Origin of the sequence: Rhodococcus sp. NJ-530, from assembly GCF_003860625.1 — a bacterium.
Taxonomy (GTDB): Bacteria; Actinomycetota; Actinomycetes; order Mycobacteriales; family Mycobacteriaceae; genus Rhodococcus_F; species Rhodococcus_F qingshengii.
In genome coordinates, this window is the sequence record NZ_CP034156.1 from 395,167 (window position 1) to 451,839 (window position 56,673).

General features: G+C 61.5%; 57 protein-coding genes and 7 pseudogenes (1 of these 64 only partly in view). 34 read left to right on the top strand and 30 right to left on the bottom strand.

The annotated features are described in order from the left end of the window. Positions 1-783, bottom strand: the 5' portion of a protein-coding gene (locus EHW12_RS33655; protein ID WP_064444782.1) for an IS110 family transposase. The gene continues 279 nt to the left of window position 1, outside the view; only the first 783 of its 1,062 coding nucleotides appear in the window; the start codon lies at positions 781-783; its stop codon lies off the left edge, out of view. A gap of 256 nt (positions 784-1,039) precedes the next feature. On the opposite strand from EHW12_RS33655, the pseudogene EHW12_RS35710 reads away from it, so the two are divergent. The 5 genes and pseudogenes from EHW12_RS35710 to EHW12_RS33675 all read left to right on the top strand — a co-directional run. After that, a pseudogene (locus EHW12_RS35710) lies at positions 1,040-1,144 on the top strand (IS481 family transposase); the annotation flags it as partial. A gap of 727 nt (positions 1,145-1,871) precedes the next feature. Further along, positions 1,872-2,312, top strand: a complete 441-nt coding sequence (locus tag EHW12_RS33660) for a hypothetical protein (RefSeq protein ID WP_024488231.1) — start codon at positions 1,872-1,874, stop codon at positions 2,310-2,312. Positions 2,313-2,910: 598 nt separating this feature from the next. Then, positions 2,911-3,115, top strand: a pseudogene (locus EHW12_RS35715) (IS110 family transposase); the annotation flags it as partial. Between the two features lie 276 nt (positions 3,116-3,391). After that, complete coding sequence (locus EHW12_RS33670) at positions 3,392-3,904, top strand: hypothetical protein (protein WP_064442835.1); 513 nt, start codon at positions 3,392-3,394, stop codon at positions 3,902-3,904. A gap of 1,022 nt (positions 3,905-4,926) precedes the next feature. Further along, positions 4,927-5,316 carry a helix-turn-helix transcriptional regulator gene (locus EHW12_RS33675; RefSeq protein ID WP_007728194.1) on the top strand — a complete coding sequence of 130 codons (390 nt, stop codon included), beginning with the start codon at positions 4,927-4,929 and terminating at the stop codon, positions 5,314-5,316. 197 nt (positions 5,317-5,513) lie between these two features. Here EHW12_RS33675 and EHW12_RS33680 read toward each other — a convergent pair whose 3' ends face one another. After that, positions 5,514-5,870: a type II toxin-antitoxin system PemK/MazF family toxin gene (locus tag EHW12_RS33680; protein WP_003943396.1), complete on the bottom strand. Its 357-nt coding sequence runs from the start codon at positions 5,868-5,870 to the stop codon at positions 5,514-5,516. Further along, positions 5,867-6,079 carry a ribbon-helix-helix domain-containing protein gene (locus tag EHW12_RS33685; RefSeq protein WP_003943374.1) on the bottom strand — a complete coding sequence of 71 codons (213 nt, stop codon included), beginning with the start codon at positions 6,077-6,079 and terminating at the stop codon, positions 5,867-5,869. Before EHW12_RS33685 ends, EHW12_RS33680 begins: the two co-directional genes overlap by 4 nt. Positions 6,080-7,612: 1,533 nt before the next feature. Here EHW12_RS33685 and EHW12_RS33695 point away from each other — a divergent pair. Then, entirely contained in the window at positions 7,613-8,416 is an 804-nt protein-coding gene (locus EHW12_RS33695; RefSeq protein ID WP_346774242.1) for a diiron oxygenase, read from the top strand. A gap of 210 nt (positions 8,417-8,626) precedes the next feature. Here the strand turns inward: EHW12_RS33695 and EHW12_RS33700 are convergent, their stop codons facing one another. Then, a complete protein-coding gene (locus EHW12_RS33700; RefSeq protein ID WP_125053503.1) occupies positions 8,627-9,325 on the bottom strand; it encodes an IS6 family transposase in 699 nt (232 codons plus the stop codon). A gap of 317 nt (positions 9,326-9,642) precedes the next feature. Between EHW12_RS33700 and EHW12_RS36105 the strand changes: the two are divergent. Continuing rightward, positions 9,643-10,733, top strand: a pseudogene (locus tag EHW12_RS36105) (hypothetical protein). A gap of 76 nt (positions 10,734-10,809) precedes the next feature. Continuing rightward, entirely contained in the window at positions 10,810-11,487 is a 678-nt protein-coding gene (locus tag EHW12_RS33710; RefSeq protein ID WP_238054044.1) for a transposase, read from the top strand. A 356-nt stretch (positions 11,488-11,843) separates the two neighbouring features. On the opposite strand, the gene EHW12_RS33715 is transcribed toward EHW12_RS33710, so the two are convergent. From EHW12_RS33715 to EHW12_RS33725, 3 genes are all read right to left on the bottom strand, one after another. Beyond that, on the bottom strand, positions 11,844-12,443 hold the full coding sequence (locus EHW12_RS33715) for a hypothetical protein (RefSeq protein WP_073513841.1): 600 nt from the start codon (positions 12,441-12,443) through the stop codon (positions 11,844-11,846). 58 nt (positions 12,444-12,501) lie between these two features. Further along, the gene (locus tag EHW12_RS33720; RefSeq protein WP_125053507.1) at positions 12,502-12,798 is read right to left on the bottom strand and encodes a DUF4357 domain-containing protein; all 297 of its coding nucleotides are present in this window, start codon (positions 12,796-12,798) and stop codon (positions 12,502-12,504) included. A 466-nt stretch (positions 12,799-13,264) separates the two neighbouring features. Further along, positions 13,265-14,281: a trypsin-like peptidase domain-containing protein gene (locus EHW12_RS33725; protein ID WP_019288211.1), complete on the bottom strand. Its 1,017-nt coding sequence runs from the start codon at positions 14,279-14,281 to the stop codon at positions 13,265-13,267. 858 nt (positions 14,282-15,139) lie between these two features. Between EHW12_RS33725 and EHW12_RS33730 the strand changes: the two genes are divergently transcribed. From EHW12_RS33730 to EHW12_RS33770, 9 genes and pseudogenes are all read left to right on the top strand, one after another. Continuing rightward, on the top strand, positions 15,140-15,643 hold the full coding sequence (locus EHW12_RS33730; protein ID WP_005203454.1) for a general stress protein: 504 nt from the start codon (positions 15,140-15,142) through the stop codon (positions 15,641-15,643). A gap of 3 nt (positions 15,644-15,646) precedes the next feature. Further along, the gene (gene dnaK / locus EHW12_RS33735; RefSeq protein ID WP_125053509.1) at positions 15,647-17,527 is read left to right on the top strand and encodes a molecular chaperone DnaK; all 1,881 of its coding nucleotides are present in this window, start codon (positions 15,647-15,649) and stop codon (positions 17,525-17,527) included. A gap of 8 nt (positions 17,528-17,535) precedes the next feature. Then, entirely contained in the window at positions 17,536-18,060 is a 525-nt protein-coding gene (locus tag EHW12_RS33740; RefSeq protein WP_125053511.1) for a nucleotide exchange factor GrpE, read from the top strand. Between the two features lie 6 nt (positions 18,061-18,066). Further along, positions 18,067-19,002: a J domain-containing protein gene (locus EHW12_RS33745; RefSeq protein ID WP_125053513.1), complete on the top strand. Its 936-nt coding sequence runs from the start codon at positions 18,067-18,069 to the stop codon at positions 19,000-19,002. Then, positions 18,999-19,328: a chaperone modulator CbpM gene (locus tag EHW12_RS33750; protein ID WP_116057643.1), complete on the top strand. Its 330-nt coding sequence runs from the start codon at positions 18,999-19,001 to the stop codon at positions 19,326-19,328. The genes EHW12_RS33745 and EHW12_RS33750 overlap by 4 nt, the downstream gene beginning before the upstream one ends. Next, the gene (gene clpB, locus EHW12_RS33755; protein WP_116058255.1) at positions 19,310-21,943 is read left to right on the top strand and encodes an ATP-dependent chaperone ClpB; all 2,634 of its coding nucleotides are present in this window, start codon (positions 19,310-19,312) and stop codon (positions 21,941-21,943) included. The genes EHW12_RS33750 and clpB overlap by 19 nt, the downstream gene beginning before the upstream one ends. A 14-nt stretch (positions 21,944-21,957) precedes the next feature. Then, positions 21,958-22,185 (top strand): annotated as a pseudogene (locus EHW12_RS33760) (thioredoxin domain-containing protein); the annotation flags it as partial. Next, positions 22,185-22,913: pseudogene (locus EHW12_RS33765) on the top strand (NAD(P)/FAD-dependent oxidoreductase); the annotation flags it as partial. The pseudogenes EHW12_RS33760 and EHW12_RS33765, both read left to right, overlap by 1 nt. A gap of 13 nt (positions 22,914-22,926) precedes the next feature. Further along, entirely contained in the window at positions 22,927-23,367 is a 441-nt protein-coding gene (locus EHW12_RS33770) for a DUF1931 family protein (protein WP_024487875.1), read from the top strand. A 502-nt stretch (positions 23,368-23,869) separates the two neighbouring features. On the opposite strand, the gene EHW12_RS35730 is transcribed toward EHW12_RS33770, so the two are convergent. The 7 genes from EHW12_RS35730 to EHW12_RS33800 form a co-directional block, all read right to left on the bottom strand. Next, complete coding sequence (locus EHW12_RS35730) at positions 23,870-24,277, bottom strand: IS30 family transposase (protein WP_050794007.1); 408 nt, start codon at positions 24,275-24,277, stop codon at positions 23,870-23,872. A 189-nt stretch (positions 24,278-24,466) separates the two neighbouring features. Further along, the gene (locus EHW12_RS35735) at positions 24,467-24,703 is read right to left on the bottom strand and encodes a hypothetical protein (protein ID WP_241199244.1); all 237 of its coding nucleotides are present in this window, start codon (positions 24,701-24,703) and stop codon (positions 24,467-24,469) included. A 353-nt stretch (positions 24,704-25,056) separates the two neighbouring features. Further along, on the bottom strand, positions 25,057-25,431 hold the full coding sequence (locus EHW12_RS33780) for a hypothetical protein (RefSeq protein WP_125053516.1): 375 nt from the start codon (positions 25,429-25,431) through the stop codon (positions 25,057-25,059). Positions 25,432-25,699: 268 nt separating this feature from the next. Beyond that, on the bottom strand, positions 25,700-26,605 hold the full coding sequence (locus EHW12_RS33785; protein ID WP_164490682.1) for an aminopeptidase P family N-terminal domain-containing protein: 906 nt from the start codon (positions 26,603-26,605) through the stop codon (positions 25,700-25,702). 412 nt (positions 26,606-27,017) lie between these two features. Further along, positions 27,018-27,500 (bottom strand): hypothetical protein, encoded by a 483-nt coding sequence (locus EHW12_RS33790; RefSeq protein WP_064445157.1) that lies wholly within the window; start codon positions 27,498-27,500, stop codon positions 27,018-27,020. Between the two features lie 239 nt (positions 27,501-27,739). Beyond that, a complete protein-coding gene (locus EHW12_RS33795; RefSeq protein ID WP_003941273.1) occupies positions 27,740-28,153 on the bottom strand; it encodes a hypothetical protein in 414 nt (137 codons plus the stop codon). 58 nt (positions 28,154-28,211) lie between these two features. Further along, complete coding sequence (locus tag EHW12_RS33800) at positions 28,212-28,547, bottom strand: hypothetical protein (RefSeq protein WP_241199245.1); 336 nt, start codon at positions 28,545-28,547, stop codon at positions 28,212-28,214. Between the two features lie 298 nt (positions 28,548-28,845). Between EHW12_RS33800 and EHW12_RS33805 the strand changes: the two genes are divergently transcribed. Then, positions 28,846-29,916 (top strand): PDDEXK nuclease domain-containing protein, encoded by a 1,071-nt coding sequence (locus EHW12_RS33805; RefSeq protein ID WP_125053520.1) that lies wholly within the window; start codon positions 28,846-28,848, stop codon positions 29,914-29,916. Positions 29,917-30,045: 129 nt separating this feature from the next. Here the strand turns inward: EHW12_RS33805 and EHW12_RS33810 are convergent, their stop codons facing one another. The 11 genes from EHW12_RS33810 to EHW12_RS33860 all read right to left on the bottom strand — a co-directional run bounded on the left by EHW12_RS33810 (position 30,046) and on the right by EHW12_RS33860 (position 43,898). Beyond that, positions 30,046-30,843: a hypothetical protein gene (locus EHW12_RS33810; protein WP_125053522.1), complete on the bottom strand. Its 798-nt coding sequence runs from the start codon at positions 30,841-30,843 to the stop codon at positions 30,046-30,048. Then, positions 30,843-32,693 (bottom strand): hypothetical protein, encoded by a 1,851-nt coding sequence (locus EHW12_RS33815; RefSeq protein ID WP_125053524.1) that lies wholly within the window; start codon positions 32,691-32,693, stop codon positions 30,843-30,845. Before EHW12_RS33815 ends, EHW12_RS33810 begins: the two co-directional genes overlap by 1 nt. 28 nt (positions 32,694-32,721) lie before the next feature. Further along, complete coding sequence (locus EHW12_RS33820) at positions 32,722-33,021, bottom strand: type II toxin-antitoxin system PemK/MazF family toxin (RefSeq protein WP_064444974.1); 300 nt, start codon at positions 33,019-33,021, stop codon at positions 32,722-32,724. Further along, positions 33,021-33,257, bottom strand: a complete 237-nt coding sequence (locus EHW12_RS33825; protein ID WP_042445813.1) for a YlcI/YnfO family protein — start codon at positions 33,255-33,257, stop codon at positions 33,021-33,023. The genes EHW12_RS33820 and EHW12_RS33825 overlap by 1 nt, the downstream gene beginning before the upstream one ends. 372 nt (positions 33,258-33,629) lie before the next feature. Further along, positions 33,630-34,370 carry a TetR/AcrR family transcriptional regulator gene (locus tag EHW12_RS36010; RefSeq protein ID WP_082920770.1) on the bottom strand — a complete coding sequence of 247 codons (741 nt, stop codon included), beginning with the start codon at positions 34,368-34,370 and terminating at the stop codon, positions 33,630-33,632. Further along, on the bottom strand, positions 34,367-35,335 hold the full coding sequence (locus tag EHW12_RS33835) for a DUF2637 domain-containing protein (protein WP_064444976.1): 969 nt from the start codon (positions 35,333-35,335) through the stop codon (positions 34,367-34,369). Before EHW12_RS33835 ends, EHW12_RS36010 begins: the two co-directional genes overlap by 4 nt. Before the next feature lie 630 nt (positions 35,336-35,965). Then, positions 35,966-36,160, bottom strand: a complete 195-nt coding sequence (locus EHW12_RS35745; protein WP_232354273.1) for a hypothetical protein — start codon at positions 36,158-36,160, stop codon at positions 35,966-35,968. A 116-nt stretch (positions 36,161-36,276) separates the two neighbouring features. Then, positions 36,277-37,059, bottom strand: coding sequence for a ParA family protein (locus EHW12_RS33845; RefSeq protein ID WP_029256883.1), 783 nt, complete (start codon positions 37,057-37,059; stop codon positions 36,277-36,279). 4,208 nt (positions 37,060-41,267) lie between these two features. Further along, on the bottom strand, positions 41,268-41,525 hold the full coding sequence (locus EHW12_RS33850; RefSeq protein ID WP_029256882.1) for a hypothetical protein: 258 nt from the start codon (positions 41,523-41,525) through the stop codon (positions 41,268-41,270). Positions 41,526-42,256: 731 nt separating this feature from the next. Further along, entirely contained in the window at positions 42,257-43,195 is a 939-nt protein-coding gene (locus tag EHW12_RS33855) for a phospholipase D family protein (RefSeq protein ID WP_064444978.1), read from the bottom strand. 475 nt (positions 43,196-43,670) lie between these two features. Further along, positions 43,671-43,898, bottom strand: a complete 228-nt coding sequence (locus EHW12_RS33860) for a hypothetical protein (protein WP_190287610.1) — start codon at positions 43,896-43,898, stop codon at positions 43,671-43,673. A gap of 78 nt (positions 43,899-43,976) precedes the next feature. Between EHW12_RS33860 and EHW12_RS35750 the strand changes: the two are divergent. The 6 genes and pseudogenes from EHW12_RS35750 to EHW12_RS33885 form a co-directional block, all read left to right on the top strand. Further along, positions 43,977-44,225 (top strand): annotated as a pseudogene (locus tag EHW12_RS35750) (NAD(P)-dependent oxidoreductase); the annotation flags it as partial. Then, complete coding sequence (locus tag EHW12_RS35755; RefSeq protein WP_232330094.1) at positions 44,226-44,693, top strand: hypothetical protein; 468 nt, start codon at positions 44,226-44,228, stop codon at positions 44,691-44,693. A 10-nt stretch (positions 44,694-44,703) separates the two neighbouring features. Then, positions 44,704-45,387: a phytanoyl-CoA dioxygenase family protein gene (locus EHW12_RS33870; RefSeq protein ID WP_241199246.1), complete on the top strand. Its 684-nt coding sequence runs from the start codon at positions 44,704-44,706 to the stop codon at positions 45,385-45,387. Between the two features lie 22 nt (positions 45,388-45,409). Beyond that, the gene (locus EHW12_RS33875; RefSeq protein ID WP_075832375.1) at positions 45,410-46,693 is read left to right on the top strand and encodes an IS256 family transposase; all 1,284 of its coding nucleotides are present in this window, start codon (positions 45,410-45,412) and stop codon (positions 46,691-46,693) included. A gap of 41 nt (positions 46,694-46,734) precedes the next feature. After that, positions 46,735-46,971, top strand: a pseudogene (locus EHW12_RS33880) (phytanoyl-CoA dioxygenase family protein); the annotation flags it as partial. Between the two features lie 461 nt (positions 46,972-47,432). Beyond that, positions 47,433-48,182 carry a GAF and ANTAR domain-containing protein gene (locus EHW12_RS33885; protein ID WP_064444980.1) on the top strand — a complete coding sequence of 250 codons (750 nt, stop codon included), beginning with the start codon at positions 47,433-47,435 and terminating at the stop codon, positions 48,180-48,182. Positions 48,183-48,290: 108 nt separating this feature from the next. Here EHW12_RS33885 and EHW12_RS33890 read toward each other — a convergent pair whose 3' ends face one another. Further along, the gene (locus tag EHW12_RS33890) at positions 48,291-49,058 is read right to left on the bottom strand and encodes a GAF and ANTAR domain-containing protein (RefSeq protein WP_164490683.1); all 768 of its coding nucleotides are present in this window, start codon (positions 49,056-49,058) and stop codon (positions 48,291-48,293) included. Positions 49,059-49,327: 269 nt separating this feature from the next. Between EHW12_RS33890 and EHW12_RS33895 the strand changes: the two genes are divergently transcribed. Next, positions 49,328-49,975 carry a GAF and ANTAR domain-containing protein gene (locus EHW12_RS33895; RefSeq protein ID WP_075835087.1) on the top strand — a complete coding sequence of 216 codons (648 nt, stop codon included), beginning with the start codon at positions 49,328-49,330 and terminating at the stop codon, positions 49,973-49,975. 58 nt (positions 49,976-50,033) lie between these two features. Continuing rightward, complete coding sequence (locus EHW12_RS33900) at positions 50,034-50,732, top strand: GAF domain-containing protein (RefSeq protein ID WP_042445280.1); 699 nt, start codon at positions 50,034-50,036, stop codon at positions 50,730-50,732. Positions 50,733-50,926: 194 nt separating this feature from the next. Here the strand turns inward: EHW12_RS33900 and EHW12_RS33905 are convergent, their stop codons facing one another. After that, the gene (locus EHW12_RS33905) at positions 50,927-51,127 is read right to left on the bottom strand and encodes a hypothetical protein (RefSeq protein ID WP_042445278.1); all 201 of its coding nucleotides are present in this window, start codon (positions 51,125-51,127) and stop codon (positions 50,927-50,929) included. Between the two features lie 27 nt (positions 51,128-51,154). After that, positions 51,155-51,499 (bottom strand): MerR family transcriptional regulator, encoded by a 345-nt coding sequence (locus EHW12_RS33910; RefSeq protein WP_054781737.1) that lies wholly within the window; start codon positions 51,497-51,499, stop codon positions 51,155-51,157. Positions 51,500-51,663: 164 nt separating this feature from the next. On the opposite strand from EHW12_RS33910, the gene EHW12_RS33915 reads away from it, so the two are divergent. The 5 genes from EHW12_RS33915 (at position 51,664) to EHW12_RS34925 (ending at position 53,718) form a co-directional block, all read left to right on the top strand. Then, positions 51,664-52,122 (top strand): Hsp20 family protein, encoded by a 459-nt coding sequence (locus EHW12_RS33915; protein ID WP_058036959.1) that lies wholly within the window; start codon positions 51,664-51,666, stop codon positions 52,120-52,122. Continuing rightward, positions 52,119-52,505 carry a hypothetical protein gene (locus tag EHW12_RS33920; RefSeq protein ID WP_125053528.1) on the top strand — a complete coding sequence of 129 codons (387 nt, stop codon included), beginning with the start codon at positions 52,119-52,121 and terminating at the stop codon, positions 52,503-52,505. Before EHW12_RS33915 ends, EHW12_RS33920 begins: the two co-directional genes overlap by 4 nt. A gap of 320 nt (positions 52,506-52,825) precedes the next feature. Then, the gene (locus EHW12_RS33925) at positions 52,826-53,089 is read left to right on the top strand and encodes a hypothetical protein (protein WP_054781739.1); all 264 of its coding nucleotides are present in this window, start codon (positions 52,826-52,828) and stop codon (positions 53,087-53,089) included. Between the two features lie 60 nt (positions 53,090-53,149). Continuing rightward, complete coding sequence (locus tag EHW12_RS34920) at positions 53,150-53,314, top strand: hypothetical protein (protein ID WP_156423042.1); 165 nt, start codon at positions 53,150-53,152, stop codon at positions 53,312-53,314. Positions 53,315-53,574: 260 nt separating this feature from the next. Then, positions 53,575-53,718 carry a hypothetical protein gene (locus EHW12_RS34925; RefSeq protein ID WP_164490684.1) on the top strand — a complete coding sequence of 48 codons (144 nt, stop codon included), beginning with the start codon at positions 53,575-53,577 and terminating at the stop codon, positions 53,716-53,718. 68 nt (positions 53,719-53,786) lie between these two features. Here the strand turns inward: EHW12_RS34925 and EHW12_RS36015 are convergent, their stop codons facing one another. Then, a complete protein-coding gene (locus EHW12_RS36015; RefSeq protein WP_256082775.1) occupies positions 53,787-53,912 on the bottom strand; it encodes a hypothetical protein in 126 nt (41 codons plus the stop codon). Positions 53,913-54,450: 538 nt separating this feature from the next. On the opposite strand from EHW12_RS36015, the gene EHW12_RS33930 reads away from it, so the two are divergent. Beyond that, a complete protein-coding gene (locus EHW12_RS33930) occupies positions 54,451-54,690 on the top strand; it encodes a hypothetical protein (protein WP_125053530.1) in 240 nt (79 codons plus the stop codon). 504 nt (positions 54,691-55,194) lie between these two features. Here EHW12_RS33930 and EHW12_RS33935 read toward each other — a convergent pair. Next, positions 55,195-55,812, bottom strand: a complete 618-nt coding sequence (locus EHW12_RS33935) for a DUF6328 family protein (protein ID WP_241199248.1) — start codon at positions 55,810-55,812, stop codon at positions 55,195-55,197. Between the two features lie 415 nt (positions 55,813-56,227). Here EHW12_RS33935 and EHW12_RS34930 point away from each other — a divergent pair, with 415 nt between their 5' ends. Then, positions 56,228-56,395 (top strand): hypothetical protein, encoded by a 168-nt coding sequence (locus EHW12_RS34930; protein WP_164490685.1) that lies wholly within the window; start codon positions 56,228-56,230, stop codon positions 56,393-56,395. Between the two features lie 44 nt (positions 56,396-56,439). Next, the gene (locus tag EHW12_RS33940; protein WP_241199249.1) at positions 56,440-56,613 is read left to right on the top strand and encodes a WhiB family transcriptional regulator; all 174 of its coding nucleotides are present in this window, start codon (positions 56,440-56,442) and stop codon (positions 56,611-56,613) included. Positions 56,614-56,673: the final 60 nt, after the last annotated feature.

Sequence of the window (56,673 nt, forward strand, 5' to 3'; positions counted from 1 at the left end):
GGGTGCAGTTCCGGTGTAGCTGGCATACGCGGCGGCGGTGGGGAATCGGCTGGCTCGGCCGCTGCGGCCTAGAATGCGGGCAGCAAGAACCGGACCGACTCCGTCGATCTTGCGCAGGCGTGTGCCGTGCGCGTCGAGCAGTCGCGTGATCTTGCGACTGTTCGACGCGAGCTGTTCGTCGAACCGGGCGAAGTCCGTGATCAACTCCTTGGCCAGTTCGAGTCGGATCTCGTCCGGTGCGGTTCTGGCCCGAAATCTCCGGATCGTGGCAGCAGCTTTTTTGGGTGTCAACGACGTTGGCGCACCGCCGGCCATCAGCTCACGCAATAAGGCGTGGAGTTGATTGACGGTGCGAGTTCGACTGGACGACAAATTGACTCGGCGTTCGTCGAGCAAAGCAAGTGCATCGTTGACGGTCTCCGGATAGACCTGCCTGGCGTCGCCGTGCAGGGCTGCGACGCTGGCTGCGGCCGCAGCGTCGATGCGGTCGTTCTTGCGTCGTCCACCACGTGAAAGTTCACGCACTCGGGCGGTGGCGGTAGTGGGAATATCGTGCACGACCTCACCGAGGGCAAGCAGCCACAAGGCGAGGTGGTGTCCGAGGCCGTCGGTGTTCTCGATCGCCCAGCGTCGGTCCGGCCAGGCTTTGGCCCAGACGATCAATCGCTTGTATTCGATGACCGAGGCGTCGATGCGGATCGAGCCGAGGTCGGTGTTGGTGGCGGAGTCCAGTGCGGTCGCGGTGTGGGTGGACTTGTGCGGATCGATACCGATGACGATCATGGAGTTCGGTTCCCTTTCGCTCGATGGATGGGGAATCCGCGGTGGACAATCCGACTTCAAGTACCTCTCACAGCAGCTTGGGGTCACGCCTCTCTCGAGTCACACCGCGAACGCAGACCGGAGGGGGCGACACACCACACGAGAGCCATCCCCGACCTGGGGGAGACAGAACGTTCACGAGTCATTCCCACCGGCCTACTACGACACGCTATGGGCTGCAATCCCGGTCACTTGCCGTGACACACATATAAGTCGGAACGTTCACTACAATTATCACCGACCGCATTCAACACGCGGAGGACGACCGCCCGCTGCTTATCGCCAGCATCGCGTAACCAACGTCCGTGCCTCGTACACCTAGGGTCGACCTCGCCGTTCCGTCGGATTACCCGGGACGTATTCGAAAGATTCGCGCGCCGTCCCTTCCCTGATGATCCGCATGACGTTCGATACGCTCCGGTTGAGCAGCCCCACTGCGCGAAACGGGGACGCTGCAGCCACCTGAAGCGTGCGGCAGTTGCCAGGGAGGCCCGGCGGAACGACGGCGACGTCGATACGGAGGCAGGGCCCCTTCTACGCGAGAGGAGTGCAGAATCTCGAAGATCAACGCACCGAATCCGGCCACAGGATACTTCTCTACGCGGTGCCGATACTGCGGAGATCTCGTCTACGAAGGTGACTGGATCACGCCCCGGGAGCGTCACGAGGTCCAACAGCATCACCGCGAGCTGTGCTTGGCGCGGCTGCCCGATGCCAACGAAGATGCAAGCCGCAGGGGCACCCTGTCTACCGTCGTGCTGACGCTCGTGCGAGCACCGCAACCGTCGCCTCATGCTGCAACCGGGTAAGGACCGAAAAGGGGTCTCGCCGAGAAGACCCTGCCAAGAAAATCAGTTCCGAGAACAGCACAGCTGGTTTCGAGCACCCGGACTGCGAGAACCGGAATGGACCTCTCAAGGATCGGTCATTGCTCCGGAGAACCCGTGGTCCGTCGACCTCCTCGAGTCCACCATCGACGCCCACTCACACGAGGGAATCCACGTGCAGAAAGAGAGCTCGGGTATCCGTGCGCGGGTTTCTCTGATGAGATGACCAGCATGAAGAAGTTGCTGGTCGTTGCCGCGATAGCCGTTGGAATCACCGCGTGCGCAGACAAGGACGAGACTCCACCGGAGTTGCAAGAATCTGCTGTGCCCACTGTCGGCGCATCTTCTTCCGCCCCCGCTCCTACAGACGAATTCGGGGAGATGATGAACGAGGGCGCGCAAGCGCAAATCCAGCAACGCCCCGAGGAAGCTGCCCAACTCGCTGCCGATTTCGCCTCCATCACCGGGGAGCAGGTCACTGTCGTGGCGGCGCAGCAGATGTCGAACATCGTGTGTCTGGACATGGAGAACGCCCAAGGGCCGGGAGCACTGGGGGCCGTCTCCGCCGCGATGGCGACCGAGACCGGGGTCAGTGCGGAGATGATGACTCGTGTCGCTGAAAGAGCAGTGGCATACCGGTGCCCGGAGTTGGCGACCAAGTAGGGCCGCCCCTGATCCGGCACTGTTTGAGAGCGGCACCGATCGGGAACCAGTTCTCACGGTCGCAGGACGGTCGCCTCGGCCGGCTTCGGGCGTGTTCGAACCGCACGGTTCGCCGCAATCCCACCGGCCCGCCGAGGGAGCCGACACTCTCCTCGGCGGGCCACTGACCACCACATCTATTCTCTACGGTGGTCCACGACTCGTCGATGCAGACGGTTCAGGCAATGCTGCCAGAAAACGGTGGTGCCCGCCAGCTCACATGTGAGTGCTGCGCCGGCGGGCTCTGCACGCCGTGAGAGACCAACCTTACGACGCACAGTCTGTAGCACTGACCCTGCTTCTCTTACGGAGCGACTCCAGCATCGGTGCCAAGGTTCGATGCGCGCCGATCATCAGCCAGCGAGCTCCCCATCCGGAAGCAGAACAGGTGACCGCCGCGCACAGATCGAATCACTCAACGGACATCCCTGGCGCGGCCGGCGCGCCTGACATGACCCTGAAATCAGGAAATCCTTGTGCAGTAGTGGGTTTCGCAGTTATGTTTCCTGTGGGCGCCCGTCGACCGGCTGGTCACTCGACGGGAGGCGGGACGCCCGTCTCCCGCGACTGCAAACGCGTCCTGTTCCTCTCGGCGTTCGTCGTGCTGCACGATTCTGCCAGTCGCACCTACTACGACCGAAAACGAGTCGAAGGAAAGAAGCACACCGCCGCCCATCTGCCTCGCCGGAAGTCGCTGCGATGTTCTCTACGCCATGCTCAAGAACCATGAACCCTATCGATTACTCGCCGTGACTGCCGCTTGACGAAGACAACATGGCCCCCGGCAACTCATCGTCCGACGCTCCGAACCGTCGAACGCCCGTCGGTTTCCCAACTGCACTGCACCAACTCCAGTGCCACGAGCGCCGTCAGGTTGGTCACTTGATCGTGCAAAGCGGCGCGAGTCCAACGGCGCTGGGAACGCCCATCGCCCGCGCGCATCCCCCGCCCGGAAGCGTGTGCCTGATGTTTCGAAGCCGCGCGTTTCCAGGTAAGTCAATCGGCAGGATCATGGCGCTCTCGTCGTCATCGGCGCAATCGTGGCAGCCGTGATCGTTCTGCGCCCGTCACCGGGCAACTCGAACGTGGACAATCCAGCCGCCGCTGGCAGCACATCCTCAACGACCACGACTGCCGGACCGGTCACCGACGCCGACACCGTCAAAGCGGCCCTCCCCACAGCTTTGAGCAGTGCCTCCGAAAACTGTCGCCAATCCACCTTCACCACCGACGGTGCCCTCGTGATCAGCTGCGATATCAAAAAATCCAATCAACTCGCCGAAAGCTTCTCCGAATACGGCAATCGCTTCACAGCCAGCCTCGACCTGAAACAAGCGAAAAAGACACTTCTCGGATACGGCGAATACGACTACGGGAACTACGCCCTGGTCGAAAACGACTCCCGCACAGCAGGAGTCAACATCAGTGACGGCGCCACCGGACAAGTATCGGGAAGTTACGTCAACATGGAAACCGGCCTCACAATCGACGTCTACAGCATGACCGACAGCGCTGCTGTCACTAGCTTCTTCAAAAAGACAGGGCTCCTCTGATTGTCCAGTCCACCAAAAGCCGAGCCACGCAGGACGAATGTTTGACCACCACGATCCCGCGATTCCCATCCCGAAAGACTCTTCCCACCCGCGCCTCACCTAGCACGATCACGCTCGCCCGGCCTGCCGGCTGGCACTCCACCACGTCGTGAACAGACCAAGCCATCACCACGGACGAAGAAACAACCGGCGCTCGAAGTAAAGAGACCGAAGACATGAGATGCCCGCCAGCTTTCGTCTCGACTGTGCCCGCCGCACATCACGAAGCGCTTTGGCAGATGATCCATTGGCGGTCATACCAAGTTCCTCACTCTCCGACGAGGGCCGGGTCTGTACCGTCGCCACGCACCCGACATATTCGGAACGTGTGACAATCGGGACGAGGTAGAAGCCCGCCGCCCCCGGCGAGTGGACAGCCGGAGGGCAGGTCCTGCGCGGACGAACTGACCACTCAGAATCACCGCAGCAACAAGATGCTAACCAGATTCGAACCCGAAATGCCAGTTTTCCTGCAGTGCTCAATGTTTGGGATCTTCGTCCACTATTCCGACGACAGACGTGATAGGTCAGGAGTGCACACTGAATGAGGGGTGCATCCGCGAATCCGTCGATGACTCAGAGGTCCGAGAGAAGCGATTACAGGACAGGCGGGCAGTATGGCGGTGGTGCACCCGATACCGGACACGCGGTGTACGTGCCGAACCCAAGGACGATGAAACCCGAATCCGAAATGACCGTCGCTCAAGGTGGCAACCACACCAACGAAAACCCTGGTGATTCAGCCGATACCGAGTCAGAGGCCAGCGCCGTACCCGTGGACGCGATGACCGCTGAGTGTCCATCGCGGCATCGGCGTAGGAGCAGCATCCTGAGTCGGTGTCGGAACGACTCGACTAGCCACCGAGCTTTTCGCACCATCACGACAGAAGTACTGTCGTCAAAACTCACGCCCCCCCCGGGAGAATTCAGTAAGCAGTGCCACACCGATATCGAGTCCACGAATCCATGAAAAAATTGAGGCCATGCGGACAGGATTCGGAGTGTGGATTCGTGATCAGATCGATGCTCGGGGTTACGAGAGCACCGAGGAGGCTGCCCGGGCGCTAGGGGTGTATCCGTCGTTGCTGCGTCATTGGGCAACGATCGTGCGATCGCCGTCCCCGCAAGTTCTTCGGCAGGTCGCAGTGTTGTTCGATGCGCCCATACAAGACGTGCTGATCGCCGCCGGCTACATGACCGAAGAAGAGAACCGCCCTCTCTCCCCGACCAGGATGTCGCTGCAACAAATGTCGAACAAGCAAATCCTCGACGAGATATGCCGCCGCACAGTAGGAGACACCGGAGGACCCCCTATTCCAGTGCGAGTGAACGGAGTACTTCACACCCCAGACGGATGGACCAGCACACCTTAGGCGTTCCGCCCCTCGGTTCGTTCGCTGTATCGAGACCAATTGCTAGCAAGCCGAGTCGTCCTGCCGCTCGTCGGACGCACTCTCACTGCCGCGCTGGCAAGGGAAGCAAGCAGCGAGTGGGCAGAGCAGACCACGTAGGGTCTTCGGCAACCGCACCCCGACGATCGAGGCGATCACCCGGCCCCAACAGCACCAAGTTACTGCAGATCGAGGTGCAGCCGCAGCGCGTCCTCGAGTGCGGCGAAAGTCTCCATCCCGACCTTGCCGACAGGTTCAGGATCCAGACGCCGAACCGATACCGAACGCACTTGCTCCGCTTGCGCTTTCGACGCTCGCGCCAAACCTGACTCGTCGGACTCGACAATCACCTGAAACGGAAACACGTGCGCGGTATTGGTAGTCAACGGAACCACGGTGATCACGCCCCTGCCGAGATTTTCTGCAGTAGCGTTGGCCCGGTCGTTGCTCACCACCACCGCCGGTCGTCGTTTCGCCGCTTCACTGCCCTGCGCCGGATCGAGATCCACCCAGTGAATGTGCGCGCGGCGAATCATTCGGTGTCTGCCGTGACAGCGTCCCACACTTCATCTACGTCACCTTCAGCAAACGCTGCAGCGTAGTCACGTTCGAGTCCGGACGTCGAGAGTAGGCGGAGTGCGGCTCGAATTCCTGCCGACCGGCCACGAAGTCCGTGATCACGCACATACTCGTCGAGTAGGTGCGCATCCTCGTCAGGCAGACTTATGGTAAATTTCGTGGTCATACTTTAAGCGTACCAAAGTATGATCTGGTGGTCACCGTGAAACGGCTACACCGCTCACCAGTAAGAAAGAGCCCATTACCACCCCGACGCGTCTCCGAACCTCATAGCCACCCGGAGATGCCGTCCTGATTTGATGTACCTTCACGGTCAACAATCCTGCGATCTGGACGAGCACCGTCAACATCATTCAGGAGTGGTGACCCAGGACCAGATCGCGGACGTTTCGGGGACAGCGACCCGCGACTGCGCTAGCGAGGTGGCAGAAGTTGGTCCAGAAGAACCTTGGCACCGGTAAGCGACAACGCTCGATTAGCCCGACGCAACTCACGTAACGCGACCAAAGGTTGCTCCGAAGCAGAAATTCCCTCCGACTCCAGTACGTCTACAGCCCAACGCGTTCCGGCTTGGACCGCTTCATGCTCGGTCCCGCCGAACACGTCGGCCAGATTCTTCCTGCCGCCCACAGGACGGCGCGCCGCGACAGCAACACCCACCACTAAAGCCAGTGCGTATAGAGCGCGATCACACCATGAAGGCCACCGCCGATCTACCGGGAGCGCCCGACGCAAACTCCGCTCTTGCAGGGCTCGGCACTGAACAAGTCTCAGCCAACCGACGGCACTTCGGTGATGGCGTCGGCGGTCACGAGCATGTCGATCTCGACGCTGTTGGTTCCGTCGCCATCGGTGACGCGCACAGTTACCCCTGCCAGAGCCATTGGTCGTCGTGCATTTCCGCCCAGAATTTCAATTCAGATAGCGACTTCCATCGAAACTAGTTGTTACACAGTCACTTAAGAAAGAGAACTGACACAACTTGAAAGTTACCGGTGAGATATTTCCACTGTTACCGATCGCCATCCGAGCAACAAACCACGGGCCATCGGATCCCCGTCGCATGACGAAAGACGTGCGGGCCGATCCACATGATCAGCTGTCTGCGCCGCCTCGGATGTCGTCGCGGTGCAGGGACGCGAGTTCGGCGAGGTGAGTTCCGACCCGATCAAGCGGGACACCGACCGTGACGAGATCGCGAGAACCTCGTCCTGCACCTATCCCACCGTATAGGTCGGCAGATGCACACAACGGACTAACGTCGACCACGTCCAGCGCCGTCGTCTCGACAGCAGGACCCACACCACCATCAAATGCCGAGAGCCGCGTGCATGGTGCGATATTGAGTGCCCCTTTCGCCCTTCCGGACTTACCCGTGGACGTGCAGACTCATACAGTTACTGTGGACGCGCAGTCACACTTAGTTTACTGTGGGCACATCTGAGATAGATGCCACAAAGGAGCCCGAAATGCAGTTCCTAACACTTCGTCGGACGCGGCGTAACGCGCCATCTGTCCGGTTAACTCCGGGGCGCAATACCGTCAACGAACATCGCGATTACCACGACACTCTGCGCACACTGTCCGAGGCATCCTCGACAGGGCTCCACTTCGAGGCGTTCAAAGACATCGCCTGGAATTCGCCCGAGTTCGCCGCCCCGCGGACGACCCAAGATGGACACTCCCCGCGGTCGACCCCTTGTCCCACACCGACTGGTACCGCGCGCTCTCACCCCAGGAACAACGGCGGGTTGCCCGGATTCGGCTCGCATCTATAACAAAGACCGGCTCCCAGTTCGAGCAACTGCTCCTTCTCGGCGGTACCCAGTTCTTGATGGGCCTGGCGAACGAGAACCCCGAATTCCGCTACTTCATGCACGAACTCACCGAAGAGACACACCACATCCAGATGTTTCAGGAGTTCACCAACCGGGTGGCTCCGGAGGTCCACGGTGCCCCAACGTGGCTTGTCAAGGCCTTCCCCCTGGTCGGTTCGCTGGGATCGCTGTGGCCCAGTTTCTTCTTTCAGATCATCCTCGCTGGAGAGGAGCCGATCGACCACATCCAGAAGAGCATCATGCGCGGCGGTGGCATTCACCCGCTCACCGACCGCATCATGCAGATCCATCTCGCCGAGGAAGCACGTCACATCGGGTTCGCCCATGCATGGTTGCGCCATCACGCTCCGCGCATGAGCCGATTCAACCGCCTCGCACTCGGCCTCACCACGCCTGTAGTCATGCGCATAGGGTTTTGGTCCATCGTCGTCCCGAGCCGGCAGGACGCGACGTTGCTGGGTATCCCCCGCAATGTTCTGCGCGAGACCTATTCGATGCGCAACCCCGATTTCCGGCGACTCCTTGCAGAGTCCTGCGCAGACGTCCGGAGCCTCGCCGACGCCAACGGAATGCGCACCCGGCTCACCCTCTGGTCCTGGCGGCTTACCGGAACCGACGGCCGGCTGTCGCGTTACCGCAACGAGCCGTCGAGGGCCGCGGCTTGACGATCTGCAACCCGAGACGCAGCTGCCCCTCTCCCACTTCGACAGACAGCTGCGTTACCCACTCACCGCGGTCGAGGCAATGGCGCACAGAAATCAGCGCGCCAACCACAGGCCCACACCCGAATCGGCACTGTCACGTTAATCGAAAAGTGAAGCGGCGAAGGATGTTTGGGGAATTCTGTTACAGGGCACTGCTGGGGCAGTTCACTTTCAGGCGGCGACACCGGCCGCGGTGACTTCCTGCCAGACCGCGAAACGGTCGGCCATCTCGGCACGCCATTCGGGCGCGGTCAGTCGATACCGACCGGGCTGGAAATGCGGTGAGATCGAACTAAACGCGGACAGGAAACGTTGCGCGTGCCGGGCCGATGCGAACCGTTTCATCGCATGTTCCCGCTGTCTGGTGGGTTGATGCGAGTTCTCGGCCCGATTGTTCAAATACTTGGATCGGCGATGCTCGACCGAGGCCAGCATCTCGCGGTGAGCGACGCTGTAGCTGGTCAGCTTGTCGGTAACGATCACCCGCGGCACATACTGCAAGCCCTTGAGCAGCTTACGGAAGAATCGCTTGGCGGCGTTGCCGTTTCGGCGCGACTGGACCAGCACATCGAGCACGTTCCCGTGCTGGTCGACCGCCCGCCACAAGTAATGCAGTGTGCCGTTGATTTTGATGAAGACCTCGTCGAGATGCCACTTGTCGCCGGGCCTGGACCGCCGTCGGCACAGCTGGTTGGCGTAGGCCTGCCCAAACTTGGCGCACCACCGGCGGATCGTCTCGTAACTCACCACGACACCGCGTTCGAGCATCATCTCCTCGACTTCACGGAAGCTGAGCGGGAACCGAAAGTACAACCACACACAGTGATTGATGATCTCGACCGGGTAGCGGTGGCCCTTGTACGACAGCATTGCGGTGCTCACGCCACATTCTCCCAGTTTGCCGCGTTCAACAACGTGACAGTGCCGCTCCCACACCGCCGAAGCACTTCAACCGATCCGTCACTGCAGCATCATCGAGAAGCCGTCCTCGACACCGGCAGGTCCCGGGCCCGCTGGCTGTGATGTCTTCGCGCTGGCGGCGTCGGCGGGGAGAGGATTTCGCAGTGAGCAGCACCGCTCTCTCCGGGATCGAGGCGACCACCGAATCCGGCCCGCGGTGCTGCACGAAACCTTGGGGCTCCATCGAGCCAGTGGCAATCGGCCCGTGGTTGCCTCACCATGGAGCGGTGACTGCTAAGCGTTGCCGATCCACCGCCGATCCTGCCGAACCCCTTTCCGATGCCGAGCTGCTCATCGGCCTGGTGGTCTCACCATCCCTGAGTGCGATGCTCGGCCCCGAGGTCACCACCTCGGTGCGCAAGATTTTGGTGCAGCGGTATCCGGGAGTGCGCTGGCAACTGAAGATGGCCGAAGACCGGCTGGTCGATCCACCCACCGAGACCTTGGACCTGCTGGAGGCGGCCCGAAACCGCGTGCTGGAGGAGAACTGGGATTTGGCCGTGGTGCTCACCGAGATCCCCTGAAGACCGGCCGACGTCCGGTGCTCACCCAGTCCTACCCCGTGCACGGGGTAGGACTGGTCTCCGTCCCAACCCTGGGAGCCGTGCACGTGCGGCAGAAGGTGCAAGAGACCACCGTGCACGTGGTCGGGCAGCTCCTGGGCTACGACGCCGAAGACCTCAACGCCCAGCGGGATCTTGCTCGAAGAGCCCACCAGCTGTCCACCGATCTCGACGAACGCCCGGACGACAACGTCGTGCAGTTCACGGCCCGAGTGCTGAGCGGCAACGTGCGGTTGCTGCTGGGCATGATCCGCGCCAACCAGCCTTGGGCCTTCGTGGCCCGGCTCTCCCGGGCGATGGTCGTGGCAGCGGCCACCGGCATGCTGACATTGGTGGCCTCGGACCTATGGGTACTGGCCATGGCCTACGGGCCGGTGCGCCTGGTCCTGCTGGCGGTGATGGCGATCGGGGCGGTGAGTGCCACCCTGATCCTGGGAGCCGACTTGTGGGAGCGCCCACGGCGGCGAGCCCAACGTGAGCAGGTGATCCTGTTCAATTTGGCCACCACCGCGACCGTGGCCATCGGGGTTGTGGTGTTCTACCTCGGCTTATTCATCCTGTCCTGGGTCGGCGCGCTGCTGCTCATCGACGAGCAGGTACTGGCCGGTGTCGCCGGTCACCCAGTGAACGCTTTGGACTACGCGAAGATCAGCTGGCTCACCGCCAGCCTGGCCACCGTGGGCGGAGCACTAGGAGCTGGACTGGAGGACGACGATGTGGTGCGCGCCGCTGCCTACACCCGGTCCAGCACCTGACACAGCCCCAGCACAGAAGAAACTGAAACATCTACGCGTTGATGCCACGTCTATGCAGGTGTCATTGCCGGTCGCGATGACTTGGTGGGCTCAGCGCAGTGCGCTGCCTCGTACTCGGCGGGTGGGGCGTTGCCGAGGCGGGTGTGCGGGCGGGCGCTGTTGTACCTGTCGATCCGGGATCCGCACCGCCCTGCCGGACGCGCGGATCGCAGTCGACAAGTGGCATCTCGTCGCCCTCGCCAACCTCATGGTCACCCAGGTCCGTCAACGGATCACCCGGCAACTGCACGGCCGCCGCGGCACCGCCACCGACAAAGTCTGGGCCAGCCGGCAACTGCTGCTCACCGGCTACGAGCACCTCACCGTCAAGCAAAAGGCCCGGTTCAACGCCGCCCTCGCCGCCGAGGATCCGACCAACGAGATCGCCGCCGCGCATGCCGTCAAGGAACGCCTGCGCCTGCTGCTGGCCGAACACCAGCCGCACCAGATCCGGCGCAGGCTGTACGACTTCTACGACGCCGCCGCCCGCGCCGACATGGAGGAAACCAGCCGCCTAGCGACCACGATCGACACCTGGTGGCCAGCGGTGCTCGTCGCGCTCACCGAGGACGTGACCAACGCCCGCACCGAGGGCTTCAACCGGATCATCAAGCAAACCAAGCGTGTCGGATGCGGCTTCACCAACATGGACAACTACCGAAGGCGCATCATGGTCCACATCGCCCTCACCCGAGGGCAGAGACCAGCAGCATGAAATCAGCACACGCCCCGCTCAAATGCGGAGAGCCCCCAAAGGTGTGCGGTGTGTTTTCCTCGTACCGAGTGGCCCAGGTGATAGTGGCCGAGGATGCAGTGAGTATCCGATTCGGGTCTCCGCAGCGGGTTTCTCTTCGTTCCGTCGAGAACCCGTGTGCAGAACCTACGTCGAATATCGTCTCCATCAGTGTCGGACGGTACTCGAGTGCTGATGCGGAAAAACGTACAGTCAAACCACAGGACCTACTCAGTGAATGTGTGGATCAAAGTCGGGCGAGAGTGTCGAAGACCGCCGCCCGGGAATTGCAGCTCCGACGTGCTCAGGACTGGCCGGACTTTCGCTGGGCGTGAGAATCAGTTGTCGAGTATTTCCCGGCATTGTTCCGGGGTGTTGCCTTGCTGCAGGCAATTCGACCACAGGACCTGGGGATGGTTCGGCGGATTCGTTACTGTCGGGGTGCTTGTCGTGGTCCGAGGAGTGCCAGCTGTTGGCGGTGCATCGGTCATTCCGGCTTCGGCCCGAGGGTCGGGGAAGGTCATTCCTAGTGAGTTGGTGCACGTGGTTCCGTCGCAGGATCCTCCGTTGGCGGTGATTTCGCTGACCCGGTTGATCGCTGCGGGGCCGGCGCATTCGTCCGTCCAACCGTATGTTCCGTCCGTGAACGCGGTGTTCGGGCCGGGCGAGGTGCAGTAGTCGATGTGCTTGGTCACCGCCGGCGTGGGCGTGTCGATGAATGTTGCCTCCGCTGTGGGCGGTTCGACGATGGTTTCCGTCGTGGGTTCCACAATCGTGGTACTGGAGACCGGTGTGAGTGTCCCTGAGGAGCTCGGTGTCGTGGCGGTTGCAGTTGCTCCCTCAGACGAGGCAGGTTCGGTGGATGTGCCCTGGTCGCTGCATGCACTGAGCGCGAGAAGCAGGATCGGCGCTGCTAGCCAGGATTTTTTCATTGTCATTTGTGATCGCTTCATCCTGTGGACGGGTCGGCGTGTGGTGGCAGAGCTAGGACGGGTGTCAGCGGCGCATTTCTGCGTACGCTTGTCGCCGCAGCTGTCGAAGTTGCCGCCCATCGGCCAGTTGCCAGTCCCTCCAACCGTGCCGTTGCCGGCCCATGATGTCCGTCAACGGCGCCGAGGGTGGCCCGTAGCGTTTCCCGTCGACGTCGAGGGCCCCGTCCCGCGTGATCGTTGCGATGTAGGTGAGCCCGCGGCCGGTATCGTGATACGTCAGCTGGTCGCCGACCTGTAGATGGCCGAAGAGCATGAGCTGCAAGATGTCGTCGTCGTACGCGATCGGGGCGGAAGACGGCATGATTCGATCGGGTTGGTGTGTGAGCATGGAGGATTCGGATGTCGAATCGTCGCCGTCGCACGAGTTCGGATTCGCCTCGTCAGGTTGTGCGGTTGCGGTGGCTGCACCCGCGAGACGATGTTCCGTTGTAGGTGTCGGTATCTCGACTTTGTCTGCGTGTTGGTTTCCCGAGCCCACGAGGTTTCCGATCCCGCGGCCCACCCACCCGAGCCCGGATCCGACTCCTGAGACACCGGCACCGATCGCTTTGCCGGCCGCGCCGGCGACAGCAAAATCCGATGAGCACAGGACAGTCCACCCAGTTCGTGGCTGACCCGAAGTTGAAGTTGGTATTCCCAATTTTGTGTCCCAAGGACACGCGGACGGTAATGCTGCTCAACGCCTGCGATACCCGCAACGCTGCGGGCCGGACCGCCCGCAACACAGATCCCGCCCGCCCCGTTTTGGTCGTTCTTGGAATAGTCGTTCAGCTGGCGGGGCGGTCTGTCACTGTGACCGAGATCTGCTGGGTCTCGCCACCGCGGAGCACGGTCAAATCGACTCGATCGCCCGGGTCGAGGGCACGGAGCGCCGCGATGAAGTCCTCCGCCGACTCGATGTCGTGGCCGTTGACCGCGGTGATGACATCGCCCGGCCGGATACCCGCCGTCGCAGCCGGACCGAGCGGGACGACCTCGAGGACGACGGCACCGCTGGTGCGGTCGACTGCCAGTTGTTCGGCGATCTGCGGGCTCAGCGTGCCGGGCTGAATGCCGACGTACGCATGCTGGGCAGTTCCCGAGGCCAGCAGTTGGTCTGCGACGTCGACGACATTCGCCGCGGGGATGGCGAAGCCCAGAGCCACCGCACCCGCCGACGGGGGAATGTAGGCCTGGCTCATCCCCACGACCCGCCCTTGTCCGTCGATCAGGGCACCCCCGGAGTTACCCGGCGAGATCGCGGCGTCGGTCTGGATCAGGTCGACCAGCGGCGCCCCGGTGGAAGCCGACCCGGGGATCTGACGGTGCAATCCTGAGATGATGCCCGAGGTGACCGTGGCCTCGAACCCCAGCGGACTGCCCACGACTACGGCGAGCGCGCCGACCTCTGGCAACGCTGTCTCGAACGTCGCCGCAGTCAGATCCGTGCGGTCCGCTTGAAGGACCGCGACGTCGGTCACACGATCGACGGCCCGCACGTTCGCGGACACCTGTTGCCCGTCCGCGAAGGCCACACTCACCTGCCGGGCACCCTCGACCACGTGGGCGTTGGTGACGACGGTGCCGTCGGTCTTGTAGACGATGCCGCTGCCCACGCCGGACCCGGTAAGCACGGTGACGACCGAGGCCTCCACCTGCCGGACCAGTGCCGGCAGGTCTACGGCAGGTCCCGCTGAGGGCGTCGAGGTGGTGGGAGCCGAGGCGCCGCATCCCGCGAGGAGGAGGACCACGATCGCGACCAGCGGCACCCAGATCGAGGAACGTACGGTCGACGGTACGCGCATCAGCCACCGCCTCCGTGAGGAATCGGTCTCCTACTTGCACCTGCCGCGAGCGGGCCCACCCGATCAACATACCCCCGGCGGCGCCCGAGACCGGTCACCGAACCGCTTCGATGCACCCAGGCAACCGGCATCGACGAACGGCAGCGCGCATGCTCCACCACTGAGAGCCAAGATGCTTCGTATCTTGTTGCGCTGCCAACTTTTTCATACAATTCTAATCTGGAGCGTCTCCGATTCGGTTGCCGCCCAGTGGAATCCGGTGGGCATGGCTCCAGTGGATGGATAAACCGACCGTTCGGAAAATGGATTTCTCCCGCCGGTTTCTCTCGGCGCCAGGAACTTGTCGTTCCGCCATCGAGCACCTGCTCCTGTACGTGAGCATGAAGGAACGGCTATTGCCAGCGTGTCAGCGACTGTACTGTCATTGCGGAATTCGCTTCCCGCTTTCGACTTGTGCGGGCCTTGCCACTCACCGCGTCGGCTGCGAAGATGACTGCATCGGGAGTTCTACTCGTGGACGCACCGCAGTAGTGGCCGGTACCCGGAGTTGCGTGTACCGGTCGCCTCGAGCGGGTTCCGGCGGACATCTATGCCCAGGGCAGGTATGGACGCCATTGCGCCTCTATTGTCGACGCCCGATAGGCGAATTTGCGTCGACCCCCGACAAGGGTTAGCGTCATTTCAGTGATTGCAAGCCAGGACTGTCGATAGGCGAATTGTGTTGACCGCCCGAAGGCGGATGAAGAACTCGCATTGCGGTTGGGCCGTTCGTGAGCCCAACCGGTTGACCGACGGACGGGCCGTACCGGTACGCACAGGCTCGGCGAAACCCCACAACATCGACGCCGAGGGGGCGTAATGTCAGAGTCCAGTGGCGGAACCTCCGCCGTAAGTCCACACCCACCTGCTCGCCAGGTGATTGCGACATTCGACACCTATGCCGACGCCGAGAGCGCCGTCGACTACCTCTCCGACCAGCATTTCACGGTAGACAAACTGGCCATCGTCGGTCGCGACATCGAGCTGGTCGAGCAGATCGTCGGCCGATTGAACTACGGCTGGGCCGCTCTGCGCGGCGCCGCCGCGGGCGCGCTGACGGGTGCGCTGTTCGGCTGGATCTTCGGGTTACTCGATTGGGTTCAGCCGCTGCTCACGGGCCTCGCGCTCGCCTTCTACGGGTTGGTATTCGGTGCCGTTGTGGGCGCTCTGCTCGGCCTGCTCATGTATGCGCTGCAGGGCGGCCGGCGCGACTTCACCTCAATCCAGTCATTACAACCACGTCACTACGAAGTCCTCGCCGATGTCGAGGTCGCGGACGAAGCCGTCCGCTTGCTCACCGGCCGGACCGATCGAAAGGAATGAGTCATGGCGACTGCTGTGGGTATAGACCTGGGCACCACCAACTCGGTCATCGCAAGCTGGCAAGGCGGCGAGCCGGTGGTGATCTCCAATGTCGAGGGAGCGCGGACGACGCCGTCGGTGGTGGCGTTCACCGAGAGCGGCGAGCGCCTGGTGGGTCAGCTTGCCCGACGGCAGGCGATCTTGAATCCGAAGGGCACGATCTACTCGGCGAAACGCTTCATCGGACGTCACTACGACGAGATCTCCGAGGAAGCCAAAGCGGTCAGCTTCGACGTCGTGCCGGGTGACAACGGTGAGGCCCGCTTCGACGTGCGCGGCAAGAAATACGCACCGGAGGAGATCAGTGCCCTCGTGCTGCGCAAGCTCGTCGACGACGCGAGCAAGTTCCTCGGTGAGAAGGTCAAGGAAGCGGTCATCACCGTTCCGGCCTACTTCAACGACGCGCAACGAAACGCCACCAAAGACGCCGGCCGGATCGCGGGCCTCGAGGTTCTGCGGATCATCAACGAGCCGACCGCTGCGGCACTCGCGTACGGCATGGACAAACAGACCCACGAAACCGTACTGGTCTTCGACCTCGGCGGCGGAACCTTCGATGTGAGCCTGCTCGATGTCGGCGAGGGAGTGGTCGAGGTTCGTTCCACGGCCGGCGACTCCCACCTCGGCGGCGACGACTTCGACCGACGCCTGGTGGACTACCTCGCCGACGAATTCCAGCGCGCGGAGAACATCGATCTGCGCAAGGATGCGCAGGCATTGCAGCGCCTCTTCGAGGCCGCGGAGAAAGCCAAGGTCGAGTTGTCCTCGGTGACACAGGCCCAGGTAAACCTGCCCTTCGTCACCGCTGACGCGAACGGTCCCAAGCACCTCACCACCACGATCATGCGATCGAAGTTCGAGGATTTGACTGCCGATCTGGTGGAACGCTGCCTCGACCCCGTGAAGCAGGCGATGAGTGACGCCAAGGTCGCCGCCAACGACATCGACGAGGTGATCCTGGTCGGTGGTTCGACACGTATTCCGGCTGTACAGGCGCTGGTTCGCCGGCTGACCGGCGGCAAGGACCCCCACATGGGCGTCAACCCGGACGAGGTCGTTGCCCTCGGAGCCGCAGTCCAGGCAGGCGTGCTCAAAGGCGAGGTTTCCGATGTGCTGTTGCTCGATGTCACCCCACTGTCCCTCGGCGTCGAGACGCAGGGCGGGGTGATGACGAAGATCATCGAGCGGAACACGACGATCCCGGCACGGCGCAGCGAAGTGTTCTCCACGGCGGAAGACAATCAGTCCGCCGTAGACGTCGTGGTGTTGCAGGGCGAACGCGAACGTGCGGCCGACAACCGGGTGCTGGGCCGGTTCCGGCTGGAAGACATCCGCCCCGCGCCACGTGGCGAGGCCCAAGTCGAAGTCACTTTCGATATCGATGCCAACGGCATCCTGAACGTCACCGCTCGCGACAAGGATACCGGCAAGGAACAGAGCATCACGATCAGTGAACAGGGCAACCTTGATCAGGGTGAGGTCGAGCGCATGTTGGCGGAGGCCGAACGGAACCGGGGTGAGGACGAGGCGCTGCGCAAGGCGGTCGACGCGCGCAACGGGCTCGATTCGGTTGCGTATCAAGTGGAGCGGCGACTCGCCGAACTCGGTGACAGTGCCCCGCCGCATGAGAAGGCGCGGGCCGAGATGCTGATCGCCGACGCCAGGAAGGCGGTCAAAGACGGTGCTTCACCCGCGGAGGTAGAGCCCCTGACCTCGGAGCTCCAGCAGCTGCTCTACGGGCTCGCGCCGGTCCAGGACGGCGGCGACGGACACCAGGCCGGCGGCGCAGAGGCTGCGTCGTCGGATGACGACGACGTGATCGACGCCGAATTCGATCGAAGCTGAGGCACACGATGGAAAGGTCTGCAGATCATTCGACGACCGAGCCGGCTACCGACGGTACCGACGGGGATCAGACCGAGACGGCGCCTGATCGCACCGACACGGGGGCCGAGTTGGCTCAACTCGAGGACCGTTGGCGCAGGGCCCTCGCAGATCTGGACAACCTGCGCAAGCGATATGCCAAAGATCTGGATCGTGAACGCGCCGCGGAAGTAGCGAAGGTTTCGGCGGCGTGGCTGCCGGTACTGGACAATTTGGAGCTTGCGCTGGCCCATGCGGGCAGCGATCCGCAGGCCGTCGTCGAGGGTGTGAAGGCGATCCGGGATCAGGCGGTGCAGGTGCTCTCACGGTTCGGCTTCGAGCGCCACGACGAGGTCGGTGTGCCGTTCTCCCCGGAACTCCACGAAGTGGTCAGTGTGGTAACCCGACCCGACCTTCCCTCCGGGACCGTGGTCGAGGTCTTGCGCCCGGGTTATGGAGAGGACGGGCGGCAGCTGCGGCCCGCCGCGGTGGTCGTCAGCCGCCCCGAGGGGTGAGCACCGATGGCGCGTGACTACTACGAAGTGCTCGGGGTCCCGCGGGGCGCCGGCACCGACGAAATCCAGCAGGCCTACCGCAAGCTGGCCCGCAAGTACCACCCCGACGTGAACAAGGACCCCACTGCGGAGGACAAGTTCAAGGAGGCCAATGAGGCCTACCAGGTGTTGTCCGACCCGGACACCCGGAAACGCTACGACCGATTCGGTGACGACTTCCGGCGTGTGCCCGAGGACTACGACGAACGGGTCCGGGCAAGCGCCGGCGGGTACGGCGGCGGCGGGTACGGCGGTGGCGGGTACGGCGGTGGCGGGAGACGGGTGCACTTCGGTCACGGTGTCGGTGGCGAGGGCGGCGTCGACTTCGAGGACCTCTTCGGGCAGATGTTCGGCGGCGGCGGTGGGTTCGGGCCGATTCCCGGCGCCGATCAGGAGGCCGAACTGGAACTGGCTCTGGAAGAGGCCTATCAGGGCGGAAAACGCACTCTCAGACTGGACGGACGGCAGTATGACGTCGACATTCCAGCCGGCGTCCTGGACGGCCAGCGAATCCGGTTGGCCGGGCAAGGAGGCCGGGGCAACGGTGACGCGCCGCCTGGGGATCTGTACCTCGTGGTGCGGATCAAGCCGCATTCACGGTTCCGCGTGCAGGGTCGGGACATCTACGTCGATCTGCCCGTATCGCCATGGGAGGCGGTCCTCGGGTCGACCGTCGTCGTTCCCACCCCGGGTGGCGAGGCGAAAGTCAAAGTGGTGCCTGGCTCTTCGACTGGTAGGAAGCTGCGCCTGCGCGGAGAGGGAATGCCCAATCCGCGGGGCGCCAACGGCAACCTCTACGCCGAAATCAAGGTGATGGTTCCGTCGAAACCGACAGCACGTGAACGCGAGCTGTTCGAGCAGTTGGGCGCCGAATCGAACTTCGATCCGAGGAAAGAGACATGAGCACCTCAACGCCGATCACTCAGTACGTATTGGTTCGCCGTGCCGGTTTGTCGCCGGATGCCTTCGCCGAACGTACCGGGCTGCACCCCGACCTGGCACGAAAGCTTGTGGCTCTCGGACTGCTCGACGCCCACCGCTACGCCGGCGGAGAGATGTCGTTCGACCCATCCGAAGTGACCCACGCCGCACGCATCCAACGGCTGCGGACCGGCCTGGGCCTGAACTACTCGGCAATCGGGCTCGTGCTCGATCTGCTGGATCGAATCGAGAAACTCGAAGCAGCGGCCCGCAGAAGGAGGACACCCCCATGGACACCGGCAGCTTGACTGAAAAGTCACGAGAAGCCCTGCAGGAAGCCCAGAATGTTGCGACCAGAATGGGTCACACCGAAGTCGACGGAGAGCACCTGCTGCTCGCGTTGGTCGATCAGCAGGAAGGGTTGGTACCCCGACTGCTCGAGCAGGCCGGCGCGAATGTCGAAGCACTTCGATCCGATCTGGATCGTGAACTGTCGCGTAGGCCGAAGGTCAGCGGCCCCGGCGCGACCCCCGGTCAGGTGACGATCACCCAGCGTCTGGCCAAGCTGCTCGATGCCGCGGAGCGGGAGGCGAAGCGACTCAAGGATTCCTACGTGTCGGTGGAGCATCTTGTGATGGCCCTTTCCGAGGAGGGGTCGGCCAGCGCGGCCGGGCGGGTCCTCGCCAGTCACGGGGTCACACGGGACGCCTTCCTCACGGCGCTGACGAAGGTGCGCGGCAATCAGCGTGTCACGTCGGCCACCCCGGAGGGGGCGTACGAGGCATTGGAGAAGTACGGGCGCGACCTCGTCTCCGAGGGGCGGGCAGGCAAACTCGATCCGGTCATCGGCCGGGATGCCGAGATACGCAGGGTAACTCAGATCTTGAGCCGGAAAACGAAGAACAACCCGGTGCTGATCGGCGACCCCGGTGTAGGTAAGACTGCGATTGTCGAGGGTCTCGCCCAGCGGATCGTCCGCGGCGACGTGCCCGAGGGCCTACGCGACAAGACGATCTTCTCGCTCGACATGGGTTCTCTGGTGGCCGGTGCGAAGTACCGCGGCGAGTTCGAGGAGCGACTGCAGGCCGTGCTGTCCGAGGTGAAGGCTGCCGAGGGGCGCATCCTGTTGTTCGTCGACGAGTTGCATACCGTGGTCGGAGCGGGCTCGGTCGGCGGCGAGGGGTCTCTCGATGCCGGCAACATGCTCAAACCGATGCTCGCACGCGGCGAACTGCACATGATCGGTGCCACCACTCTCGACGAGTATCGCAAGCACATCGAATCCGATGCGGCACTGGAGCGTCGATTCCAGACCGTTCTCGTCGACGAGCCCAGTGCCGAGGATGCGATCTCGATTCTGCGCGGACTTCGAGAACGCCTCGAGGTGTTCCATGGCGTGAAAATTCAAGACGGTGCATTGGTGGCCGCCGTGACCCTCTCGCACCGGTATATCACCGACCGCTTCCTTCCGGACAAGGCGATCGATCTCGTAGACGAGGCATGCGCTCGGCTCCGCACCGAAATCGATTCGATGCCTGCCGAACTCGACGAGCTCACGCGGAAGGTGACCCGTCTGGAGATCGAAGAGGCCGCACTGTCCAAGGAAACGGACGCGGCCAGCAAAGCGCGCCTCGAAGAATTGCGCAAGGAGCTGGCCGACCTGCGGGCCGAGGCAGACGCCCGGCACGCTCAATGGGAGGCGGAGCGGCAGGCGATCCGGCGGGTGCAAGAACTGCGAGGAGATTTGGAACGGTTGCGCGTCGAGGCCGAGGCCGCCGAACGCAACTACGACCTCAATCGGGCAGCCGAGTTGCGATACGGCGAGATCACCGAGCTCGAACGCCGGCTCGAGGCGGCGGAGGAGCAACTGGCCACCAGACAAGGCCGAAATCCGTTGCTGCGTGAAGTGGTCACCGAAGACGAGATCGCAGAGATCGTGGCCGCATGGACGGGTATCCCGGTCGCCCGGCTGCAAGAAGGTGAGCGGGAGAAGTTGTTGAAGCTCGACGAGATCCTGCACGAGCGGGTCGTCGGTCAGGACGAGGCGGTGCAACTGGTCGCGGACGCTGTGATCCGGGCGAGGTCCGGTATCCGTGATCCTCGTCGACCGATCGGTTCGTTCATTTTCCTGGGCCCGACGGGCGTCGGAAAGACCGAGCTTGCAAAGACATTGGCCAGCGCCCTATTCGACAGTGAAGACAACATGGTGCGCCTCGATATGAGCGAGTACCAGGAACGGCACACGGTGAGTCGGCTCATCGGTGCACCTCCCGGATACGTCGGGTACGACGAAGGTGGCCAGCTCACCGAGGCGGTGCGGCGTAAGCCGTACTCCGTGGTGCTCTTCGACGAGATCGAGAAGGCCCACGCCGACGTCTTCAATACCCTGCTGCAGGTGCTCGACGACGGCCGGATCACCGATTCTCAAGGGAGGCAAGTCGATTTCCGGAACACGGTGATCATCATGACCTCCAACATCGGATCCCAGCATCTCCTCGACGGGGTCACAGCCGACGGCGAAATCAAGCCGGACGCCAGGGAACGGGTGATGGCAGAACTGCGCGGGCATTTCCGCCCCGAATTCCTCAACCGGGTCGACGACATCGTGCTGTTCTCCCCACTCACCCTGCCCCAGATCGAGTACATAGTGGAACTGCAACTCACCGACCTTCGAAACAGGTTGTCGGAGAGACAGATACACCTGGAAATCACGCCGGAGGCACGCCGACTGATCGCCGAACACGGGTTCGACCCTGTCTACGGTGCGCGGCCGCTGCGCCGATACATCGCACACGAGGTCGAAACCAAGATCGGCCGTGCACTGTTGCGCGGCGAGATCAAACCGGACGGCACCATCAGCGTCACGGTGGACGGCGGCGAGCTTGCCGTCGCGTATGCCGAACCCGCCGTCGCGGCGGCCTGAGAAGAGGTGTCGTCATGGGATCCGACAAGGTGAAGTGCCCGCACTGCGGCAAGACCAACAACATCCCGGCAGCAGGGGAAGGAAAACCTCGCTGCGGCAACTGCCACGAGCCGCTGCCCTGGATCGCCGCGGCAGGAGACGGCGACTTCGCGGAGGTCGCCGAGAAGTCCTCGGTGCCTGTGCTCGTGGATCTGTGGGCGACGTGGTGCGGCCCGTGCCGCATGGTCAGCCCCGCGCTCGATCCGAGGCCGGGAACCATGTGCTCCGACTGGCGGACGGCGGGTCGGTGCACGCCCGGGCCGTTGTGCTCGCCGCCGGGGCGCGGTACCGCAAGTTGGCCGTTCAGGGGATCGAGGCGCTGGAAGGAACAAGCGTGTACTACGCCGCAACGCATCAGGAAGCACGGATATGCGGCACCGACCCGATAGCCATCGTCGGTGGCGGCAACTCCGCCGGCCAGGCCGCCGTCTTCCTCGCCGAGCACGTCTCACAGGTGCACCTGCTCATCCGCGGCGATGACCTCGGGAAGAGCATGTCCCGATACCTGGTCGACCAGATCGAACACCATCCGCGGGTCACCGTGCACCGGCACACCGAGATTCGTGCGGTCCACGGCGAGAAATACCTCGAAGCAATTGCAGTCGAGGACAATCGCACCGGCGACCAGGACACGATTCGGGTGCGCGCCCTGTTCGTCTTCATCGGGGCAGTACCGCACACCGGGTGGCTTGCCGACGCGATCGCACTCGACGACCACGGCTTCGTCCTCACCGGTGTGGACGCGATCCACGCACGAGCGGACGGCAGCCTGCCAATCAACGGCGGCCTGTCCAGGACGCTCGAAACCAGCCTGCCCGGCCTGTTCGCGGCGGGCGACATCCGCCGCGGTTCGGTGAAACGAGTCGCATCCGCCGTCGGTGAAGGAGCGATGGCCGTACGCCAAATCCATGAATACTTCGAAAGGAGCTGACGACATGCCAGTAATGGGCACCGTGAAATTCCAGCGGTTCTTCAGGGCAGCGGCCGGACTGCAGGTCGACCGGAACGATCTCAAGCGCTATACCGATTTCATCGACGACAAGATCTACGACGTGATCCTGATCGGGAAAGCCTCCGCGAAAGCAAACTTGCGCGACGTGATCGAACCGTGGGACCTGCCGATCACCAAGGGATTACAGGAGAGCATCCACCGGTTCGAAAAACTCGACGAGGAGATCGAACTTCAACCGCTGCTCGATCAGCTCACGGCCCGCCCGCCCTTGGACGTGGCCCTCTCCGAGGAGACAGAGCAACGACTGCCGCTGATCGCAGGAGGGTTGAGCGTAGCGCTGGCGCAAACCTTCGCCACGGTCGAACCGGACCGCAAGAACCCCGGCACAGCCCAATGGACAGTCGCCTTCGACATCTTCCACCTACTCCTGTGACTACCACCCGTCCCGGCGAACCAGTAGATCACCGGGACACCACACCGTGGTCGGGAATCACGAACCACGGCTATCGACACCACGCCAGACAGCGTGTCTGAGTTCGAATATGCCGTCCTGCTCCGGAAATGCCGGAGCGATTCAGCCGCGCTGAAATGCTCGTGGGTTCACCCCGGATGGTGGATACCGAGCTGGCGGGACCGAAGGTTCCGCTGGGAGGAGGTCCTCATGTCCCGCAAGCGCAAATCGTTTACGACCGATACACGGTCGAAGCCGCCACAGGGTGATCGATTCCGGCCACACCATCGCCGAAGTCGCCCACGACCTCGGATTAAGCAAGAACCTGCTCGGACAGTAGGTCGCCGACGAACGACGACGCATCGACGACGCCGCTACAGTCGGATAACAACCGCTCACTGCCGCGGAACGGACAGAACTGGCCAGGCTGCGCAAGCAGGTCTCCGAACAGGAGACATCGCATTCCTGAAAAGCGTCCTTACATTCAACCTGCCAACGCAACAGCCTCTTCCGCCACAAACTCCGCGGGCGCTCGGAACCCGAGGCACTTCCGTGGCCGGTTGTTGAGCCTGGCCGCGATGGCATCGAGGTCCGACTGGCTCAGATCCCCGAGATACATTCCTTTCGTAAGACACTGGCGTAAAAGCTTATTGGTGTTCTCATTCGTCCCGCGCTGCCAAGGACTACGCGGCGCTGCAAAGAAAATCTCGATACCCGTTGCTGCACTGAGCAGCTCGTGATCGGCCAATTCCATCCCCCGATCCCAGGTTAAACTCCGACACAATGCCGAATCCATTCGCCCGTATTCCCGCACCAGTACGGGCACCACCGAGGTGGTATGCCGACTGGGTGTCTGCACGATCGTCAAGTAGCGGTCCCTGCGATCTACCATGTCGCAACCTGACTGTTCTTCGAACCGATCACCAGATCACCTTCCATGTGTCCAGTCACGCTGCGATCCTCGGCATCGGCGGGTCGATCCTCGATCGAGCGTGCATCGATGACCTGCGACCTCCATTGCCCTTTAACAGTGCCGCTCATTCTTTCGGATCAGCCGCCATGTTCGTAGGCGCTTGCACAGCTACTGCGGAATCACATCCCACCGAGTAGTGTAGATCGAGCGGTAGATCGTCTCGTGGCTGATCGCCAACTCCTCGTCACCGCTGTGATGCAGTCTCAGATGCCCGACAATCTGCTCCGGCGACCACTCGTCTTCGAGTGCCTGAAGTAAAGCAAACGAACTCGGGAAAACTCGGGGTACAGGATTGAGCCGTCCCGCCGACGTGACATCCCCCAGATCATCGGCGGGAACCAGCATAGGGTGCACCGCTTTCCGTCTCACTGACCGACCTAGTTCTCGCGATCGACGAAGCCGCCGGCATTCTCCTGGACCATGCCCTACCCTCCAGCTTCCTCACCTGCACGTTCGACATCGATAACGAGCACCTGCGAGTAATTCTCGCCGCGACGACGGCACCGATCGACACCAGCACCACCTCGTTCCATTGGTTCGTCCTCCACAGGCTGGTCGACGACGTCGTTCTCGAACAGTTTCCCTCCACAGCCGCCGACGCACCCGATAACTCGGCAACGACGATCATCCTGACCAAGGCACTACAGCCAGGTTCGTGATGCCGTCCACGACGAGCAGCCCACAACTACACCCGAACCTCACACACGTAGGCCCGGCACACCACTGCGCCGCAGCCCTAGCGAGCACGCGGTGACCGCGAAGAAAAGCGTACCCCCGCCAAAGCGACACACACCGCGCCGAGTCCAGAGGTCGTCGCCGCCACCGAATTCCTGCTCGGCCAACCCGACGCCCGCGCGCTTCGGCGCCGCTACCTCGAACTGATCACCCGCACCACCAGCGCCTCCGGCAAGAGGACCACCGATTACGCCGCCGCCGAACGGTACCTCCTCACCACCGCGGCCAAGCTCCGACGGACACGCCCTAACCCGCCGCCGCCAACCACAAAACAACACCACCGCAGCGACCAGCGGATTACGCTCCGCCCCAACGGTATCCGGGACAGATCCACTCACGCAGGAGTGAAAGACCGCCTGAGAAAGAGAACCATCATCACCTACCGCGTGTACACCCCCACCCGCCGCGGCACCGCCGAACGATCGACCCGAACCCAGCTGGCACCCAACCAACTCAACGATCGATTGAGACCACCCGGTCCAAAACTAGGCCACCCAACCAAGATCTGACTCCTCAAGATCTCCCGTATCAGTTTCGGTCCTACCTGGGATGGACGGACGGCGCCACGGCACGACTCCGGCTTCGGGGCGCAGCAAGAGAAGGTCATCATTCAAATCTTTTGTCACGGTCGGACGGCCCTTGGCTCCACCCTTGAGGATCTGTCGTCGAGCTTCCTGACCGGCACCGTCGCTGTCGAGCAGGACTGAGCACGCAGGCTTGAACTGGTCTCGTCCGCGCGCCAGGTACAGCATGTAGGGCATCATCCGGAACCGAAACAACTCGACGGCCTCGTCGAGGCGGCCCGCTCACCCCGAACAGTTCGAGTCGAACAACATCTCCGTTTACTAATTGTCGTTCTGTTGCGCGGACGTTCGGGAAATGGCTGCGGGCACCGCTGGCGGTGACCATCCCGCGTTCGCGGTCGACTCCGCCGGCGAAAAGCGCCGCCACGGCAGCTCCGGCGAGATCGAGTTCCGAGCTCCCTTCGTGCACCGACGCAAATGCGGTGGCCAGGGCCGCATCTATTGTGCGACTCAGTTCACGGATCAACTCCACTTCCCGGCGGCTCTTCCGCATTCGCAGGAGCGCAAACATTCTTTCCGCGCTCCGTAGCTGGGCATGCGGAAGCGCGGCAGTCAGCTCTTCGTAATCTCTAGCGGGAATGTAGTCCGTTTCGACCCCAATGCTCCCGCTCTCCATACCCAGCTCACGAAGCATCTGAGCCATCACGGCCACCGCGTTCTGTTCGAACTCCTGCCACACGTAAGCATCGACGTCGGGAAGCCTGTGACGCACAGTGGTTTCTTCTATGTCGACACACAGCACTGCTGCTCGGCCGTCGGTGTTGACTGCCACGGCCGCGTGGCGCCACCGGAGCGGTTCCTGTGAGGGGACAGCAAAACCAGCCAGATACGCGAAATTCTCTGGAGATAACGCCAGTACGCCCGCCAGCCCACTTTCCGCACTGGCGTCCAACAGTCGCTCAATTACGTCTCGATTGAGATCTGCCATGATCAAGTCCTTTTCGGTATTCGCTACGCGGCCATGTGGGAACGCAATGGCTTCATAACTTGCTCGGCGAAGCGGGTCATGCTTGCAGCAGTTTCTTGAGGGGTTCCGGTGAATGAGCAAGACCATGAGTCCGCTCCAGCCGCGTGGGCCGCGGCGATTCTCTCGATCAACTCGGCAGGGGTGCCGATTGCAGCGAACTGCTGCACTGCCCAAGGTGGCACTACGATTTCAGGCCCGCCCCCCTCCACTGTGTCGATGAGTGTGTGCTCGAAACCGACGCGTTCGAGCACACTTTCGTGTGTCGTTGACATAAGATGTTTGGCGAACTGCACCGCGTGGTCGGGAATAGGCTGAGCTTCGTCGAGAACCTCCGTCACCTGCCAGGCGACGTAAGTTGGCATACCCTGCAGCGCTAGCCCTTCAACTGCGTGTCGGTGCGGAGCTCAGCGGCCGCGCACTCGTCGCCCTCGAGGTGACCGAATCGCGCTGGCAGCCAGGCATGAGCTGCCTCGCGGCCGGCAAGCGTCGCGACGTCGAGAGTTCGGAGACCGAGTGGCCGGGCGAGGCCGCGGCCGCGGCGTGAGGCTGTCTGACGCACGAGAACAGCGCGCTCAAAACCGAGAAACTGCTGAAGGCCTGCGAGCCACAGGAGCCGGTCAGGCTCGCCAGACTGGCCCTTGCCGCTCTTACACTCGAGTATCGAACGCGAGATCCGCAGACGTCCGTCGACGTCGACCGCGAGAACGTCTATATCGGTGAGAACATCACGTCCAGAATCCGCGTCGACGCGGATTGGCACACGCAGCCTGACCAGAGCACCGTCGTTGAACTCGGTACGGCCGACTCGACGTTCAAGGTCCGCGCCCGGGTCCGTTCCTCGACCACCCTTCTGCACCGGCCAGGCGCTTAGCTGACCGGGACGACACCGCTGAATCATCCGGCAGGTCGCCCCTAGGCGCCTCGACAGTGTCGCGCGTTCCTACTTGCGCCGTTCCTGTCTCTTCAGCTTCAGTGGTAATCGGTGTTGATCGCAAGTGTTGCTTGCCGACCGCTGTCGGTTCCTGGTCTGCCTTGGGTGAGGAGGCGATCGCACCTTCCGTGGTTTGGACCTCGTCGTTGATCGGTAGTTCGTCGTCAGACACCGAAAGCACCGCCTGAAGTTACGTCACGCAGCGCCGCAATGAGTCGCGCTTCCTCGTGGCCGTTAATTTCAGCCTCGGAGGCAATCTTGGCGCGTTCCCGCTCGACGTGACTGTAGGCCCGCTGGTTGCCCAAGCTCTGGAGGCTGCCCGCCTCGCCTCGGTTTCGGGACCCTCGGGAGTCGATGATCGACAGTGCGGACTCGGCAATGTCGGATTGGAGTAAAACCATTTTGAAGCTGCCGCTTCGGCCGCTCGGTACCACTTTGATCGTGCCTGCGGTCTCGAGCATCGGGTAGTCGGTCCCGATATTCGGTACGCCTCCGGCTTCGCCATCACGGATGAGCGTGTATAGGAACGCTCCTGGGCTGTGCAATTTCCAGGAGGCGAACGTGGAGGCGTAGATCATGCTGCCTACCAACTGGCGCACGTGCCCCGACGGATCTGTGGGAGCAACGCCGAACGCGTCACGCTTGAGATGCGGGCTGAAAAGGAAACCCTCCTCGGACCCGCCTCGTCAAACCATCAGATTTGCTGTCTGCGTAGGTTTTTCCGTTGTCGAAGGCTCGGGCCATGTACGGCAGAGTGTGGACCTGTGCCGCGCTACCGTTCGTGTCCGCGATGCTGTCGGCGATCGGTTTTAGCATACCGACCGGGATCGAGGGATCGGCATCTTCTGCGGTTTCCCAAGTTCCGGGGATGAACAGGTTGAAAGTCTTCGAGCATCCGTTTGATTGGGCGGACGCGATACCCGGCGACATCAAAGCGATGGAGGCTGCGACGACTGTTGCCGTCATCAGCATGCATACCGGACGGTGGATGGTCGAACCTAGGAACGGCATGAAAACCTTTCTCTACCAGCGAACACGATGTACCTGTCCACGCGCGAACAGGCCTGACGCGCCCGATTTCAGGTGAGGGCCGCTATGGTGCTGGACGTATTCACTCCGATCAACGCGCCCTGTGAAGAACTCAGCTGTGCGAGGGCCGGGTGATCCTGCGTCTAGCGCGCACGCCCGAGTCGCCGTTCCTGCGGGCTGAGGTGTCCAGTGGAGGCATGTCCGGTGGGCGTTCCCAGCAGCGCTGGGTAAAGATGGATGGGTGAATGCTCCAGCCGAACTGCCCGCCGACTACGCCCAGCTTCTCGACCATCTCAAGTCGCACGTTCGGCAAGCGCGAGTTCGCGCCACCCGAATCGTCAACACCGAACTGCTCAGCCTCTATTGGGATATAGGGCACGCGATCGTGCAGCGTCAAGAGGCCGAGGGCTGGGGTTCAAAGGTGATCGACAGGCTCGCCGTCGATCTTCGATCGGCCTTTCCCGACATGCGTGGGTTGTCGCGGACCAATCTGAAGTACATGCGGCAGATGGCGAGCATCTGGGGTCGCGATGCAATTGGCCAACAAGCTGTTGGCCAATTGCCGTGGGGTCATGTGACGGTATTGCTCGACAAACTCGATAACCAGTCCGACCGCGACTGGTATGCATCAACCGCTGCCGAGCACGGGTGGTCGCGCAATGTGCTGCAAAATCAGATCAACAGCGGTTTACGGCGCAGGATCGGTGCGGCGCCGTCGAATTTTCGGGACCATCTTCCGGCCGAGGATTCCGATCTCGCTCAACAGTTGGTGCGTGACCCGTACGTCTTCGATTTTCTCGACATCACCGAACGTGTCGCGGAGCGGGAGCTGGAGTCCGCGCTGATGCGTCGGCTGGAGCAGTTCCTCCTCGAACTGGGACACGGGTTCGCTTTTGTTGGGCGTCAGTACCATTTCGAGGTCGGTGATCAGGATTTCTACATCGACTTGCTGTTCTTCAACTGGGTGCAAGCGAGGTTCGTTGTCGTCGAGTTGAAGGTAGGCAGGTTTGAGCCGGAGTATGTCGGGAAGCTCGGCTTCTATGTTTCGTGGATCGACGACAACCTCCGCAACAAGGACATCCACGCACCGACTGTGGGAATCTTGCTCTGCGCCGGCCGCAACGACAACGTCGTCCGGTATTCACTTGCCGGGTCAACTGCACCCCTCGCCGTAGCCGACTACACCTATGAGACTCTGCCCTCCCAGGTTCGCGCTCTCGTTCCTACCGACGACGAGATCGCGGCAGCTGTGGAAGCCACGGTCTCCGAACTCGACTCCCATCTGCCTGCCAAACCGGACAACTCCGGCTGAGGGGCACCATTCGATTTCGAACCTGGGCGACGTATCCAGTGGTGCCAAGAGATCGATATCGGTGTTTCGCACGAGCGTCTGCGAACGAGATGCCCGGTCCTGCCCGGCGCGTCGAGAGGCAGGGCAGCTTTATGTCCAGTCGATGTGGACGGATTCGATGGAATCGAAGTGAAATCCGAAAGTGTCGCCGTACTGGTCGAATCCCTTGTTTTCGGGGTAGTCCATCGTGGCGTGACGTTCGAGGATCGCAACCACCCGGGCATGATCGTCGTCGGCCAAAGCCATGGCGAGTTCCCGTGTTTCGTCGAGACTGAAGGGGCTGTCGGAGTTCGCGAAGTCGAGGGTACGCACTCGGTAGTCGTAACCTTCTTCGGAGCCGTTGCGGACGGACACTCCCCCACGGACTCGGATGGTGGCCTTTTTGGGTTGTCCGTCGGGTCGCAGGACGCCGGCGCGGTCCATGATGTCGCGGGCTTTGACGTTCTTGAGCTTCTTTTTCGCGTCCGCACGTAGTTCGTTGGTTTCCCCGGAGCGGTAGCGAGAGACCGCTGATCGTGAACGGCCGATTTTCTTGGCGACAGCATCGATTCCGCCGAGGCGTTCGATGGCTGCTCGCCGTTGGGCGCGTTCGGTGACGTCGGGGTGTGGGATTCGTCCTTGCTGCGCCCAGCGGCGCAGTGTTCGGTCAGAGGGGGGCTTTCTTCCGGCGTCGATAGCTGCTTGCCGTAGGCCTTCTTTGCCGATTTCGGTACGGATCTGGCGTACGGAGACTTTGCTGGTGAGTCCAGCCAATCCCCCGCTTTTGACTGATTTCGATTTTTCGACACCACTGGTCGCTGCTGTCGAGACAGATACGTTGAGGCCGTCCAAGCCGACAGTTTTCTGTGCAGGTTTGGTTGATCGCGGTTTCGGAAGATGCAGGGCCACTATATGTTTCCTTCATCTTCGTCGGTGAACGCAGCTTTGAGTGCGAGGTTGATCTCGTGGGTGTCGCGTGCGTCGGTCAGCATGACAGTGATGTCCTCGTTGAGCGGGGCGTGCTTTTCCAGAGTCATTTTCCCGAGTGCGTCACTATCGTCTGCGATATCGATGCCCGGGGGCAGGGGGTAGACCCAGGAGTCGGTGACGGTGCGCAGTGGCCATCGGCCGGTTTCGCGCGCGATGCGCATCGCGACGCGGCGGCCTCGCCAGCGGCAGTGTGCGATGATCGCTGCTCGCCAGAGCGGTTGGTGGTGGTGTTGCATTTGTTTGGCGGTCCACATGTCGGGGTTGACCATTCGGCCGATGTAGCCCTTGTAGCAGGCGCCGATGAACCGTTTCATTGCTGTGTCGCCGGTGTCGACGGCAACTTTGCGGGCTTCTCTCAAGATTTTCGCCCACTTGTCGAGGGCCCGACCTTGTTCGGGGTAGACCCATGCTTCGGTGATGTCGAGGTCGTCGAGTTCTGCGCCGATTCCGCCATCTGCGATGGAGGTTTGCAGTGCGTCGAGGCTGACGGTGGTGATCCACGTTTGCACAGGTTGGTCGGCGAGCATGTGTGGGTGAGGCAACGGTAGAGCGGGTGGCAGTGCCAGCATGTCACCGGGTGGGAGGGTTACATGCCAGAGTCCGAACGGGGTTTTCGATTGCCGCGCAGCGTCGAGCGCGTTCTCGCCGCGAAGATGCCGAGGTTTTCCGTAGCCGAATTCGAGCATGCCAGCGGAAGCGAGGTATGCCGCTCGTTGGTCTATCGATACCAGTTGTGTTGCGTCGGAGAGTTCTTCGCTGCCCGGGATGCGGGTCCATCCGACTGCAGGTTCGAGATCTCCGCGGGGTTCGCCGTCCAGTGGTGGGACGGGTCCACCGACGGTGACGACGATTCCTTTACCGCTGCGGGTGCGGTCGCGTTTGATCTTGTCGACGATGGCGGCGCCGGTGCGTGCTGGGGTGGGGCCGGGTAGTACGCCGAGGTGTTGTGCGCACCAGGCGAGTCGGCGTCCCAGTTCCTGTGCAGCTGGCAGGTCGTCGTCGGGGAGGTAGGTTCCGGCGGTGGGTGATCCGAGGATCCCCATGTCTCCCACTCGATTGCCCCATCCGAAGTCCTTGTTCCAGTAGGTCCATACGTAGGGTTCGATGAAAATGTCGACCATGGACGTGAAGTTCCCGGTGGTGCGGGAGAGGTGAACGACGTGGCCGGGTTCTCCGCGGAGTTCCCATCCTGCGGTCAGCATCGGGGTCAGCGTGGCGTGGAGGATAGCTGTGAGTTCTTCGGCCGCGCGTGTGCGGAGGATTTCCATGTCGTCGACGTCGTCTTCGCTGCCTGGGTCGATGATCCATCCGAGCATTTCGCAGGCTTCGATTCCGACGATCCAGATCTGTGCCGGTGCGCCCAGCGGGGTGAGCGTTGCCCATCTGATGAGTTTGTCGAGTTTTTCGATGGAATCGACTGGGCCGGTGAGTGTATGGCCGGATGGTGTATAGGTGCCGGCTGCTGTGACAACGACGGCGTGGCCGTCTGCTGCCTCGCTGGCGGGAGGTAGGGCGGTGGGTTCGGTTGCGCCCCGTTCGGACGCCGGGGTGGGTTCGGGTTCCACGTCTTTGGAGCGCTTGTCCGGAGGGTCGACGATATCGTCGATGGCTGGGATCTCAGCGGCGTCGGAACTCGTTTCGAGAGAAGCGATGTCGTCAACGTCGAACAGTGCAGGCTGGTCTGGCTCGGGAATTTTGTCCGAACGGGTAGCGGATTCTGGTGTTTCGAGCTCGAATAGCGCGAACTGCTCCCTTTTCCTCAGCGCCATGCTGCATCCTTTCCGTTCACTGTCGTCCTCATTCGAGATCGAATGCGGCGCGCACGGCTATGGACAGTGATTCTTCTTGTGCTGGCAGAAGATAACCGATGACGTTGCCGAGTGCACTGACGGGAATGGTGGTGATGTGATCGCAACTGACCACCGCGTCGGCGGATAGTCCGTTCGCGGCACTGACGGACACCTCAGTGGACAGTCCTCGGATCTCGTCGGTGATGGGCGCTACCGTGACGGTCCCGAGGTGTGGACGGACCACCTGTCGGGTGAGTACGAGGACCGGGCGGACTGTGTCGAGGTCGGCTTCGTGAATTGGTCGCATCAGCTCAGGCCTGTTGACTGCGGATTGGCGGCGTGGTGAGCGAGAGAACTCAGGTCATGTTCGGATGTGGCGTTCGCGAGAATCTCCGCGTCACGTGCGGCGATCTGTCGGCGACGCTCGCGTTCGAGAGCGCGCAACACTACCGAGGCTCGCGAGGTGGCGCGCTGTTCTCTGATTTCGTCGTCGAGAAATGCCACGATCTCGTCCGGTAGTCGTACCGCGATCTGCGTGCTCATATGTCTATGGTACCGAAGTGGGATTCGTTTTGGTACCGCGATCGTGTGCGAGTTGAGGAACCGATCATTTCAACGGGAGGCAAGAGTCGATGAAGTGCTCAGAGGCCCTAGTGCGGCACCCCTTCCCACGGTCCCGTCGATGGTCACGTCTTCACGTCGGCGCGGCGCGGATCGCTATTGCTGAAAGATTCGGCGTGAGACAAAGCCTTCGAGGATTCGACGCTCGATGCCTGGCACGTTGTGGCCCCTCTCGACGACGCGACTGCCTCGCTAGCGTCGAGGAATTAGCAGTACACCGTGTACACGGTTGGCGACGTCACCGCGAGGATTGAGTTCGGCCCCCTCCCCCACCCACGATCTCGCCAGCGCGAACTACATATCTGAGATCAGATACGCGTTCACTAAATCGTCAATCCGCGACGTGAAATCTCCAGGGTCGCCGAGCACCTGTATGACTTGAATCGCACCGATGAATCCCGCGCACAGATTCTCAGCCAGGCGCTGGGCGGCGGAGGCGGGGAGCTGTCCGTCTGCGATCGCGGTATCGACGACTCGGCTGACGAGTTCCACCCACTTGCGGAATGCGGGTCGGGCAGTATCGAGACCTGCTTCTGTGGTGAGCCTGAGGCCTGCTCGGGCCAGGTCATCGTCAGCGATTAGCGCCGCCGAACCGCTAAAGAATGCAGCCAACTGCTCGATCGCCGGTATTGCTGATTCGTCGGTTGATTGTCGGGTTTGGCGGAGCGCGGTCAACCAGTGGTTGATGAGTTCTCGCGCGATCGCTTCCTTGGAGTCGAAGTGGAAGTACACCGCTCCTTTCGTGGAGGCAGCCTCCGCGATGATGTCGTTCAACGAGGTGGCGGCATACCCATCGATTGAGAAGGAGCGTGCAGCTGCCTTGAGGATCTTTGCCTTCGTGTCGTGCGCTCGTTGTTGTCGGGGTCGTTGGCGTTGGTCGGGTGGAACGATCAGATGGAGTCGGTCGTCTGGGTCAGTCAATGCGGGTTCCTTACCTGCAGTCGGTGGGGATTTCGCGGGCGCCGTCCCCCTCCATGATGGCGTGTTTCCTGCCCCTTGGAGACTGTGGCATTGCTGAGTTGCGGCGCTAGTCACGCTGTAGGGACGAGTTGGTCGGCGAACTGGGCGTCGGAGGCTCGCACGTCGATGAGCGGGGGATTCTCGAAGCCGGCCGCTCGGGCCGCGGTGTCGAATTTTTCGTACCGGCGCCACGACGTCGATGTTGCAACAGGAGGGTTGGATGTCTGAGCGATCATCTCCCAGGTGAGAGTTGGGTCTGCGAGCTTGCGTCGTGCGGTGTCCTTGACAGCGTCGGGTAGGCCCGATGTGGCAATGAACCACTCCAGTTCGGCGTGCGCCTCGTCGTTCGACGATTCCGGATCGACTGAGGAGCTCGTCTGTTCGGAGGGGCTCGAATGCGGAGCGCTTTCCGGCGCGTGATGCGTTTCCACGATGCCCAGAGAAGGCTGGAATCCCTCAGCTGTTTCGTTGCGCATGACGCGTCTTTGCGTAGCGACAATGCCCACGCCTGCAGCGGCATTGTCGATCTCGATCTTGTAGTCGGAATACGCGATACCCGTTGCTTTGATCAGGATCCCCAGTCCATGGGTGAAGGCGAGTACCAGCACCGGCGGAATGATCGCGATCATGGCAGCAACAGCAGGGTCGAGAGGCATGTAGCCGATACTCTGACCTGCCGCAACGGCCTGTTGCGCACCCGTTGCAGAGTGGAACGCATGGTAGGCGTTCCCAAGGATGCTGATCGCGACCACTGCAACAGCCACGGCAACGTAGAAGTACTTGTCGCGCCGATGCATCTTCAGTTTGCTCAGAATGACGATGGCTACGGTTGATCCGAAGATTGCACTGTCAACGATGACGGGAAAGATCCATGCGAGGTTTTCGGGGATGGTTCCTTGGCGCGCGAGGTCCCGCTGGACCGCGAAGGAGAGGACGAATGCGCCTGCGGTGATCCCGATCGCGATGAAAATCGCGATGAGAAGTGCGGCGATCAGTGCTCCAAGCTGGATCCGCGCGGCGCGCAGACTAAAATCACGCATGATCGGGTTTTCCTTCCTACAAGGGGTGTTCTCGGTCTGGAGTCCCGCTGGTTGCCGCCGGCGGGACTCCTCTGGTTTCGGAAGATTTCTTCTGGTTGCACTCCTTGCGTTTCGTCCGTTTTGCGCGCGGTGAAGGTTGACAGCGATTTCTAACGGTCGTATCCGAGAGTCGACTGATGCTTTTTGCGTCGCACTCAGAACACGTCGGGGATGTCGTTCCAGCGGCGTGCCTGTTGATCTCAGAGGGACGTGGGGTGGTCTGCAATTTTGCGTGAGAATTGCGTGACTGCAGCGAATTGTTCACGCAATTTGCTCCAGGGTTTGCGCTGCCAAGGCTTCCAAGTTCTACAGAACGGACTGTCAGCAGATGAGAGGTACATGGCATTGCACGCCCCAGCAAGGACTCCCACTCCGGGCGGGTTCGCATGTGCCCGCCCCCGCCGGCTGACCACTCGAAATACTGAAATCTGTGGAATGCTTCTCGGGTGCAAACCCATTCAGCGGGCGCGCTAAGCGCCGGTGCGTAGGTCTTCCCGCCGAAGTACAAGATGCCCTTGCCCGTGACGGAAATTCACAACCAGGACAATCCTTGGAGTGCATGCACGCAGTGCATGCCGTGCACGCAGTGTCCTACAGTCCTCTGGCCTTCAAGTATTCGTCCAGCGCAGCCTCGGTCATCGACGCCTCGCTGATTTCGCGATCGCCTGTCTCGTACCGCAACTTGTCGACACCGCGCCGGAGGCGATCCTTGGTGGAAGGTTTGATGCGCGTGTTGTGGGTCATCGACAGCTTCTCTTCCTCGTCCTTGCGGCCGCTGAGGTCCACTGAAGGCGACGATGGCGCAGGTGCAGGTGTCGCAGGGGTCGTGTCTCCCCTAGGCGGACGTTCCGGGATGAGTTCAGCCGGGTGAGTCTTACGAATGGCAGGTTCCCGCTTCACGCTCATGCCGGTGCTCCGATCACGATGGGCAACTCAGCGAGCAAGTCGCTGTATGCAAGTTGCAGTGTCAAAGCCTTTCCGCCCTTGAACTGGTGAATCGGAGTGCGATTCGAATGCGCATCCTGACGAGCCGCGAGTTCCGGGATCGACGTCTTGGCGACGAGAGCTCCGTACGTCTCCCGTAACTCGCTCTCTCGGAACTCATGTTCGCCAGTGGAGCGTTTACGACTGATCACGATCTTGTCGAACGCCAGCTTGGGGTTTGCGCGTTTACGAACGGTGTCGATCGTCTCTTCGAGCTTCTGAACACCACCGACGCTGTCGATTGTGGGTTCGGTGATCGCGACAACGCCATCTGCTGCGATGAGAACCGCGAACAGCACCTTGCCCATATTGGGAGGGCAGTCGAACAGCACGGCGTCATACGGAGAAAGGTCGAGCCCTTCGAACGCAACGTCTAGGCGAAACACCAGGTCGTTCGACCCATCCGATTCGATTTTTCCGAGTTCTTCGTCCGCTGGAATGAGGTCGACGCCATCCCATGGAGTAGCAATGATCGCCTCCGCTGCAATGCCTTCCCTGGTCTGGTTCATGAGGTGGTAGGCCGTCATCATGCCCTCTTCGAGCGTGACGCCGAGGCCGCCGGTCGTATTGCCCTGCTGGTCCATATCGACGACGAGTACTTTTCCGCCGACCGCGGTGATGGCGCTGGCAAGCCCGAGCGTGGAGGCCGTCTTGCCTACGCCACCCTTCTGGTTGCCGAGTGCGATTTTGCGTGGCTGCATTGCGGACCTTTCATCGAGGGCGTTGACGCTTGCGGGGCGTGCATTGCGTGTAAATCACGCACGGCATGCAATAGGGGCATTGCTTGCCGTGTGCGCAGTCCACGCCGTACGTGGATCGCATGCATACTGTGCGTCACATGCGATCTGAGCACCGCATGCATTGCATGCTGCAGCTGCTCTGCCCGCTAGACACGCACACTGTGCATTACGTGCGCGCGTAGCATAACACGCATGTAATGCATGTCGTTCAAGCCTTGCACTCTGTGCGTGTCGTGCATTTCATGCATGCTTGGCGTTACGCGCAAACCATGCTGGCAATGCGATTCGTGCAAGCTGTGCGCGTAATGCGTGCGTTGCTAGACACGCTCGTATTGCAAGACACGCTTGCATATCATGCAACGCATTCCGCGCACAGCTTGCACCCCTCGCAGTCCTCGCTCCGCGTGCCACGCGTGCCATGCGTGCTCAAGTAGCCATGCACTCACCGCACGCATCACATGCCTACCATGCAATGCATGCATGCAGTGCGTACGGCATTGTGCATGGAGAACTCGCAGCGCATGCACCGCGTGGGCTGCATGGTTTGCACGTGCTGCACGTATTGCATGCACTGCATGCGCCCGCAAAAGCGCTGTTCACAGCACTAACTGGTCTCGAACGAATCAAAAAATCCGCCACGAAGATCAGACATCGAGGCAAAGGTTCGACCGACCGAGAGCAGATTGACTGTCGTGATCGCCCGACCACCACATGTAGCAGGCACCGAATCGAACCAGGAGGCAGATAGTTCGCAGCGAGATTGTCGAGGAGATCGACCTGAAACTCCTGGAATGCCAACTGGCTCGAAGCACGAAATCAGGGGGATTCGACAATTCCGGTGTGGACAGCACGGATTGTTCAGCAGTCGCCGAGCGACCATATCCAGCCAGTTCGTACCCAGGCCATCATTTCGAGGCCAGCGGGAACGGGCTGCCACTTCAGAAAATCTCTGATACTGCCCTGCGGAAGCAGGTCGACAGATGCACATGCTGCCAGTCGAAACCAGAACATACTTCATCTCATCGGACTCGGAAGGCCGAGACCCGCACGAGGGCACACAATGAACCGCGAGACGTGCACTGAAAGTGGCTTCCGGCACGCGGCGAGGAGGGGCGAACGACCACACTGAATCCCCATTTTGGGTGGACGGAGGGAACACCTCGTCTAGTGACGAGTTGCAACTACAGCAGATTTCATTGGCCAAACGACGTGTTCACCTGACTCGCGAAGAGTGTTTTCCGAGACATCCCAGGTACTCCGGACCCGTGCACAATCGAAATTTCCGCACGAAATGCGCGTCGAGTGTGTGACTCCGGAGGTACGAGCCAAACGACATACCGAGATCCGAATGGGGCCGAGGTTCGGTCGACGTGTGGGCATCAAAGCGAATCCAAGCAGGCATGGACTTATCGTCACAGTGACGAAATCAGGTAGGGGCTACGGTGGGGATGATCAGCACTGTGAGGGCCGATTTCACTGCTTCACGAGCAGAATTTTCGCATGCGGGCACTCGCACCCAGCGTCGCGCAGTTCGGTACAACCAAACACGCGTGTCCATTCGACGGGGTGGGGGAGTGGCGGCGATCAAGACCCAAGTCAAGTGTCTGTGAGGATCCCGTGCAGGACGCCTACTCTGCCGTGTCGGCGGATACGAACGTCACAAGGTGGCCGACGGTTGCCCGCAACAGTAGTGCCTTACATGCAATGCATGCCTTGCAACGCACGCATTGCGTGTATGGCACGCGCGACCAGAATGCCTCGCAACGCGTGCGTCACATGCAGTGATCGCAAGGCCATTCTTCCGCGCAAAATAGCCTCTACCTGCGAAAATCAAATTTCAGGATCAGACGCACCGCAGCATTGCGGGACGCACGACAGGGCGACACGTCCTCAGGCGTGCGAACGTGTCGGCATCCGGGACGGCAGTTTTCGACGTGACTATGCGCCCCGACGGCCACTATTCAATGGTTTGGGCGGGTTCAGTCCTTCGAAAGCGGGGGTCGAGTGCAATGCATAGACCCAAATACCGTCCTCCTGATTCTCAGTGCACGATCAACCACCTCACGCGTATTCAGACCAGGGCAAGCAGGGCTTTATCCAAGCGCAATCCTTCTCGCCAGCACTCGTTGCCCACCATGCGGCGCGATTCTGGACGTGCACTGCAGCCTTGGATTGGACGGCCTCAATGCTGAAGTTTGCTCAGGTGCGCACGAATGCTGGCGAGACTCCTCGCGCGGTGGTCCGGGTCCGCTGCCATTTTCGTGCGGTGTACGTGTGAGTTTTCGAGTAGTTGTTGTTCCCTCTTTCTCGCCAGGTCGGCCGACCTACGCTGTTCGCTGGGGGATTCTCTCGTCCAGTCGATGCCGTCGAGCCTTCGTCTGAGGTAGCCCAACGGCGAACCCAGGCTTGATCTCGTTGGCCAGATCCACCCCCGGTCTGCTGTGTCACGGGAGAGCGTCAGTGCGATGTCACGGCCGGTCCACCGAGTCGTATCGATTTTGACATCGCGGAGAAGATCGCAGATCACCCCGATATGTCCGGGTGGTCTGAGGGCCGGAGCATGGTTGACGAGTTCAGCCGCAGTCCTTTGAAGTGCCAGAGGCCGCGGTGTCCGAGCGCTGCTTCGTTTTTTCGATGTCGGCCGAGTTCGCGCGTGTACGCGTTGGTGAGTTCTTCCTAACGGAAGAACTTCAGAAGATAAAAAACCAACACTAGATAGGGTGTCAGCTCCTATCGACCCTGGTCGACCGGTGTTGGGCGGGTTGACTCGGTTGAGGCCGTCCCCCGAGAGCTCCGAACCCTGCGGCGGGGAGCCCTCTCAGAGGCACGAGACGGCCGTGTCTTGGCGACCTTTCGAGGTGGTGTCGTTGCTACGACTGTTCGAGGAGAAGACAGTGACCATGTCGATGCAGCGCGGTGCTGTTGACCCCCGTGGTGGGCCTCAGCAGCGAGAAATTCCAGGGTTTTGAGGTTTCGCCCCCGGACGTGTTCGATGCCCATTCCAAGAGCGATGAGCACTCTCCTGGCGCGGTTGACCGAGGATTCGCTGACTTTGGCCCGGGCAGCGATTGTCGACTTGGCTGCGCAGACCCCGCGGCCTGTGTGGGATTCGGCGAAATGTGCGTGAGCTTGTGCCACGACGTAAGCCTTGTCGGGCCTGATCAGGTTGCGCGCGCACAATGCCTTGCCGGCCGGAGTGGTGGTGTGGTGCCGGAACTGGCGGAGCCATTCCCTGCGTGACGTCCAGACCGGAACGCGTGCTTGTTCTTTTGGTTCGACGGGGAGGGACCAAGAGCGCCCACGCTGGTCAGTGCGCTCGTTGAGTTGTCGTGCGGCGGCTTCGATACGAGCCACACGTGCGAGCGCGTCGTCGACTGCTGCTTGCCATTCGTCGACTTCTGTCGATTGAGGGACAGCGGATTGGGTGCCGATGCGCGACACGCCGACGGTTGGTGATATGGAATGAGTTGGGGTGTATTCAGGGTATGCGCTACCCTGAGACATACCTGCCATAGGTAAGTCCCTTCCAGGGGATGCAGTACGAGCAGAGAAAGCGCCAACTTTCGAAGCTCACCTCTCGAGAATGTTTCGAGAACGGATGTCGGAGAACCTGCCAGTTCTCAGTCGACGTCAAGGACCTGCCAGTCCTATTTCGCCGCGATGCGGTCCGCTCCCAATCACCCCTTCGGGGGCCTTTGTACTTTTCAAGAGGTCTGCGCTGTTTAGTTAGGTATCGGGGTACTTCGCTCGCTGCCGGCTAGGGGCGCCCTCCCTCTCTGCGGATCCGCTGTACGCGCGTTGCGGCCGCGGTCGTTCGAGAGGTCTGTTCGATCCGGCGGCCGCACATCGGTACCGCTATGGGTAGGGTGCTGGCCTGCTCGGAGGGGACATTCGGTACGCAGAAGTGTGATCCTGGCGTCGCGAAAGCTGAAATGTGATCTGGACGTGCCAGAAATGACACCGAGAACACGTCCGCGGGTATGGCGGAATTGCGTTTCTGCGATATCATCGAGTAAGCACCGCCTCTTCCTTTCGAGGTAGTGGTGGTCACCGCCTCTTCCTTCTCTGGGTTAGTGGTGGTCAGGAAGCTGGGAAGCTTCCACAACCGCATAAACGGACAGCCCCCGATGCCGCCAAGCCCTGGGGGTTGTTCGCTGTCTAGGGATAGTTCATGCGCCGACCGCAAGCTGCTCGATGCGACGCAACGATCCGGCCGCTTCGACTTCGAGAAGTCTTAGCTGCTCCGGATGCAGCTTGTCGCTGATGTAGTCCGGTATGTCCAGTCCGTGTGTGATGGCCAGTATGAGCACGGAGTAGTCCCCAGCAGGGATTCCGAGTTCGGCGGCCCGATCCTCGTACACCTTGTGCTGCTTGAGGGGAGCACGAGTCGCGATGTGTCCGCGAGGTCCCTTGTTGTGCTGTGCCATGAGGAAAGACTAGAACCAATCTGTAACTGATACGGGTAGGCGCGCTTGTTCGGTGTGTCGCGTGTGGTTGATGTTGCCATGGAGTTCTGTGGGATTTTTCGGCGGCCCGCGTCACGGGCCGCCGCCGGCCCGTCCAGCGACGAGCCCGATGGGGTGTTACTAAGGCTTCACCGAAGGCGGATCCTGGGTGTGTCGGCGCCGGCTCGTTCGAAGGCGTTCTCGTGTCGGAGTCGGTTCGAAACTTGAGGAGCGGATGGAGATGCTTAGCGCTCATGCTCTGAAATGCCGGGTGCAATCATGTGTGATTGAACGAGGGGGAGGGGTGGGGCAGCCCACGCGTGAGCTGCTGCCTCCGCAGCGCACTGTCGTGTGACGAGGAGAGGAACTTGTGGACAGTGGACGGGGGGGGGGGAGGGTCATCGGAAGGATCCGGAAAGGAAAACTCGATGTGGCCTCTTGTCGAATGCGTCTCGAACGGGGAGAACTTTACGTTTCGTGTTCGCGGGCGAGTCGTGACGGGACTTCGGTTGGCGCGAGGTTCATCTGCGTGCAATGCCGCGGTTAATGCTCTTCATCGCAGTTACGCAAAGGATTTCGTTCGGCAGGTGGGGCAGCAAAGTCGCGTGTTGTTCGACTTCCGCCAGTGCAATGTTCGGGTCGACATATCGGGAGAGAAGTGCACTTGCGTTCGAACGGGTGCTGTGTGTTTCGTCAACATGTGTTCCTCGGGGTCAATGGCTCCACAGTGCCAAGAGTTCGGCCCGAAGGCTGGGGGAGCGAACATAGTGGTTAGACCTCAGTTGTGCGCTGGGATGCCCAACGTCGGCGAGACGCTTTTCGACGTCCGCAGCAGGAAGCGGCACTAGATCGTTGCGAACGCGGAGAAAGCAGTGAAATTGGCTGGGGGAGAGGGGCATTCTTTCCTGATTGGATATCACGGCAGCGGGTGGCAGTAGCAATTCGTCATCCATGGAGACGCGAATGACGACGTCCCCGCGTGCAATGCTGCATGGCTTTTCGATTGTGAGCGTTTCGAGTCGGTATCTCGCTGTCGGATCGACCGAAAGCTCCTTCATTGAAGGCTTTTTCACAGGTGGGGTGCGCGTGTGAGGATGGCTCTCGTGGCGCCTGATGAATACTCTGTTGGTCGGAGTTGGAAGAAAGTCGTTGTCGAGGTTCTGAATTCGTCCTGCGATGCCGGGGATGGGTACGGCTCGCCCGGTTGCCCATTCGCGTTCAGCGTTGTCGATGAATGTCTGGTCTACGGTGGTGGTTTCGTCGATGTTGTTGATGAATGCGCGACTGTCGGCGACCACTTGAGGGTCATCGGAAATGATGACCGCCTCATGGGAGAATATGGAGTTTTCGGAAGCATTCGCCGAGCCGATTACAGCTCGTTGGTTCGTCACGATGACCTTGGCGTGCAATGCTGACGACGAGAGGATGCGAACGCCCTTGCTGAGGTAGTGCGAAAGAACGACAGGTGAAGTGGCGTGGGCGCGGATCGCCGCGGTTGAAGCATTGACGACCAGAAGGTCTCCACTGCGAAGTGGAAGTAGTTCAGGCGCAAGGTGTCCAAGGTAGGGGACAGCGGCATAGCGTGGGCCTCGCGTGCGGATTGCGCGAGTGATGTGTGGCCACGGGTTCGGTCCGTGGAAGCTGGTCCCCATAACCTAGAACGGTAGCGCGAATCGGGCCCGATTTATGGCGCCTGAGTGAAGTTGCTGTTGTTCTGCGTCACCTCCGAAGCAGAAGCATCGTCCGGATGTCTGTCGTGGAGGTAGTGGAACGGTGTGGCGATCACCCCCGCGGGGCCAGGCGATGTGATTTTCCAGTGCTACTGCAACGCTGTCGATTCGGCGTGCGAATCCGATACGGGACAGTGGCAGTAGTAGGGCGGACGTGCCGGGGAAGGCGTCTGCCACCCGTTCGAACAGCGCCCTGCACAGTTCACCGGGAAACTCTCCGCCTGAGCGATCCCGCCGAGGTAGGGTGGGCGTGGTGGCTCGTGATGGCGCTCGAAAAAGGAACGTGCAGAGAGCTTCTCAAGCTTGCAGTGGAGGTCGATTGGCGTGGTCTTCATGAGCTGGTGAACCCATGCGTTGCGTCGGGAAGCCGGTTTGTTTGCTTGAGGTTGAGGTTCGCCTACTGCTCTCGGGTCGTCGCTCGTCCCGAGTTCAGGTGAGGTGGCGGCTGGGAGGCGTCAGCGTGGCTTCGACGCCCCATCAGGTAAAAGGCGATAGTGGCCGGCGTGATGGTTGCGAGCGCAACGTAGGACATGGCACTGACTGGAGACGGTGCGGGGAAGAAGATTCCGTTGAGATAGATCCATGAGGTTGCGACGGCACCGGCGATCAGTGCTGCGATTGTCACGGCGGTGGCTGCGCGCTCGCGGAAGAGGAGCCCCTCGCTGCGGCTGGAGCTACAGTCGCCGAATCTCCACAATCTGCGATTGCGGCCAGCCCGCTAATCGTCATCAGTCTCCTGAACTACGAGATCGCCAAAGATGTCGTTACAGAAGCAGATTCGATTGCCGGAAAAATCATCGTCAACACCGCAACCGGTACGCCGGAGGAAGCGAACCAGTTCGCCGAGTGGATCGCAGGGCGAGGCGCTCGGTACCTCGACGGAGCCATAGCTGCATACCCGGAGGACATCGGAACCGAAAGTTCAGGGATCAACTATTCCGGAGACGAGGACGTGTGGGAGGACGTCCAGAGCCTTCTGACACCCATCGCCGCCCAATCACGATATGTCGGAGCCCGTCCCGGTGCCGCCAACGTGATCGACGCGGCCATGGCAGGCGCATTCTTCAACGTCGCGCTCGGTGCCTTCCACGAAGCAGCAGCGTACGTGCGGTCCGAGGACGTCGCGATCGCGGAGATGCGCCACAGTTTGCACCTGTGGACCGACAAACTTCTCGAACTCCTTCACGAAGCACTCAAAGCGTTCGAATCCGGAGAGTACGAGACCGATCAGGCAACCTTGAACGTATACGCAGCCGCAGTAGAAGCCTGGCAACAATCGATGCAGCGAGCAGGCCAACGCGCCGCTCTGATGACGGCGAATCTCGACAACTTGCAACGTGCATGCGCAGCCGGGCACGGGGACAAGGGCATCTTCGCCCAAATCGAAACACTCTCCGCCAACCCTCAATCCGCAATCTAAGGAGACATCAATGACAACCATGGCCAATCACCTCACCGCCCTGCCCTCGACAACAACAGTCGACGAGATCGTCGACGTGATCCACCGCGACGGCGGTGTCATCGTCGAAGATTTCCTCGACACCCCCCAGCTCGACGAGCTGCGCGCCCAACTTGGCCCCGTCCTTGAAAGCACCGGCTACGGAGAAGACGAATTCTTCGCCGGAACCCAAACGCGAAGAGCAGGAGGGCTGTTCGGTCGGATCGACCTCATGCCCGAGATCGCGCTCCACCCGCTCTACTACGGGGCCGCCAAGAAGATCCTTCAGGTGCCCCTGTCCGTCTGGGTCGGAGACGACCAGATCGAAATCACGCCTGATATCCAGATCGGTGTCACTCAGGCAATCGAAATCCACCCAGGGCAGGGTGCCCAGCGTCTCCATCGAGACGACACGAGCTTTCTGTGGCGCCACCCCGACTACGGACGCGAGGGCCGACTGCAGATCATGGTGGCGGTCAGCGATTTCACAGCAGAAAACGGCGGCACCCTCGTCATACCCGGAAGCCATCGGTGGGACGACCAACGAGGCCCGAAACAAGCCGAAGCGGCGCCGACCGTAATGCGGGCCGGTGCTGCCCTCATCTGGACCGGTTCTACGTACCACGGCGGTGGTAACAACTCGTCCGAGGCGGGGGGTGTAAGAACAACGGTGTAACTCTGAAAGGAGATACGCCACTATGACTGACGTGATTGAACGTGAGACAGAGACGAACTCGGCTCAGCCGGGTATCAGCGATGCGCGGCTCAAAGAGCTGGTCGAGCAGGCGCGAGCCGAAGGGCTGCAGTTGACCGGAGATGGTGGATTGCTGTCGAAGCTGACCAAGCTAGTCGTGGAGTCCGCGCTCGAAGGCGAGATGGACGACCACCTCGGATACGGCAAGAGCGACCCGGCAGGGAGGGGCAGCGGCAACTCCCGCAACGGCAGACGAGCCAAGAACGTGTTGACCGAGGCCGGCCCGGTCGAACTCGAGGTGCCCCGTGACCGGGATTCCTCCTTCGAGCCGAAGATCGTGGCCAAGCGGCAGCGTCGGCTCTCAGGCGTGGAGGACATGGTGATCTCATTGTCGGCCAAGGGTTTGACGACCGGTGAGATCGCTGCACACCTGGCCGAGGTGTACGGAGCTGATGTGTCCAAGCAGACGATCTCGACGATCACCGAGCGGGTGATGGAAGGCATGGCCGAGTGGCAGAACCGGCCGTTGGATCCTGTGTACCCGGTGTTGTTCATCGACTGCATCCACGTCAAGATCCGCGAGGGCAACGTCGCTAACCGGCCGATCTACGTCGCGATGGGGGTGACTGTCGACGGCACCCGCGACATCCTCGGACTGTGGGTCGGTGAGCACGGCGACGGGGAGGGAGCGAAGTACTGGCTTCGGGTGTTGTCCGAGCTGAAAAACCGTGGTGTGCAAGATGTTCTGATCGTCGTGTGCGATGGTCTCAAGCATCTACCCGACTCGATCGAGCAAGTGTGGCCACAGACCATCGTGCAGACTTGTGTGGTCCATCTTCTCCGTAACACCTACGCCTATGCCTCCCGCAAGGACTGGTCCGAGATCGCCAAGGACCTCAAACCCGTCTACACGGCGCCGTCGGAGCAGGCCGCGCTCGACCGATTCGCAGAGTTCAGTGACAAATGGGAGAAACGCTATCCCGCGATCATCAGGCTCTGGACTAACGCCTGGGCTGAGTTCGTGCCGTTCCTACAATTCGACAACGCCATCCGGCAGGTCATTTACACGACCAACGCCATCGAAAGTGTCAACGCCCGAATCCGCAGGGCTGTCAAGGCCCGTGGACACTTTCCGACCGAGGCCGCGGCCTTGAAATGCGTGTATCTGGCCATCATGAGCCTCGATCCCAAAGGCACCGCCCGCAGGCGCTGGTCCAACCGATGGAAGGCAGCACTGAATGCCTTCGAAATAACGTTCGACGGACGGCTGTCTGCCGGACGAAAGTAGTTAGAAACCAATCAATTACACCGTTTTCTGGACAGACCCCCGAGGCGCCACGGACCGGCTTGACGATGGCATTCGACCTCGCCTGCTTACGTCAGGAAGAGAACCAATACCTGTCAATCCCGCGTGAAAAACTGCTTGATCTTTCCGAAGAGGTACAGCGACTGCTCGGCTGGGGGTCCGGAGCGAACCTGATGGGTTACGTCGAACGGGGCGGTCAGATGATCGACGCACACGTTCTCCTCGAAAACGGCGCCGTCGAACTCCCGACTGCCCGCTGAACTCTAGAACCTGCACGGTTGTCACCCGCAACCCAACTCGCTCAGTAGTTTCTGGGGTTCGAATCGAGAAATAGCCCGTAGCGTGACCGTCTGCGTGCCATCCGTAAACCTACTGGTGGTCAAGCAGATACGGGAAGACTGGTGGAAATCGCTGGACTGGCCGGGCGCGAGGAGGGCCATTATTGGCAGCAAAGTGATGGGTCTCCACGAGTGGTTCGGCGATTTTTTGCGGGATCCGGCTCCCGCAAACGAGTTCGGGTGTAGCAGTCGTCCGCTGGACGCCTGTACCCCTCACCGCTGGTGAACCCTCCCTTTTTTGGTTGCCGGTCTGGCGGGCCCCGCCATGGGTTTGGCGGTGGCGTGTTCGGGCATTCGTGAGTTGTTGACAAGTGGAGATCGGGGTTTTGCCGTTTTTCGTCGTGTGCCGTCACGGTCTCGTGGGAGTGCGTGTGAGGTGTGGGATGGATGTCGTACGAAGCGCTGCTGTCGGTGATGGGTGGTTTCCTCCGCTCGATGCGGCTGCCGAAGCGTTGCAGGATCTGTATCGGGTGTTGAATCCGGCCGGTCACATCGAGAAGTATCTGAACCGGTTGTGTGAGCATGCGGTGGAGTTGATCGAGGATGCGGACATGGCGGGGGTGACGGTTCTCGATGAGGAGGGTGCTGCGTCGACGGCGGCGCGCACGTCCCGTGAGGTCGTCATGGTGGACGAGCTGCAGTATCGGTCGTGGGCGGGTCCGTGTATCGAGGCCGCGGAGAGCGAGCAGATCGTGGTGGCGGACCGCACGACTGCCAGTGAGCGGTGGCCGGGTCTGGCGTCCGAGGCCCGGCGATTCGGGGTGCAGAGTTTCCTGTCGATTCCGTTGCCTGCGCTCGAGCCCGGGGTGCGTGCGGGTGCGGTCAACGTGTACGGCAGCCGTGCGGACGGGTTCGCCCGTTCTGAGGTGGCGTTGATGAATTTGTTCACCACTGCCGCTGGGTATGCGATCGGCAGTACCGAACGCTACCGGGGTGCCCGGCAGTTGGCTCTGCAGCTCGAGCGTGCTCTCGATTCGCGGGCGGTGATCGATCAGGCGAAGGGGGTGTTGATGGCGGTGCACGGTGTCGATGCGGATGGGGCGTTCGCGATGTTGGTCGACAAATCCCAACGCACCAACACGAAACTGCGGGCGGTGGCAGAGGATCTGCTGGCGAGTGTGCGCATCACCTAGAGATGACGAGGCCCCGCGAACGCGGCGATGGTGAGCTCTCCCGCCTATCGACGGCACGCCGCTTCGTGCCGTCGCAGCGTCCTGACCGGTCGATCGGAAGCTCTAGCTCTATGTGCGTTCGTCATCGGCTGAAATGATCATCTGACGTGCAACGTCCAGTAAATCCCTGGACTCACGACGTGCTGAAGCCTGGAGTTCGGAAAGCGCGGTCTCGGGGTCTGTATTGCGGCGGATCATCAAGATTCCGACTGCTCGTTCGATGTCGGCACGTGAGGCGATTCCTCGGCGCAGGGCGTTGGCGGCACGTTCGAGTCGATGGTCTGTTGCGATGGCATCGAGCCCCGCTCCCAGATATTCGGCGATGACGACGACGAGATCACGGTCCCGGTCCGTCTCTGCCACCGCTGAATGCGAGTACAGGTTCAGCGACCCGACCGGCTCGTTGTAGTTGAACAGTGGTATCGCGAGAAAACCTTCCAATCCGGCGTTGCGCGCAGCAATGCCGAGAGTGGGCCACCGTGTGCCTAATTGTTTGACCGACATTCGGACCGACCGACCCGTGCGCGATGCTGACAGGCAGGGTCCGTCACCGAGAAGATATTGCGTGCGATCGAATTCTTCTACACGTTCATCGGTAGGGGCGAGGGTGAACGGTTCGCTGTCCAGGGATGCCGTGACACCGGCGTGATCAACACCGACAACCAGATCGACGGCGGCAATCGTGCATCGAATCATCAACTCCACGACTCGATCCGGGGAATCAGCCGGTATGGAGAGAGATTGTTCGAGGCGATCGATGAGTCGCGGCTCGCGACCTTGTGCTCGTACGAAGGCGGCCGACGGTCGCGCGCGCGGATGAGAACTGTCGAAGTTCATGATTTCTTGCCCGATCCGCGCGGTGGAAGTGGTCCACCAACGAAAAGTGGCACCGACGCGGCCGACTCGGCCGCGCGCCTGAGAAGTACCTCTATTCGGTAATCTCGACTTTACGCCGGATCGGAGTGACCAGGCGCCGTGTGTGTCCCGTGAAGGCGACTGAGGAGGTGCGTCCTGTGAATGCAGATCCGAGAGGAAGTCAGGACACACCCGAATTTCCCGACGAATCCGAAAGTGAGAGAGGGCGCCGCGCATCAGTCGAGTTGCCGATGACCGCGAAACTGTGTCGACAGTGTTTGAGGCTGGCGGAAGTTCAAGGGGCGGCGATCACAGTGCTCAGCAGCTCTTCGTCGAGGGAATTGATGTACGCGACGGACTCGGTGGCACAACATCTCGACGAACTACAGTTCACCGGCGGTGACGGTCCGTGCGTTGATGCATTTACAACTGAGCGACCGATGTTCTGCAACGACACTTCCAGTGATTCCGCCAATGACATCTGGCCGGGGTTTGCCAGCGAGGCAGACAAAGCCGGTGTCGGATCGGTGTTCGCCTTTCCGCTCAGGGGCGGAGGTGATGTCTTCGGTGTGCTCGAACTGTACCGTCTCGATCCCATTGGCCTCGACGACGAGCAGATCGAATTGGCGACTGCGAGTGCCGCTGCGATTTCGATGGCGATTCTTGCCGAACTTCCTGTCACCGGTGATCTGGACGCCGGGATGCTCGTCAATGCCTTTCACCGACCCGAGGTGAACCAGGCAGTCGGGATGATCGCGATCCAACTTCGTGTCTCGGTCGAAGAGTCGCTTTCTCGGCTTCGAGCCGCCGCGTACTCCTCGGGGAGGCCGATTTGGGAGATCGCCGCAGATGTCGTGAATCGGCGGATCCGATTCGCACACGGTGGTGACGACGGATGACATCTGATTCGGAAAGATCGCGCAATGTCTCTGCAGTACTTGACGATGGGAGCCCAGGATGAACACCCCCGCAATACAATTGAGCATTGCCGAGGTGACTCATCTTCTCACCACCGACTTCGATTCCCTGCGTGTACTCGAGACGATCGTTGAGCGATCGAGACAGAATCTGAGCGGTGTGTGGTGCGTCCTCGTCGTGCGAAACGGGGAGCAAGGTTATCTCGATGTGTTGGTGGAGTCGGCAAATGCCGAGTTCGTTCCCGACCGGACTCTTGCCATATCGGGTCCGGCTGCGCTGAGCGCTGAGAGCGGAGCGGTTGTGATGGTCGACAGCTTCAAAGACGTGGGGGAGCGGTGGCGGAAATTCGGTCGCTCAGGACTCGAACATGGGCTGGGCGGGTGCCGCTGCTTTCCGATGAGGTTGGGTCGGACATCGCTCGGATCACTCGTGGTCTTTACTCACGATTCGTGGCACAGCGCGGAGCGTAGTAATGCATACGGGCAGTCGATGGCAGATTTGGCCGCTCTGACTCTGTCCACGGACAGTCGTCAGGATCGTCATTCGCAGGTGGTGACGGCGGTCAAGAAGCTGATCGCGGTCCGCGGCGACGTGGAACAGGCAGTCGGCATGATCGCCGAACTCGACGGTATTTCGATCGAACTCGCAACTGCACGGCTGGCGGAGAACGCGCGGCGACGAGGGATCAGCGCCGCGGCGTACTCGTCGTTGGTGCTGGCGAACCCGGATGCCCGGTGAGGCAGAGCCTCCTAGGTGGCACGAGCATGAAGTGATCCTTACCGGGAAGTTTTCGTATCGTATGCACTCTCAGACCCGGTCGTGCAGTCGTTCCCGAAAGAGCTGTTAGACAACGTATTCGGATACAGAGATGCCTCGGGTCGGCAGGGCGTTCCCTGCCCGGTTGGTGTAGTGCACCAGTCGGACAGGGAACCTCAGCGTTCGTCGTCGAGCGGGGCGGGTGTCGATTGTTCGAGCAGATCTCCCTCGGGCGCCGGCCATGGGGTGTCGAGTTCCGTGGTGAGGGCTTCGAGGTCGACGGCATCCACTGCATTCGGGTCGGCTGGGATGGTTTGTTCGAGGTAGTCGGTGTCGGGTGTCGCGTCGAGGGCTGAGCGAATGCGGTTGTCTTCCATGGCGGTGGCCCTTTCTCTGTCGGGCGATCACGGACGTTTCTCTGTGTCGTGTGTGTTTTTCCGGCGTAGGTGGGCGTTGTCTGCGCGTAGCCGGGTGTTGTCGCGGCGTAGTAGGGCGGTGCTGTCTTCGAGTTCGAGGACTCGTTTGATGCCGACGAGGTTGATGCCGTCGGCGATGAGTTCTGTGATGCGGCCCAGACGAGTAAGGTCCTCGTCGTTGTAGCGGCGGGTACCGCCGCGGGTGCGGGCGGGGGTGATCAGGCCGTACTGTTCGTAGAGTCGCAGCGTGCCGGCGGTGAATCCGGAGAGCTCCGATGTCACCGAGATCGCGTACAGGCCAGGGGGTTCGGCGATAGCGGGGTTGCGCGCCATGATGGTCCTCCCATCAAAGAAATTTCGATATCTGCGGGCAAGCTCTTGATCCGATGTGTGTTTGATGATATACCAAATCTACAGCATCTACTGTAGAAGTTCGGTGGATGCGGTGGTGGTAGTCAGTGAACGGTTCCAGTGACTTTTCCTGGAGGTGACCGAAAATGTTGATGCGCACCGATCCTTTCCGTGACCTTGACCGCCTGACCCGACAGCTGTTGGGTACTGCTTCGCAGCCGGCGGTGATGCCGATGGATGCATGGCAGGAAGGTGAGCAGTTCGTCGTCGAGTTCGATCTTCCCGGCATGGACCCGGATTCACTCGACCTCGATGTGGACCGCAATGTGTTGACGGTGCACGCCGAGCGGCCGGTTCGCGCCAGCGAGGCGGAGATGATTGCCGCTGAGCGCCCGCGCGGGGTATTCAGTCGTCAACTGTTCCTGGGCGAGAACCTCGACACCGACAATATCGAGGCCGGCTACGACGCGGGCGTACTGAGGTTGACGATCCCGCTCGCGGAGCGGGCCAAGCCCCGCAAGATCGAGATCAGCAGCGCCGGGAACAGCAACGGGAGCAGCAAGGAGGTGGGCCACAAGCAGGAGAGCAAGCAGCTCGATGCGTGAACAGCACGCCGGAACAGTCCGCAGTCCACAACAGCAGGTTTCGAGAGGGTGCAGCGACAATGACTGGGGTCGATGACGTCGAGATCGACCGCATCGCCGAGGATGAGCGTGAAGTAGCCGGCAGGGGTCGGCGCGGCGACTCGGAGTGGGAGAGGCTGGGTATCCGCCTCTGGCACGAACTGGAATATGCTGCCGTGGTGGAGGATTCGGATCGGATTCTCGCTGATGCGCTCACTCCGGCGGCGTGGGTGTTGCTCACCCGGATTGCCGGCTGCACCCTCGACCCCGGCTTGGTGGCCCCGCCGATCATGGTGTCCCGGTATACGTATCGGGTTCCGGTGATGCGGCCTCGGGCGACCCAACGCTCCCCTCCACAGGGTTAGGGGCGTGGGCGGGTTTCTCGTTGCCCGGCCCTCGACGGCGCAGCGGGGGACCCTCGGGTGTGAGGACTTGCGGGCAGGGTCCGTGGGTTCTTGCGCGGTGGTTGCCGAGACGCTCACACACTGTGACGTCTTTTGCGAGTACCGAGCAGCAGCGGGTACAGGCCTTGGACGGTAGAAAGTGCGAGAGGTGTGACCGGCTCGGCAATCACCTTTTCCGGCGCGCAGCGTGAACGCATACCGTGCAGAGTTTCGTCCGAACACAATGTCTACGAGTTATTTTCGGTCTACCAGCTTCTTTCGACAGACGGCGAGGTTGCGTGATGGAACGGTACAGGTTCACGTTCGCGGACGGATCGACCGCCGAGGAGTTCTTCGATTCGGACAACGAGGCGATCGTGGCGGCGACGGCGGCCAACGGCGGTAGTAGTGGGGGATTGCATGTCCAGCGCTACGACCACCTCGGGGCGTTGTTGCCCACGAAACTGCCTCCCGGCGGGCACCGCGGCACATGGTGCCCGAAGATCGGCATGCCGAGCCCGGCGCTGGTGGCGGAGTCGACGGTCGATCCGACGTCGAAGCTGTGAAGGGTTTACAGGACCGTAGGCGGGGTAACAGGTGGTCAGAGGACATGAAGGAGTACTCGCATGGATGTCGATGACCTCGATGTGGTGGTGTGGCCGGAATCCGAGGAACGTGAAGCGTGGTGGCGTCAGGTCGTCACAGGGGGCAGCGCGGGTGCCGCGACGTCGACGATGACACCGAATCGGAGTATCGAGGACGCCTCTTCTCGGATTCTGCACGCTGCGTAGATTCGTCGAGAGCGCAATCCCACCCGCCATGGGCGGTGGCGTGTGTCCGCCGGTGGGGGTCGATAGTTCTCTGGAATCTATCGACGCCGTTGGCGGAGTGCAGTTGTGCGTCCTTCCCGTCGGCAAGGGCGTGCAGGGTCCGTCTGGTCGTTACTGACGAACGATCAGACGGACCTTACCTGGCTCATGTCGTGTGGTCTGACGCCGTTCGGCCGAACCGCTTCTAATCTTCAATCCTCAATGTGTGAAGGACCTTTCAGATGAACGTTCAGACTTCGAGATCGAACTCGTGGCCGGCTGTGCACAGCGGTTCGATGAGTACTGCCGAGATCAAGGCTCGTATCGAGTCGATGTACGCCGACCGAGGCGCTCTCGTTCCGAAAGGCACCGGAACAAAGTCCTGAGTATCGGCTGGGACCGAGTTGGGAGCGGCAGTAGGTCGATCCGTGGCCGAGCCCCGGGAGTTCGCGGGTCAGGGTGCGGTGGGGAAACCGTAGCGGCGGCGCATGTGGGCGACGTCGTCGTCGGTGCACGCGGTGGCGGCGATCCATCGGCAGGCCTGCTGAGAGTCGGCGTGCGTCCCGGGCTCGGCTCTCACCGGCGATGCCGAGGTAGGGGCAGTGTTCTGCGGGTGCTGCGTACGAGGATGTTATCCAATCGCAGCTGCTGATTGTCCGCGAGGCGAATTTTGTCGTAGAGCACAGTGTGCGGAGTTCCGGTCAGCGAGGTGTGACCGGTTGCGGGCGACCTTTTCGGGGGTTTCGCTGGGTGTGGGCGATTCGCCGGCTGCTGGTGACGGCAGCCGACGAATCGGGCGTATCCCGTTGGCTCGCGTCGTGTGGGATGCGCGCGGGCCGTTGCCGGTTGGTGCTGGCCGGGAAGGGCCCTGTTCGGCGACTCGTTGCCTGGGCAGCGTTCCGCCGTCAGGGCGGATTACCCGGCAAGGCGGGTGGTGAAACCGGTGCAGCGTCAGGACTGATGCGCGTACATGTCAGTTCTGTCGGCGGTCGCGGATTCTCCCGGGAGTGGGGGGCGGTGTTCGTTGACGATTGCCGATGCGCCGCGTGGACGTCGTCTGTGCGGGGTATGGCCATGGACAGGGGAAAGTCGGCGGGAATAGAGAAGGAGAGAGGGCCATGAGTGGGCTGGAATCCGGTGCGGCGACGGGTACACGGGACAAGGACTACAACTTGATCTGGTTCGTCGAAGCGTCGTTGAGTAATGCGTTGCGTATGCAGACCTATATCGACGATGCCGAGCGTGACGGGGACGGCGAAGTGGCCGATCTGTTCCGTAAAGCCCAGAGCGAGAGCCGCAGGGGTGCGGAGATCGGGAAGAAGTTGCTTCTCGACAGGCTCGCCCAGACTGCCGTATGAGTCTGGTTCACCGTGCGTTGGGACTGACTGACCCCACAGGGTTGCCGGAGGGGAGATCGTGATGATCAATGTTGCAGTGCTGGTGATCGTGTTGTGTATAGGGTTGGCTGTCGTTGCGCGCCTTGACTTCCGGGAGCGCTGATTTGCTGGGGTGTGGCGGATCCGAACTTCCGGTATGCGGCGGTGACGGTTTCGGGATGCAGCACCGCACTCGACTCACAACCGAACAACCTTTCGCCGGTTGAGGGATGCCTGTCGCAGCGTTCGGGGAGAGGAGGCGGCGGATGCGTCACCCGTTTGTTTCGGTGCGGTTGGCGACACCAGAAAGTGTTGGAGTGCGGTTTGTTCGGGGCAGGTGTCCACCGGCGTGAGTGATCAGAGTGCGGGTGAGGGCCTGTGTGCGACTCACCGAACCGTTCGCCGCGTGGGGTAGTTACCGAGGGGTCGGCGGGCTGAAACATCGGCGGTGGTGTATTCGGATGCGTGAGCGTCAGCATCCGCGGTCTAGTGGTGGTTGCGTGGGTGCTGTGGTTCGTCAGGTTGTTTCTCGGGGCGGCCGAGATGCAGTTGGTGTGCGAAGAGAAGTGGGTAGCAGCACCACAATGTGATTGCCAGAAGTACAGCGCAGCCGCCGGCGATCAGGCCTGTGGTTTTGTTGACGACTACATCGAAAGTCAGGGTGAGAACGCCAGTCAGTGCGCCGCCGAGTAGGAGAAGGCCGGTGACGGCGAATCGTTGACCCTGCTCGACGAGGACGGGGAGGGCGTGACGCCTGAAGAGTAGGCGGTGCATGGCGACAGGTGATACGAGCACGATCGTCGCTGCCTTCGACATTGCCAGCGTGATCAGATACAAGTCCTTCTCGAAAGCTTGTAGATCCGAGAAGCGTTGTTGGAAGGGCAATGTCAGGAGGAAGCCGGTGAGGATCTGCATGCCGGTCTGGACTACCCGGAGCTCTTGGAGGATGTGGGACCAGTTGCGGTCGAGACGTTGGGTGGGTGTCTCGTGGCGGACGCGATAGTTCCATTCCGAATCTGCGCGTGGCGGTGCAGTGGCCTCGGGACGCGGTTCTGGGCGTTGCGGCCGGGCTCCGTCGCCGGTCGGTGCGTGTCCGGTGCTCATCTGGGTGAGCTACCCGCTCAGTGCGTGAGGAAAACAGGCTTCCCCGTGCCACGCGCAGGGGCTGGGCACCTGCCACGTGAAGGGTAGGCAGTGATTCCTGTGGTGAGTTGTTCGTTGGGATCGTCGTGTGGTTGAGGTAGCGGGTTTTCGCAAGCTGCCCGTATGGGGGCGTTGCTCTGGTACTCCTATGGGAGAGCCCCCAGATGATGGGTGTGCGCAGAGCCGAAGAAAGCCATCATGACGCCGCCTCCGCAGGACCCAATTCGTATGGTCCAGACCCGCATCAGCCTTACGGGCAATCGCCTCAACAGCCCTACGATTCAGCAGCCAGGCCAGGGATATCCGCCGCAGTACGGGTCAGCAGTACCCGCCGCTAAAGAAGAAGCAAAAATGGCCGTGGACCAAGGAGGTCACGGTGACGGGACTGGTGAAGATCGCGACGGCGACCGCCAGTAACGGGTTCGATGACGACGGGGCGATCACGTGCACGATCATTGTCGACGGAAAGGTGTTGACGGAGAACACCTCCAAAGGTGCCGGTGCGTCCGCCTCGTGCGCCGAATCCGATTTCGACACGAAATAGCCTAGGCAGGACTGGGGAAGAGCCGAGTGGGCTTGGAACACGTAGTGACTGCTCCGTGTCGGTCACACGATCCGGAATGGTGGTTTTCTTCGGCGCGTGAGGAGCTGTCGAGGGCGATGTCATTGTGTCGCAGTTGTTCCCATATGTCGGAGTGTTTGGCGGGCGCCCTTGCTCGTGGGGAAGCGGCGGGGGTGTGGGGTGGCCGCTACCTAGTGTAGGGCGGATCACTGCTCTGCCAGGTCCACGGCTTCCCTTTCGCGGGAGGGTCCGGTTGTCCG

Coding starts and splice junctions, on each gene's coding strand:
- dnaK (WP_125053509.1), top strand. CDS start 15,647: ATGGCGACTGCTGTGGGTATAGACCTGGGCACCACCAACTCGGTCATC.
- EHW12_RS33800 (WP_241199245.1), bottom strand. CDS start 28,547: ATGCTGATGACGGCAACAGTCGTCGCAGCCTCCATCGCTTTGATGTCG.
- EHW12_RS35735 (WP_241199244.1), bottom strand. CDS start 24,703: ATGCTGGTTCCCGCCGATGATCTGGGGGATGTCACGTCGGCGGGACGG.
- EHW12_RS33685 (WP_003943374.1), bottom strand. CDS start 6,079: ATGACCACGAAATTTACCATAAGTCTGCCTGACGAGGATGCGCACCTA.
- EHW12_RS33795 (WP_003941273.1), bottom strand. CDS start 28,153: ATGATCTACGCCTCCACGTTCGCCTCCTGGAAATTGCACAGCCCAGGA.
- EHW12_RS33770 (WP_024487875.1), top strand. CDS start 22,927: ATGGGCACCGTGAAATTCCAGCGGTTCTTCAGGGCAGCGGCCGGACTG.
- EHW12_RS33905 (WP_042445278.1), bottom strand. CDS start 51,127: ATGGAAGACAACCGCATTCGCTCAGCCCTCGACGCGACACCCGACACC.
- EHW12_RS33870 (WP_241199246.1), top strand. CDS start 44,704: ATGACAACCATGGCCAATCACCTCACCGCCCTGCCCTCGACAACAACA.
- EHW12_RS33845 (WP_029256883.1), bottom strand. CDS start 37,059: ATGCAGCCACGCAAAATCGCACTCGGCAACCAGAAGGGTGGCGTAGGC.
- EHW12_RS33700 (WP_125053503.1), bottom strand. CDS start 9,325: ATGCTGTCGTACAAGGGCCACCGCTACCCGGTCGAGATCATCAATCAC.
- clpB (WP_116058255.1), top strand. CDS start 19,310: ATGGACACCGGCAGCTTGACTGAAAAGTCACGAGAAGCCCTGCAGGAA.
- EHW12_RS33730 (WP_005203454.1), top strand. CDS start 15,140: ATGTCAGAGTCCAGTGGCGGAACCTCCGCCGTAAGTCCACACCCACCT.
- EHW12_RS33820 (WP_064444974.1), bottom strand. CDS start 33,021: ATGCGACCAATTCACGAAGCCGACCTCGACACAGTCCGCCCGGTCCTC.
- EHW12_RS33855 (WP_064444978.1), bottom strand. CDS start 43,195: ATGGGGACCAGCTTCCACGGACCGAACCCGTGGCCACACATCACTCGC.
- EHW12_RS33715 (WP_073513841.1), bottom strand. CDS start 12,443: ATGACAATGAAAAAATCCTGGCTAGCAGCGCCGATCCTGCTTCTCGCG.
- EHW12_RS33720 (WP_125053507.1), bottom strand. CDS start 12,798: ATGCCGTCTTCCGCCCCGATCGCGTACGACGACGACATCTTGCAGCTC.
- EHW12_RS33740 (WP_125053511.1), top strand. CDS start 17,536: ATGGAAAGGTCTGCAGATCATTCGACGACCGAGCCGGCTACCGACGGT.
- EHW12_RS33750 (WP_116057643.1), top strand. CDS start 18,999: ATGAGCACCTCAACGCCGATCACTCAGTACGTATTGGTTCGCCGTGCC.
- EHW12_RS33925 (WP_054781739.1), top strand. CDS start 52,826: ATGGAACGGTACAGGTTCACGTTCGCGGACGGATCGACCGCCGAGGAG.
- EHW12_RS34925 (WP_164490684.1), top strand. CDS start 53,575: ATGAACGTTCAGACTTCGAGATCGAACTCGTGGCCGGCTGTGCACAGC.
- EHW12_RS33725 (WP_019288211.1), bottom strand. CDS start 14,281: ATGCGCGTACCGTCGACCGTACGTTCCTCGATCTGGGTGCCGCTGGTC.
- EHW12_RS33710 (WP_238054044.1), top strand. CDS start 10,810: ATGACTTGGTGGGCTCAGCGCAGTGCGCTGCCTCGTACTCGGCGGGTG.
- EHW12_RS33745 (WP_125053513.1), top strand. CDS start 18,067: ATGGCGCGTGACTACTACGAAGTGCTCGGGGTCCCGCGGGGCGCCGGC.
- EHW12_RS33875 (WP_075832375.1), top strand. CDS start 45,410: ATGACTGACGTGATTGAACGTGAGACAGAGACGAACTCGGCTCAGCCG.
- EHW12_RS33885 (WP_064444980.1), top strand. CDS start 47,433: ATGGATGTCGTACGAAGCGCTGCTGTCGGTGATGGGTGGTTTCCTCCG.
- EHW12_RS34920 (WP_156423042.1), top strand. CDS start 53,150: ATGGATGTCGATGACCTCGATGTGGTGGTGTGGCCGGAATCCGAGGAA.
- EHW12_RS33680 (WP_003943396.1), bottom strand. CDS start 5,870: ATGATTCGCCGCGCGCACATTCACTGGGTGGATCTCGATCCGGCGCAG.
- EHW12_RS33675 (WP_007728194.1), top strand. CDS start 4,927: ATGCGGACAGGATTCGGAGTGTGGATTCGTGATCAGATCGATGCTCGG.
- EHW12_RS33850 (WP_029256882.1), bottom strand. CDS start 41,525: ATGGCACAGCACAACAAGGGACCTCGCGGACACATCGCGACTCGTGCT.
- EHW12_RS33935 (WP_241199248.1), bottom strand. CDS start 55,812: ATGAGCACCGGACACGCACCGACCGGCGACGGAGCCCGGCCGCAACGC.
- EHW12_RS33910 (WP_054781737.1), bottom strand. CDS start 51,499: ATGGCGCGCAACCCCGCTATCGCCGAACCCCCTGGCCTGTACGCGATC.
- EHW12_RS33915 (WP_058036959.1), top strand. CDS start 51,664: ATGTTGATGCGCACCGATCCTTTCCGTGACCTTGACCGCCTGACCCGA.
- EHW12_RS33895 (WP_075835087.1), top strand. CDS start 49,328: ATGACCGCGAAACTGTGTCGACAGTGTTTGAGGCTGGCGGAAGTTCAA.
- EHW12_RS33900 (WP_042445280.1), top strand. CDS start 50,034: ATGAACACCCCCGCAATACAATTGAGCATTGCCGAGGTGACTCATCTT.
- EHW12_RS33785 (WP_164490682.1), bottom strand. CDS start 26,605: ATGGCAGATCTCAATCGAGACGTAATTGAGCGACTGTTGGACGCCAGT.
- EHW12_RS33835 (WP_064444976.1), bottom strand. CDS start 35,335: ATGCGTGATTTTAGTCTGCGCGCCGCGCGGATCCAGCTTGGAGCACTG.
- EHW12_RS35730 (WP_050794007.1), bottom strand. CDS start 24,277: ATGGTAGATCGCAGGGACCGCTACTTGACGATCGTGCAGACACCCAGT.
- EHW12_RS33660 (WP_024488231.1), top strand. CDS start 1,872: ATGACCAGCATGAAGAAGTTGCTGGTCGTTGCCGCGATAGCCGTTGGA.
- EHW12_RS33815 (WP_125053524.1), bottom strand. CDS start 32,693: ATGGCGCTGAGGAAAAGGGAGCAGTTCGCGCTATTCGAGCTCGAAACA.
- EHW12_RS33890 (WP_164490683.1), bottom strand. CDS start 49,058: ATGAACTTCGACAGTTCTCATCCGCGCGCGCGACCGTCGGCCGCCTTC.
- EHW12_RS33825 (WP_042445813.1), bottom strand. CDS start 33,257: ATGAGCACGCAGATCGCGGTACGACTACCGGACGAGATCGTGGCATTT.
- EHW12_RS33930 (WP_125053530.1), top strand. CDS start 54,451: ATGAGTGGGCTGGAATCCGGTGCGGCGACGGGTACACGGGACAAGGAC.